Origin of the sequence: Arenibacter algicola (assembly GCF_000733925.1) — a bacterium.
GTDB lineage: Bacteria > Bacteroidota > Bacteroidia > Flavobacteriales > Flavobacteriaceae > Arenibacter > Arenibacter algicola.
Genome location: NZ_JPOO01000003.1, coordinates 1,153,428 through 1,211,098 on the forward strand (window position 1 = coordinate 1,153,428; position 57,671 = coordinate 1,211,098).

Annotated in this window: 49 protein-coding genes and 1 other RNA gene (2 of these 50 cut by a window edge); 28 read left to right on the forward strand and 22 right to left on the reverse strand. The window is 39.1% G+C overall.

Going from position 1 to position 57,671, the window contains the following annotated elements:
• Positions 1-101: the 3' end of an ammonium transporter gene (locus U735_RS0115360; protein WP_031444678.1), read on the forward strand. It extends 1,150 nt beyond the left edge of the window; only the last 101 of its 1,251 coding nucleotides appear in the window; its start codon lies beyond the left edge, outside the window; it ends in the stop codon at positions 99-101.
• Positions 102-213: 112 nt separating this feature from the next.
• Positions 214-1,278: an outer membrane beta-barrel protein gene (locus U735_RS0115365; protein ID WP_031444679.1), complete on the forward strand. Its 1,065-nt coding sequence runs from the start codon at positions 214-216 to the stop codon at positions 1,276-1,278.
• Between the two features lie 51 nt (positions 1,279-1,329).
• Here the strand turns inward: U735_RS0115365 and U735_RS0115370 are convergent, their stop codons facing one another.
• The 3 genes from U735_RS0115370 to U735_RS0115380 form a co-directional block, all read right to left on the reverse strand.
• A complete protein-coding gene (locus U735_RS0115370; protein ID WP_031444680.1) occupies positions 1,330-1,971 on the reverse strand; it encodes a DUF1684 domain-containing protein in 642 nt (213 codons plus the stop codon).
• A 257-nt stretch (positions 1,972-2,228) separates the two neighbouring features.
• The gene (locus U735_RS0115375) at positions 2,229-3,641 is read right to left on the reverse strand and encodes a hypothetical protein (protein ID WP_031444681.1); all 1,413 of its coding nucleotides are present in this window, start codon (positions 3,639-3,641) and stop codon (positions 2,229-2,231) included.
• Positions 3,642-3,847: 206 nt separating this feature from the next.
• Positions 3,848-4,300 (reverse strand): Lrp/AsnC family transcriptional regulator, encoded by a 453-nt coding sequence (locus U735_RS0115380; RefSeq protein ID WP_031444682.1) that lies wholly within the window; start codon positions 4,298-4,300, stop codon positions 3,848-3,850.
• Positions 4,301-4,418: 118 nt separating this feature from the next.
• Here U735_RS0115380 and U735_RS0115385 point away from each other — a divergent pair, with 118 nt between their 5' ends.
• On the forward strand, positions 4,419-4,811 hold the full coding sequence (locus tag U735_RS0115385; RefSeq protein WP_031444683.1) for a hypothetical protein: 393 nt from the start codon (positions 4,419-4,421) through the stop codon (positions 4,809-4,811).
• A 100-nt stretch (positions 4,812-4,911) separates the two neighbouring features.
• Here U735_RS0115385 and U735_RS0115390 read toward each other — a convergent pair whose 3' ends face one another.
• Entirely contained in the window at positions 4,912-8,370 is a 3,459-nt protein-coding gene (locus U735_RS0115390) for a methylmalonyl-CoA mutase family protein (protein ID WP_031444684.1), read from the reverse strand.
• A 253-nt stretch (positions 8,371-8,623) separates the two neighbouring features.
• Between U735_RS0115390 and purU the strand changes: the two genes are divergently transcribed.
• Both purU and U735_RS0115400 read left to right on the forward strand, forming a co-directional pair.
• Positions 8,624-9,475 carry a formyltetrahydrofolate deformylase gene (gene purU, locus U735_RS0115395; RefSeq protein WP_031444685.1) on the forward strand — a complete coding sequence of 284 codons (852 nt, stop codon included), beginning with the start codon at positions 8,624-8,626 and terminating at the stop codon, positions 9,473-9,475.
• Positions 9,476-9,530: 55 nt separating this feature from the next.
• The gene (locus U735_RS0115400; protein WP_031444686.1) at positions 9,531-10,232 is read left to right on the forward strand and encodes a DUF4197 domain-containing protein; all 702 of its coding nucleotides are present in this window, start codon (positions 9,531-9,533) and stop codon (positions 10,230-10,232) included.
• Positions 10,233-10,502: 270 nt separating this feature from the next.
• On the opposite strand, the gene U735_RS0115405 is transcribed toward U735_RS0115400, so the two are convergent.
• The gene (locus U735_RS0115405) at positions 10,503-11,282 is read right to left on the reverse strand and encodes an alpha/beta fold hydrolase (RefSeq protein WP_031444687.1); all 780 of its coding nucleotides are present in this window, start codon (positions 11,280-11,282) and stop codon (positions 10,503-10,505) included.
• A gap of 187 nt (positions 11,283-11,469) precedes the next feature.
• On the opposite strand from U735_RS0115405, the gene U735_RS0115410 reads away from it, so the two are divergent.
• Positions 11,470-11,667, forward strand: coding sequence for a hypothetical protein (locus U735_RS0115410; RefSeq protein WP_031444688.1), 198 nt, complete (start codon positions 11,470-11,472; stop codon positions 11,665-11,667).
• Between the two features lie 4 nt (positions 11,668-11,671).
• Here the strand turns inward: U735_RS0115410 and pyrF are convergent, their stop codons facing one another.
• On the reverse strand, positions 11,672-12,490 hold the full coding sequence (gene pyrF / locus U735_RS0115415) for an orotidine-5'-phosphate decarboxylase (RefSeq protein WP_031444689.1): 819 nt from the start codon (positions 12,488-12,490) through the stop codon (positions 11,672-11,674).
• Between the two features lie 5 nt (positions 12,491-12,495).
• Positions 12,496-13,572: a peptide chain release factor 1 gene (gene prfA, locus U735_RS0115420; RefSeq protein WP_031444690.1), complete on the reverse strand. Its 1,077-nt coding sequence runs from the start codon at positions 13,570-13,572 to the stop codon at positions 12,496-12,498.
• 387 nt (positions 13,573-13,959) lie between these two features.
• Between prfA and U735_RS0115430 the strand changes: the two genes are divergently transcribed.
• Positions 13,960-14,607, forward strand: coding sequence for an ATP-binding cassette domain-containing protein (locus U735_RS0115430; protein WP_031444692.1), 648 nt, complete (start codon positions 13,960-13,962; stop codon positions 14,605-14,607).
• A gap of 3 nt (positions 14,608-14,610) precedes the next feature.
• Here U735_RS0115430 and U735_RS0115435 read toward each other — a convergent pair whose 3' ends face one another.
• The 4 genes from U735_RS0115435 to U735_RS0115450 all read right to left on the reverse strand — a co-directional run bounded on the left by U735_RS0115435 (position 14,611) and on the right by U735_RS0115450 (position 19,799).
• A complete protein-coding gene (locus U735_RS0115435) occupies positions 14,611-15,564 on the reverse strand; it encodes an FAD:protein FMN transferase (RefSeq protein WP_083260708.1) in 954 nt (317 codons plus the stop codon).
• Positions 15,565-15,850: 286 nt separating this feature from the next.
• Positions 15,851-16,294: a QcrA and Rieske domain-containing protein gene (locus U735_RS0115440; RefSeq protein ID WP_031444694.1), complete on the reverse strand. Its 444-nt coding sequence runs from the start codon at positions 16,292-16,294 to the stop codon at positions 15,851-15,853.
• A 49-nt stretch (positions 16,295-16,343) separates the two neighbouring features.
• Positions 16,344-17,522 carry an AIR synthase related protein gene (locus tag U735_RS0115445; RefSeq protein ID WP_031444695.1) on the reverse strand — a complete coding sequence of 393 codons (1,179 nt, stop codon included), beginning with the start codon at positions 17,520-17,522 and terminating at the stop codon, positions 16,344-16,346.
• Between the two features lie 90 nt (positions 17,523-17,612).
• Positions 17,613-19,799, reverse strand: coding sequence for a glutamine synthetase III family protein (locus U735_RS0115450; RefSeq protein ID WP_031444696.1), 2,187 nt, complete (start codon positions 19,797-19,799; stop codon positions 17,613-17,615).
• A gap of 197 nt (positions 19,800-19,996) precedes the next feature.
• Here U735_RS0115450 and U735_RS0115455 point away from each other — a divergent pair, with 197 nt between their 5' ends.
• The gene (locus U735_RS0115455; protein WP_031444697.1) at positions 19,997-21,010 is read left to right on the forward strand and encodes a glutamine synthetase beta-grasp domain-containing protein; all 1,014 of its coding nucleotides are present in this window, start codon (positions 19,997-19,999) and stop codon (positions 21,008-21,010) included.
• A 76-nt stretch (positions 21,011-21,086) separates the two neighbouring features.
• Here U735_RS0115455 and U735_RS0115460 read toward each other — a convergent pair whose 3' ends face one another.
• Complete coding sequence (locus U735_RS0115460) at positions 21,087-22,700, reverse strand: carboxypeptidase-like regulatory domain-containing protein (protein ID WP_031444698.1); 1,614 nt, start codon at positions 22,698-22,700, stop codon at positions 21,087-21,089.
• Between the two features lie 22 nt (positions 22,701-22,722).
• Entirely contained in the window at positions 22,723-23,661 is a 939-nt protein-coding gene (locus tag U735_RS0115465) for a calcium/sodium antiporter (RefSeq protein WP_031444699.1), read from the reverse strand.
• 419 nt (positions 23,662-24,080) lie between these two features.
• Here U735_RS0115465 and U735_RS0115475 point away from each other — a divergent pair, with 419 nt between their 5' ends.
• The 3 genes from U735_RS0115475 to U735_RS0115485 are packed head-to-tail and all read left to right on the forward strand — an operon-like array spanning position 24,081 to position 26,757.
• A complete protein-coding gene (locus U735_RS0115475) occupies positions 24,081-25,097 on the forward strand; it encodes a DHH family phosphoesterase (protein ID WP_031444700.1) in 1,017 nt (338 codons plus the stop codon).
• Positions 25,094-25,639, forward strand: coding sequence for a gliding motility-associated peptidyl-prolyl isomerase GldI (gene gldI, locus U735_RS0115480; protein ID WP_031444701.1), 546 nt, complete (start codon positions 25,094-25,096; stop codon positions 25,637-25,639). The genes U735_RS0115475 and gldI overlap by 4 nt, the downstream gene beginning before the upstream one ends.
• 11 nt (positions 25,640-25,650) lie before the next feature.
• Positions 25,651-26,757 carry a peptidylprolyl isomerase gene (locus U735_RS0115485; RefSeq protein WP_031444702.1) on the forward strand — a complete coding sequence of 369 codons (1,107 nt, stop codon included), beginning with the start codon at positions 25,651-25,653 and terminating at the stop codon, positions 26,755-26,757.
• A gap of 151 nt (positions 26,758-26,908) precedes the next feature.
• Here the strand turns inward: U735_RS0115485 and U735_RS0115490 are convergent, their stop codons facing one another.
• On the reverse strand, positions 26,909-27,370 hold the full coding sequence (locus U735_RS0115490; protein WP_031444703.1) for a CBS domain-containing protein: 462 nt from the start codon (positions 27,368-27,370) through the stop codon (positions 26,909-26,911).
• A 166-nt stretch (positions 27,371-27,536) separates the two neighbouring features.
• Positions 27,537-28,997: an aminoacyl-histidine dipeptidase gene (locus U735_RS0115495; protein WP_031444704.1), complete on the reverse strand. Its 1,461-nt coding sequence runs from the start codon at positions 28,995-28,997 to the stop codon at positions 27,537-27,539.
• Between the two features lie 72 nt (positions 28,998-29,069).
• Between U735_RS0115495 and U735_RS0115500 the strand changes: the two genes are divergently transcribed.
• Positions 29,070-30,137, forward strand: coding sequence for a DUF3810 domain-containing protein (locus tag U735_RS0115500; protein WP_031444705.1), 1,068 nt, complete (start codon positions 29,070-29,072; stop codon positions 30,135-30,137).
• Positions 30,138-30,280: 143 nt separating this feature from the next.
• On the opposite strand, the gene U735_RS0115505 is transcribed toward U735_RS0115500, so the two are convergent.
• A complete protein-coding gene (locus U735_RS0115505) occupies positions 30,281-31,084 on the reverse strand; it encodes a DUF6503 family protein (RefSeq protein WP_031444706.1) in 804 nt (267 codons plus the stop codon).
• Positions 31,085-31,156: 72 nt separating this feature from the next.
• On the opposite strand from U735_RS0115505, the gene U735_RS0115510 reads away from it, so the two are divergent.
• The 13 genes from U735_RS0115510 to U735_RS0115570 all read left to right on the forward strand — a co-directional run bounded on the left by U735_RS0115510 (position 31,157) and on the right by U735_RS0115570 (position 48,051).
• Positions 31,157-31,966 (forward strand): TrmH family RNA methyltransferase, encoded by an 810-nt coding sequence (locus U735_RS0115510; protein WP_031444707.1) that lies wholly within the window; start codon positions 31,157-31,159, stop codon positions 31,964-31,966.
• 63 nt (positions 31,967-32,029) lie between these two features.
• A complete protein-coding gene (locus tag U735_RS0115515) occupies positions 32,030-33,262 on the forward strand; it encodes a M48 family metallopeptidase (RefSeq protein WP_031444708.1) in 1,233 nt (410 codons plus the stop codon).
• Positions 33,263-33,306: 44 nt separating this feature from the next.
• Positions 33,307-35,511, forward strand: coding sequence for a RelA/SpoT family protein (locus U735_RS0115520; RefSeq protein ID WP_031444709.1), 2,205 nt, complete (start codon positions 33,307-33,309; stop codon positions 35,509-35,511).
• Positions 35,512-35,552: 41 nt separating this feature from the next.
• Complete coding sequence (locus tag U735_RS0115525) at positions 35,553-36,008, forward strand: Fur family transcriptional regulator (protein ID WP_031444710.1); 456 nt, start codon at positions 35,553-35,555, stop codon at positions 36,006-36,008.
• A 16-nt stretch (positions 36,009-36,024) separates the two neighbouring features.
• Positions 36,025-37,296, forward strand: coding sequence for an adenylosuccinate synthase (locus U735_RS0115530; RefSeq protein WP_031444711.1), 1,272 nt, complete (start codon positions 36,025-36,027; stop codon positions 37,294-37,296).
• Positions 37,297-37,407: 111 nt separating this feature from the next.
• Positions 37,408-39,423, forward strand: coding sequence for an OstA-like protein (locus U735_RS0115535; protein ID WP_083260709.1), 2,016 nt, complete (start codon positions 37,408-37,410; stop codon positions 39,421-39,423).
• Positions 39,424-39,428: 5 nt separating this feature from the next.
• On the forward strand, positions 39,429-40,610 hold the full coding sequence (locus tag U735_RS0115540; RefSeq protein ID WP_031444713.1) for an aspartate aminotransferase family protein: 1,182 nt from the start codon (positions 39,429-39,431) through the stop codon (positions 40,608-40,610).
• Positions 40,611-40,705: 95 nt separating this feature from the next.
• Positions 40,706-42,106: a tetratricopeptide repeat protein gene (locus U735_RS0115545; RefSeq protein WP_031444714.1), complete on the forward strand. Its 1,401-nt coding sequence runs from the start codon at positions 40,706-40,708 to the stop codon at positions 42,104-42,106.
• 29 nt (positions 42,107-42,135) lie between these two features.
• Entirely contained in the window at positions 42,136-43,053 is a 918-nt protein-coding gene (locus tag U735_RS0115550; RefSeq protein WP_031444715.1) for a DUF368 domain-containing protein, read from the forward strand.
• A gap of 14 nt (positions 43,054-43,067) precedes the next feature.
• Positions 43,068-44,081 carry a DUF368 domain-containing protein gene (locus U735_RS0115555; RefSeq protein ID WP_031444716.1) on the forward strand — a complete coding sequence of 338 codons (1,014 nt, stop codon included), beginning with the start codon at positions 43,068-43,070 and terminating at the stop codon, positions 44,079-44,081.
• Entirely contained in the window at positions 44,059-44,811 is a 753-nt protein-coding gene (locus tag U735_RS0115560; RefSeq protein WP_031444717.1) for a shikimate dehydrogenase family protein, read from the forward strand. The genes U735_RS0115555 and U735_RS0115560 overlap by 23 nt, the downstream gene beginning before the upstream one ends.
• Before the next feature lie 152 nt (positions 44,812-44,963).
• On the forward strand, positions 44,964-47,141 hold the full coding sequence (locus tag U735_RS0115565) for a DUF349 domain-containing protein (RefSeq protein WP_083260710.1): 2,178 nt from the start codon (positions 44,964-44,966) through the stop codon (positions 47,139-47,141).
• A 55-nt stretch (positions 47,142-47,196) separates the two neighbouring features.
• Positions 47,197-48,051, forward strand: coding sequence for a hypothetical protein (locus U735_RS0115570; protein ID WP_031444719.1), 855 nt, complete (start codon positions 47,197-47,199; stop codon positions 48,049-48,051).
• Between the two features lie 15 nt (positions 48,052-48,066).
• Here U735_RS0115570 and U735_RS0115575 read toward each other — a convergent pair whose 3' ends face one another.
• From U735_RS0115575 to U735_RS0115590, 5 genes are all read right to left on the reverse strand, one after another.
• On the reverse strand, positions 48,067-48,864 hold the full coding sequence (locus tag U735_RS0115575) for a transglutaminase-like domain-containing protein (RefSeq protein ID WP_031444720.1): 798 nt from the start codon (positions 48,862-48,864) through the stop codon (positions 48,067-48,069).
• A gap of 242 nt (positions 48,865-49,106) precedes the next feature.
• Positions 49,107-50,672, reverse strand: coding sequence for a ribonuclease Y (gene rny, locus U735_RS0115580; protein WP_031444721.1), 1,566 nt, complete (start codon positions 50,670-50,672; stop codon positions 49,107-49,109).
• Positions 50,673-50,726: 54 nt separating this feature from the next.
• A non-coding RNA gene (gene ssrS / locus U735_RS25345) (6S RNA) lies at positions 50,727-50,836 on the reverse strand.
• A gap of 54 nt (positions 50,837-50,890) precedes the next feature.
• Positions 50,891-51,187: a cell division protein ZapA gene (locus tag U735_RS0115585; protein ID WP_031444722.1), complete on the reverse strand. Its 297-nt coding sequence runs from the start codon at positions 51,185-51,187 to the stop codon at positions 50,891-50,893.
• Between the two features lie 14 nt (positions 51,188-51,201).
• The gene (locus U735_RS0115590; RefSeq protein ID WP_031444723.1) at positions 51,202-51,492 is read right to left on the reverse strand and encodes a hypothetical protein; all 291 of its coding nucleotides are present in this window, start codon (positions 51,490-51,492) and stop codon (positions 51,202-51,204) included.
• 195 nt (positions 51,493-51,687) lie between these two features.
• On the opposite strand from U735_RS0115590, the gene U735_RS0115595 reads away from it, so the two are divergent.
• The 3 genes from U735_RS0115595 to U735_RS0115605 all read left to right on the forward strand — a co-directional run bounded on the left by U735_RS0115595 (position 51,688) and on the right by U735_RS0115605 (position 56,621).
• Positions 51,688-53,376 (forward strand): M23 family metallopeptidase, encoded by a 1,689-nt coding sequence (locus U735_RS0115595; RefSeq protein ID WP_031444724.1) that lies wholly within the window; start codon positions 51,688-51,690, stop codon positions 53,374-53,376.
• A complete protein-coding gene (locus U735_RS0115600) occupies positions 53,330-55,849 on the forward strand; it encodes a TonB-dependent receptor (RefSeq protein WP_083260711.1) in 2,520 nt (839 codons plus the stop codon). Before U735_RS0115595 ends, U735_RS0115600 begins: the two co-directional genes overlap by 47 nt.
• Positions 55,850-55,967: 118 nt before the next feature.
• Positions 55,968-56,621: a hypothetical protein gene (locus U735_RS0115605; RefSeq protein ID WP_031444726.1), complete on the forward strand. Its 654-nt coding sequence runs from the start codon at positions 55,968-55,970 to the stop codon at positions 56,619-56,621.
• Here the strand turns inward: U735_RS0115605 and U735_RS0115610 are convergent.
• Positions 56,618-57,671: the 3' portion of a cysteine desulfurase family protein gene (locus U735_RS0115610; RefSeq protein ID WP_031444727.1), read on the reverse strand. Its footprint extends 95 nt past the window's final position; the window shows 1,054 of its 1,149 coding nt (coding positions 96-1,149); its start codon lies off the right edge, out of view; it ends in the stop codon at positions 56,618-56,620. The two genes, U735_RS0115605 and U735_RS0115610, sit on opposite strands and share 4 nt — an antisense overlap.

The window sequence follows — 57,671 nt, forward strand, 5'->3', positions numbered from 1 at the left end:
CTTCTGGAATAAGAGTTTCCAAAGACGAAGAATTGGAAGGATTGGATATACATGAGCACGGAATGGATGCTTATGCCGACTTCAGAATGAACCAACACTAATATATACAAAAGGTAACGGAGCGTTTTGCAGAACGCTCCGTTTATAACCCTTTTTCAATACAACAACTCAATAATAAGCTAACATCCTTAAAAGGATATAAACAATTGAATTATGAAAACGATTATTTATACAAAATACGTAAAAAATTTACTATTACTTGCATTTGCCCTTGCCTCAACAGCAACTTTCGCTCAGGAAGAGGAGGAAGCCAAGAAATTTAGCCTAAGCGGAAGTGTGGATGCCTACTACAGAACCAACTTGAATGGTGACAATGGTTTTGACGATGGCTCTGGTTTACCTAATGCGGCCCCAGGATCTTCATTTGCCAACTTACCTGGTTTTGCCCTAGGGATGGCCAATGTAATAGCGGCTTACGAAGGAGAGGATGTTGGGTTTGTAGCAGACCTTGTTTTTGGACCTAGAGGTACAGATGCTATTTTTGCTTCTCCTCTATATTCAGCTACCGGAAACATTGTAAATCAACTGTATGTATACTGGAATTTAAGCGAATCGGTTAAATTGACATTTGGTAACTTCAACACCTTCTTAGGTTACGAAGTAATATCTCCAGTTGCCAATTTTAACTATAGTACTTCTTACTTGTTTTCTTATGGTCCTTTCTCACATACTGGTTTGAAGGCAGACTTTACCCTATCTGATGACTTTAGCTTAATGTTGGCCATCATGAACCCAACCGATCAAACAGAATTGAATCCTACCGAGAAATATGCTTTCGGTGCCCAATTGGGATATAGCGGTCAATTCCTGAACTTCCTTGCTGATGACGGAGCATTTGAGATTGACTTCACAGGTGGATTTGATTTGTCTGATGAGTTCTTCTTGGGAATAAATGCAGCACTTTACGATAATGATGATATTGGTTTTGCCGGTGTAGCCCTTTATCCACAATACGCTACTTCTGACAACTTTACCTTGGGATTAAGAGGTGAATATTTCACAGAAACAGGAGACTATGGTGCAATTGGAACTGGAGTTGAAGATTCCAGTGTTTTTGCCGTAACACTTACAGGTAGTGCCACAATAGGCAATTTAATAATCAAGCCTGAATTGCGGTTGGATAGCGCATCAGATGACTCCTTTAGTTTTCTAGATTCGGATCTGGCCCCACAAAAGAGTTTATCCTCATTTGTACTAGCAGCCGTTTACTCTTTCTAAATAAATTGAGTTTATTATTTATAGCCCCGCTTAAAGCGGGGCTTTTTATTTTTATCCCTTTTTAAATGCCTTTACCCCTGCCGCAATCTCAATATCGAGCCTATTCTGCTTGGGTACCAAAGGACATGAGTATTTTGGATTATAAGCACAGTATGGATTATAGGCCTTATTAAAATCCAAAAGAATTGTATCTCCCTTAGGAATGGTCAAATCCAAATATCTACCCCCACCATAAGTTTCCTCCCCATTGGTAAGGTCTGCAAAAGGCAAAAACAAATAATCCCTATATTTCTCCTGCTGCATCAATTCCTGATTTTGATAAACTTCCAATTTATGGGTACTTCCTTTTAGACTAAAAGTTATTATTCCAAAAACAACCTCTTCCGATTGTCTTTCTGTAGTGGTCGGCATCATAAAAGGTAAAGCCTCAGGCGTCCGTGTGAATTTCGCATTGATCCTATAGCTGGTATCCGGCTCAAAAAAATCCAAAGTTGTAAAATCCTTTCTAAACCTATCCGGCAAGGGCGAGGTTTCAGGATCCTTGAATTCCTCGTTCATTTTTTTCTGAAATTGCATAATATCCTCCAAGGCTCCGGACACATGTTCCTCCGTATTGTTCTGCTCCTGATCATGGTACCTTTTTTCCTTACAACTCAATGATAACAAGCATAAAACCAAAAATAACTGCTTCATTTCCCTTCTTTTGGCATAAAAATACAACATCCATTTTTCCAAATAAAAGAATTTTGCATACCAAACCTACCCGAAACCAATTTATGAAGTAAATCCGAAACTATTAAGAGAAGTTTTTTGATGAAAAAAATTTATTTATGAAAATAAGTACCCTTGAACTTTTCCGCTTCCCTGAAACCGGAATTAAATACGTGATGAGAAATAACACTAGAGATCAACAATCTTCAGCAAGCAGGAATTCACTCCAATACAGCAACTTATTCTTCAATGGTTTCGTAACGGGCATCTTTTAAGTATTTGGCCACAATATCATTGAATTCAGGTGTTATACGCAGCAAAGCTGTGTTTTCCAAACTATATAATTCAGCCTTGTCCGTATATCCTTTCTTCAATAATTCCTCCAAATAAAAGAGGGAGGTTCCGTAATCCTCCATTTTAGCACTATTGGATATTATTTTAAGGTAATAACTATGGTCTGTGGGATCCGTTATCGTTTTTAACATCCAAAGTAGACTTAGAACTTCTTGATCTACCTGATTTCCGGAATTTACTATATCAATATTATCCTCAATTAAGGCATTAACATAACCCAAAAGGCGTTTGCCCATTTCTCTTTCCGCTTCTATTTTACTGTTATCGTATTTCTTTAATTCGCCCATCTGGTAAATCCACCAACCCAAATTATTATAATTATAGGTAGCTAAATCCTCCTCCAAATAGTATACATAATCCTCCTTAATAAATGACTCCTTTAACAAGGTGTTGTTCTCATTGCGTGTCATGGTTTTAAAAAGTTTATTCTTTTTAAGCTCACGCTTTATTCTCTTAAGGGAATCACCATCTTTTAAAACCCTATAAACAGACATTACTTCGTCCAACAAATTATCGGCCTGAATTAATCTGTTGGATTCGATCAAGAGATTTATTTCCTCCATATTTTGGGCATAAGTATCATTTATATAAGCTTCATCTTTCTCGGATTGACCCTTGGCCATGGCCGACAAATTAAAAATTTCCAAGGCCTTCCCTAGGTATTGGGTATTGGGCCATTCATGCCCCCCGTTAAACACCAGTAATTGATTAGGAAATTTTAAGCGACCCATAATGGATTTCCCCGCCAACATTTCCGGATAAGCATAATCTTCCTTTCCTACGATTCCTATAAAATGAAATAAATTGTTTGTATCCAATATGTCCATATTGGGATATACGGAACCACAGGAAATTACTCCGGATATACCTTTTACAAAAATGGGCAGTACAGATGCAAATCTGGCACCACTATCAAAGCCAGCACTATAGATTCTGTTCTTTTGAACTGGTAATATCTTGATGATATCATTGAACATCCTTCCGGTTATCAGTATATTCTGGGATGTGGTCAAAGCGTCGTTTACATTGTTAGATGCCGCCAGTATATACCCTTGCTTTTCCGCGGCCCCTATAAACATACGAATAGCTTGCCTACCTCTACCTTCCATATCAAAAACGAAAAGGATGGGCCAATTTTTATCCATTTCAAAGCTGGTAGGAATATAAAGTGAAAAATTTTCGGATATGGAGTCCTTTACAGCAATTGAATCGATTACGACACCTTTTTTCAAGGTCATCTGTTGCGAATTACCCAAAAAACCGGCCCCAAGAAACAGAAATAATATAATTTTTTTCATAGAATTATTGTCATCAAATATCTAGCCAAATTAAAATAATATTCCGGCCATTACGAAACACCATAGGAACTTACAACAGTTGTCCTTGAAAAAAACTGCCAGCACATTACCCCTAAGCCTTAAAATACATTAAATTAAATATTTAAAATATAGCACCAAAGCCTCTAACCCCATTTAATTTTAATTTCCTTATTGGATAGCTACTGTTAAACCTCTCTTTTTTTAATGGGCGCGTTAGACACTACATCGGATAGAATAATGTGGGTACGCGTCTCTCCATATTGTATAAGCTTATCTATAAATTTTTCCAAATGAAATTGATCCTTTAGGACCACCAACATTATAATGTTTTCATTACCGGTAATCCTATAACAATTAACAACTTCTTCATAGGTGTTTACAATTTCCAAAAAAGGTCTTAACTTCCCCATAAAGGCACGCAGCGTAATTATAGCTTTTAATTGATAACCTGTATGCGAATGGGATACCACCGCTTTGTAACCGGAAATAACCCCAAGGTCTTCCATTTTCTTCACCCTTTCGGCAACCGCAGGTGGCGTTAAGCCTACTTTCCTGCCAATATTGGCAAAAGATTCCCGGGCATTTTCCTGAAGTAATTTTAAAATCTTCCAATTAAGGACATCTATCTTTGTATTCAAAATAAAATGGATCAAAATTATTAACTTTCAATAGCTAAATTACAATTTTACTTTGTTATATAAACTCTAATTTGCTAATTTCGACGTAATTTTATATAACAGAAGTTGTTATAGAAAAATGCCTTACAAAAACTTAAGTACGATTCCGATTTATCGCAAATCCTTGGATCTTTTACAGATGAGCAGGGAAATTGCTTCGTACCTATCCTACAACAAGGATCTGCTAAAGTTATACCAATCCAACAGTCATAGGGATATAATGGTAGATTCCCTTTTAACCGATTCCATTTTAATTCCTCAACAAATTGAAGCAGCCGAACGTTCCGAATGTTATGCTGCCCGAATGAGAAGCGCTACCTTTATCAATGTTATCATAAGAAATATAAGTTCTTATTGTACCGGTTTGGAAAAGGATGGGGTAAAGGAAAAGGAATACTTAAATCTTTTGAGGAGCGAAATTAAAAGTTTCAGAAGATTGTACAAAGTTTGGAGACGATCTATTCGAAGCTAAACCTTGCCTACTACCACTTCCTATTTTTATAAGTGTCTTATTACTTACACGCAGCTATATTAAGAATGGCCTCATTGGAATTAAAGCTATATCCTCTCAACTACATATTTCTCCTGTACTGACCCCCTACCGCAAACAAGGCATCTGTAATTTGTCCAAGGGAACAGAACTTGGTAACCTCCATCAACTTTTCAAAAATATTCCCGTTTTTAACCGCTATTTCCTGCAATTCCTTTAATTGGGTCTCGGCAGTTACCCCCATCATAGCATGTAAGTTTTCCAAGGTGCCAATCTGGGCCTGTTTTTCGGACTCTGTTGCCCGGATCACTTCTGCAGGCATAATTGTTGGCGACCCTTTGGAGCTTAGAAAAGTATTTACCCCTATAATAGGAAGTTCCCCGTTGTGCTTTAGCGTCTCATAGTAAAGGCTTTCCTCCTGAATTTTGGATCTCTGATACATTGTTTCCATGGCCCCCAGTACACCCCCTCGTTCAGTAATACGATCAAATTCCAATAAGACGGCCTCCTCTACCAGATCTGTCAATTCCTCAATTATAAAGGAACCCTGCAAAGGATTTTCGTTTTTGGCCAAGCCCAATTCCTTGTTGATGATCAATTGAATTGCCATGGCCCTGCGAACAGACTCCTCTGTTGGAGTGGTTATTGCCTCATCATAGGCATTGGTATGCAAAGAATTACAGTTGTCATAGATGGCATAGAGTGCCTGTAAGGTAGTGCGGATATCATTAAAATCTATTTCTTGGGCATGCAAGCTCCTCCCCGAAGTTTGGATATGGTACTTTAACATCTGCGCCCTGGAGTCTGCTCCATACTTAAGATGCATTGCCTTTGCCCATATACGACGTGCAACCCTACCAATTACAGCATATTCCGGGTCTATCCCATTTGAAAAGAAAAAGGATAGGTTGGGACCAAATTTATTGATGTCCATCCCCCTACTTAAATAATACTCCACATAGGTAAAACCGTTGGAGAGTGTAAATGCCAATTGGGTAATTGGATTGGCCCCCGCCTCTGCAATATGATACCCGGAAATGGAAACCGAATAAAAATTACGTACTGAGTGCTGAATAAAATATTCCTGCACATCCCCCATTAATCGCAGGGCAAATTCCGTTGAAAAAATACAGGTATTTTGAGCCTGATCTTCCTTTAAGATATCTGCTTGCACCGTACCTCTTATCGTATTAAGGGTCTTCTTTTTAATTTCGGTATACACATTTTGAGGCAAGACCTGATCACCAGTAATACCCAATAGCATTAATCCCAACCCTTCATTACCCTCTGGCAATTCCCCTTGGTATTTTGGCCTAGGCAAACCTTTTTCCCTATACAAGGCAGCTATTTTCCCTTCTACCTCATTTTCCAACCCATTTTTCAAAATATATTTCTCACAATTCTGATCAATGGCGGTATTTATAAAATAACCCAACAACATGGGCGCAGGACCATTGATGGTCATACTAACAGAGGTTGCGGGACTGCATAGGTCAAATCCTGAATACAACTTTTTAGCGTCGTCCAAACAGCAGATGGAAACTCCTGCATTGCCTATTTTTCCGTATATATCAGGTCTAAAATCCGGATCCTGTCCATACAGGGTTACCGAATCAAATGCAGTGGATAAGCGCTTGGCAGGCAATCCCAAACTAACATAATGAAAACGCCTGTTTGTCCGTTCAGGACCACCTTCACCGGCAAACATTCTTGTAGGATCTTCCTCTGTTCTCTTAAAAGGATACAGTCCGGCCGTATAAGGAAATTCCCCAGGTACATTTTCCTGGAGTATCCAACCCAAAATATCGCCCCATGCCTTATATTTTGGAAGTGCCACTTTTGGAATATCGGTTTGGGCCAATGATTTTGTATGGGTTTCCAATTTTATCTCCTTCCCCCTTACCTTATAACTAAAGATTGGAGTTCTGTACTGTTGAATCTTTTTTTCCCAATTCAGGATCAATTCCCAATTATGGGAATCCAAACCCATTTTTATTTCATCGAACTCTTTAAACAGGAGCCCTAATAATTGTTTTTTGTCCTCGGATAGGGACAACTCCAAAATTGCTTCTGTATTTAATCCTTCTTTTAGCAAAAATGAATTAAAATCTCCCTCGACATCCACCTTGGAAATGGCTTGAATGGTCTTAAAAATACCATATAACTTTTGGGCCAACTCGGCTTGTTTAAGGACCTTTTTATCATAGGCACGATTGCCATCGGCTATTTCAGACAAATAACGTGTGCGAGGAGGGGGAATTATATAAACCTTCTCTTCATCGCCATTTCCAACTTGGAATTGGGAATTTAGGGCTGTTCCTGTTTTTGAAACCAATTTATCCATTACGGACTTATACAAACGATTCATGCCATGATCATTGAACTGTGAAGCTATGGTCCCGAAAATAGGCAGTTCATCGTGATTGGCCTCCCAAAGTCCATGATTGCGTACATATTGCTTTTTTACATCCCTTAGAGCGTCCAGAGCCCCTCTTTTATCGAACTTATTAATGGCAACAATATCCGCAAAATCCAACATATCTATTTTTTCCAACTGGGTGGCAGCCCCAAATTCGGGCGTCATAACATATAAGGAAACATCACAATGTTCAATTATCTCCGTATCGGACTGACCGATGCCTGAAGTCTCCAAAATAATCAAATGGAATCCTGCCACTTTTAGGACCTGAATGGCCTCGTCCACATGTTTGGATAATGCCAAATTCGACTGTCTGGTAGCAAGCGATCTCATATAGACCCGAGAATCGTTAATGGCGTTCATCCGAATACGATCTCCCAACAAAGCACCTCCGGTTTTCCTTTTGGACGGATCAACAGAGATGATTCCGATGGTCTTATCAGGAAAATCCAACAAAAATCTTCTTACCAATTCATCTACCAAACTCGATTTTCCCGCGCCTCCTGTCCCTGTTACACCCAGTACGGGCACAGCACTTTTGGATATTGACAAACCAGAAAAAACCTTTACAAAGTCCTCATGTCTATTTTCGGCCAAGGTAATAAGTCGTGCTATGGCATTTACATTCCTTTCCTTTAATAATTGAACCATTGACCGGCCCTCGGGAATTTTAAAATTGGGAATGGAAAAATCACTTTGCCGTACCAAATCATTTATCATTCCCTGTAGCCCCATAGTCCTGCCATCATCTGGGGAATATATTCTGGTTATCCCATAATCCATTAATTCTTTAATCTCTGCAGGAAGAATTACCCCTCCGCCACCGCCAAAAATCTTAATGTGGTCCGCCCCCCTATCCAGTAAAAGATCGTGCATATACTTGAAATACTCCATGTGCCCTCCCTGGTATGAAGTTATGGCAATGGCATTTACATCCTCCTGTATGGCACAATCTACTACTTCGGACACACTGCGATCATGACCTAAATGAATCACTTCCACACCGGTAGACTGAATAATACGCCTCATCATGTTAATCGCGGCATCATGACCATCAAACAGGGATGCGGCCGTAACTATACGAACTTTATTTTTAGGAATATATGGCGGCTTCTGCTTCATAACTATAATTCTAACACCCTTTAATCGACCTAATAAATACCCTTTTTCATAATCACTCCTCAATGCGGTTATTGAAGGAAATATATTAGGAGAGTACTCTCTTTTTAATAGACAAAAAAAGGACCATTATTTGGGTGCAATTTAACAAAAACGCAAAAATTATAGTGATAAAATTAGAATTTTATAAAAATACCCCTCAACTAAAGTACTTCATTCCTAAAATCCTAATTTTGCGACCTAAAACAGTTAAACTTTGAAGACAACTATCTTAATCAATTGCCCCGACCAATCCGGAATAATTAGTTCGGTAACCGGATTTATACATAAAAAAGGAGGCAATATTATTTATATTGATCAGCACGTAGATAAAGAAGCGGGGGTGTTTTTTATGCGACTGGAAAGCGATTTTGAAAAAAACATCCCAGCCGTAAAAAATTTAAAGCAGGAATTTGAAAATGAATTGGCCCAACCCTACCAAATGGAGTGGAGTTTGCATTTGGGCTCCGTAAAGCCAAAAATGGCCCTGTTCGTTTCCAAATACAATCATTGTCTATACGATTTATTAAGTAGGTACAATATAGGTGAATTAGAGGTTGAAATACCCTTTATCCTTAGCAATCACAGTGACTTGGAATACGTAGCCAATCAATTCGAAATTCCCTTTTTTCATGTACCTGTAACGAAAAGCACAAAAGATGAAGCCGAAAATAGGCAATTGGAACTTTTAAAAGAATATCAAATAGATTTTATTGTATTGGCCAGATATATGCAAATCGTAACCAGCAAGGTTATTGACAACTACCCCAATAAGATTATCAATATTCACCATTCCTTTTTACCTGCCTTTGCCGGCGCAAAGCCATACCATGCCGCATTTGAGAGGGGTGTTAAAATTATAGGTGCCACCAGTCATTACGTTACCGAGGAATTGGATGCCGGTCCCATTATAGAGCAGGACGTTACTACCGTAACCCATGCCCATAGCATCAAGGACTTTATAACCAAGGGACGGGATTTGGAGAAAATTGTACTTTCCAGAGCGGTAAAGCTTCATATTAGCAGAAAGACCATGGTCTACAATAACAAAACCGTAATTTTCTCATAAACCAAATACTAAATCCCGACGGTATAGGTTATAGTAATAACTCTAAATTTTTAAAATGAAAAAATTCATATTAGCCATAATCCTATTTCAATTTATTGGATGTTCGGAATTACAACAGGTGGTCAATCAATTGCCCCAGGGAGGTACTCTTGGCAATGACGAAATTGCAAACGGATTAAAGGAAGCCCTTAATATGGGAATCGACAAACAGGTAAGTAAACTAACCCAAACCGATGGTTTCTTTGGCAACGAACTGGTGAAAATTATGCTTCCCGAGGAATTACAGAAAGTGGACAAGACCCTCAGGGACATTGGCCTGTCCAGCTTAGCCGATGAAGGGCTAAAAATACTGAACCGGGCCGCAGAGGATGCAGTTGGTGAAGCTACACCTATATTTGTAAATGCGGTTAAGGGAATGACCTTTAGCGATGCCAAAAACATTCTTTTGGGATCGGACAATGCTGCAACCATATACCTTACCAATGCCACACAAACAGAACTGTACAATAAATTTAACCCCGTAATCAAAAATTCCTTTGAAAAAGTTGGAGCAGATAAGATCTGGAACAACCTAATTACTAGATATAACAACATTCCCCTTACCAATAATGTAAATCCGGACCTTACAGATTACGTTACCCAAGAGGCCTTGAATGGTGTATTTACCATGATTGCTCTTGAAGAAAAGGAGATTAGGAACAAGGTTTCGTCAAGAACCACGGATGTGCTGAGAAAAGTTTTTGCCCTACAGGATTAAAAATGAACAATTTATAGGTATTTTACACAATAAATCCCAACACTTTACGTTACATTTAAACAAGCACACATTACAACCTTTAATTTGCTAGAAAAGCAATACAGATATACCTAAAGAATTTGAGTTAGTATTTTTTGAGTTAGTTAGTTTAAAACCGGTGGGAGCACCGGTTTTTTTGTTTGGCATCAGATTGTTTGTGCCCAACATTCAATTGGATTCAATGATAATTTAGGATCTAATTTGAGTTATTTCCCTTTAAAAAGTCTAAAATTATTTTACCAAAAGATATTCTATTACGGTATCATTAAAAAACTGTGGCTGCTCTACGTTTACTACATGCCCACAGTTCTGGACTACTATAAGTTCGGCACTTTTATGATCCAACACAATTTGCTGAATCGTGGGCAAGAACAAATAGTCCTCTGCTCCCATTACGTAAAGAGTAGGGATTCTTATATCTACAGTTCTAAAAAAACGAAGTAGCGGATTGATCTCCGATGTTAACTTAAACCAACGAATGAATTCCTTTTGGTATAATTTTTTGGCCTCCCGAACAAAAAGTAATCGTGATTCCTTATGGTTCTTATTGGGCATTATTACAAAGGCAAAAAATTTGTACAGCCATAAATAAGGGACTATAGATTTTAAAATAACGCCAAGCCTCATCAATATTTGGGACCTAAGGTTCAATTTCATAATGGCCCCTCCCATAATCATACTTTCTACCCGATGGGGATGTTTCTCTGCCAAATTTCGAATTAGAATTGTGCCCAGGGAAATTCCAATAAAATGGGATTTTTCAATCTTTTCAAAATTGATCACCTCCAATATATCCTCAGTTATATTATCAAAAGTATACTTATTCTTAAAGGCATCCTTTAGATGTATCTTAGAGTTCCCATGACCCCTTAGATCCAAGAGAAGTACATTAAAATGCTTTTTAAATTCCCTAAGCTGCTTATACCAAATAGTGGAGCTGCCTCCTGCACCATGTACAAAAGTCACCCATTTGTTAGAGGTATTATGGCTATGTATATTATAACTTATCAATATTCATTTTTTATAAATGTAGTGTTAATTCCAATACACTTGAAGCGGATTAAAAAAATCAAAATGTACTTTCCATTATTAAAACAAGGTTAAATAATAGACAAATTACCTGATTATTAGACAAATGCACTTTCAGACATCCCCAATTAAACCATGATTCCAGCTATATTTGTAAGAAAAAAATTATATGGAAAATCAATATTGCAAAGTTGGCTCGGTTACCCCGTTGACCAACGGTTCAAAAGAAATAAGCTTCTTGGAATATCAATACAAAAGTTTCATGGACAAGGCAACAAGTAAAAAACACTCAGATTCAAAACTTGCCGAATTTTTTGAATTGAAAGCTGCAAAAATCCAAAAAATCATTCAAACCCTGGCAAATTAAGAACTTAGCGTTTTTTAAGTTCCAAACTCATTGCCTGCTGTAATTCTTTTGCTTTTTCGGCAGAAGCTTGGGCAAAATTTTCTTTATCCGAGGCATAAATAATTCCCCTGGAGGAGTTTACCAAAAGACCTACATTATCACTCATTCCATATTTGCACACCTCAGATAAACTACCACCTTGTGCCCCTACCCCCGGAACAAGAAGAAAACTATCTGGAATAATATTTCTTATTTCCGTCAAAAAAGTCGCTTTGGTAGCTCCTACAACGTACATTAAATTTTCCGAATTTTCATAGGTCTTGGAAATCTCCAGCACCTGTTTGTACAACTCCTTTCCATCTACCATTTTTGTTTGAAAATCGAACGCCCCCATATTGGAAGTCAATGCCAATAATATGGTATGCTTATCCTTGAAAGCCAAAAATGGCTCCACGGAATCCCTTCCCATATAAGGTGCAATGGTCACAGAATCGAATCCTAAATCCTCAAAAAAGGCCTTGGCATAGCGGGTGGAGGTATTACCAATATCCCCGCGTTTGGCATCTGCAATAGTAAATATTTCAGGATAATTGATATTTAAGTAGTTGATGGTTTTTTCCAAAGCCTGCCATCCTTTTATCCCATAAGCTTCATAAAAGGCGGTATTGGGCTTATAGGCAACACATAAATGGTGTGTAGCATCAATTATAGCCTTGTTAAAAGCAAAAATAGGATCTTCCTCCTGCAATAAATGCTTTGGAACCTTATCCAAGTCCGTATCCAACCCTATACAAAGAAAGGATTCCTTTTTTCGAATTTGTCCAACTAAGAAATCAGTGGTCATAGGAATTAAAATATCTCAGAGGCTTCCTTTAATTTCTCTGTATTCTCGACTAGACTTAATTCGTCTATGATACGTTGAATATCGCCATTAATAATGTTTTGAAGGTCGTAAAGCGTTAATCCGATCCTATGATCGGTTACCCTTCCCTGTGGGTAATTATAGGTTCTAATTTTAGCTGAACGGTCACCACTACTTACCTGGGAATTTCTCTTGGCAGCATCCTCTTCCTGTTTTTTTGCCAATTCCATATCGTACAATCGTGAGCGTAATACCCTAAATGCCTTTTCCTTATTTTTATGCTGTGATTTCTGATCTTGACATTGGGCCACCAAACCTGTTGGAAGGTGGGTTAAACGTACGGCGGAATAGGTGGTGTTTACGGATTGACCTCCTGGTCCCGAGGAACAGAAAAAATCTATCCGCACGTCCTTGGGATCTATCTGCACATCAAAATCCTCTGCCTCGGGAAGCACCATTACAGTTGCGGCACTGGTATGCACCCTTCCTTGGGTTTCGGTCTGTGGAACGCGCTGCACCCGATGCACCCCGGCTTCAAACTTAAGGGTACCATACACATCCTCGCCCGTAACCTCGAACTGAATTTCCTTATAGCCCCCACTTGTACCTTCGCTTAGGTCAATAACATTAGTCTTCCATCCTTTGGACTCGCAATATTTGGTATACATTCTAAAAAGATCGCCTGCAAAAATACTGGCCTCGTCCCCTCCGGTACCTGCCCTTACCTCTACCACTACGTTTTTAGAGTCTTCTGGATCCTTAGGAATCAACATCAATTTAATCTCCTCCTCCAATTTGGGCAATTTTCCCTTGGCCTCCTCCAATTGCATTTTGGCCATATCCACCATTTCAGGATCACTGCCATCGGACAGTATCTCCTCTGCCTCGGATATATTATTGGTCAGCTCCAAATAAAGATCCCTCTTATCCACAAGTTGCTTTAAATCCTTATATTCCTTGTTTAGTGCCACATAACGCTTCTGATCAGCAATAACACCAGGCTGGATAATAAGGTCCGAAACCTCATCAAAACGTTGCTTTACTATGTTTAATTTATCTATCATATACAATCTACACTTGGACTGCGAATTTACGATAATTTTGTACATTTAAGCATATCCTATTCAATAGATGAATTCAATTTTCAATTTCAGAACCTATCAATTGAGTTTTCACTTCGCCAGGCCCTATCTTTGGATATCCTTTCTCATTACCGTTTTTATGCTATTTAGCGGGAGTGTTATTTTTAAGATTTCCCACCTTAATGCCATGATCCTGAGTTCCAAGATATTGTTCTATCTAGGGGTCTTCCTTTTTTATTTTGACATAGCATTGCGAAAACGTTTAACGTTTTATCAAAATTTCGGCTTGTCCAAAACAGTTCTTATCTTAATTTCATTCCTCCTAGACACCCTCATAACCGTATTATTCATTAAGTTCATCCGTTTATTTTGACTTTGGAAATAGACAGTGTTGATTTGGAGTTTGATGGAAGAAAGGTCCTGTACGGAATTTACATTAAGTCGGAACGCGGAAAGGTTACCGGAATCCTTGGAAGAAATGGCTGTGGAAAAACTTCCTTGTTGAGAATTATATTTGGGGATCTACAACCCAAATACAAGAATATCCGCAACAATGGAAAGTGCCTTCCGAGACCCTTGTACTTAACAAGAAAAATAGGTTACCTACCCCAATATGCCCTTTTGCCAAAGCATTTAAGTATTAGCCATGCCTTTGGACTCTTCAATGTTTCATGGGAGCAATTCATTAATCTTTTCCAAAGTTTTAAAGAGTACGACAGGGCGAGAATAAAAGATTTGTCCAGCGGGGAAATTAGGGTTATCGAAGCTTACTTGGTGCTCATGTCCAACAAGGAAATTATACTTCTGGACGAACCGTTTTCATTCATTGCACCAATATATGTGGAGAAATTCATGGCCCTTATCCGCCAGGTAAAGAAAAGGAGTAATATAATCCTGACCGATCATTTTTACAATGATATTTTAGCTGTAAGCGATACGGTCTATCTTCTTAAAAATGGGTGTTCCAAAAAAATAGAGGACAAGAACGAACTCAAGAGGGAAGGATATATTAATTAGGACTCAATTGAATAAAATTCCGCTGCTTTTGTGCATTTTGTTATTACCGTCCACAATAATGGCCTCGGTTCCCTTTAATTGGTTTATGAGTGCCATTCCCGAATCAACTCCCAGTACAAAAATAGCCGTTGCCAGGGCATCAGACAATTCAGCGGTTTTGGAAAATACCGATACACTATTTATTCCCGAAATAGGGTTTCCGGTCCGGGGATCAAGAATGTGCGAATATTTCCTGCCTTCAAAAGTGATGTATTTATCGTAACTCTCGGAAGTAGCAACAGATGACTCCAGAACTGGCAGCCACGAAAATATTTTGTCCTTGCTAAGTGGATTTGCAATGCCGATCAACCACTTTTCCCCTGTAGCCTTGGTACCCCATGTAGTTAGGTCACCGGAAGCATTGATAACTCCTGCGCGAACCTGCTTCCCCACCAATAGTTCTTTCGCCATATCGGCAGCATAGCCCTTTGCTATTGCTCCTAGACTTATTTTCATCCCTTTCAATTGAAGGAAGACCGTATGATCTATTTCATCCAGAATAATTTTTTTATACCCCACCTTGCTTACGGATTTTATAATTTCATCCTTGGTAGGCTTATATTTCATGGCGCCATCAAACTTCCAGATCTTATCCAATCCGGCATATGTAATATCAAATGCACCATTGGTAATTTCCGAAATCTGATTTGCTCTTTCAATTAGCTTGAACAGCTCTACACTCACCTTCACCGGTTTTATTCCGGCATTTTTATTGATTTTTGAAGTTTCCGATTCCTCGTCCCATGAAGATATCAGTTTTTCTATCCTTTTTATTTCAGAAACAGCCTCTTCAATATTTATATAGCCTATTTCCTCATTATCGGCCACTACGGTAATATCAAATTTATCGCCCATTAAGTTCACCGATCGCTGAACGGTAACATACTTAAGCTCCTGGCCATGACCCATTAGGGCCATAAAACCTATTAAAAGAGAAAATAAAACCCTCACCCTAGCACAAAATTAAAAATGGAACTTTTTTTCTTTTTGTCTAGGATTAGTTTATGGTCATTGTAGAGTCTAGATCCACTCAATATAATCCAAAAAACATTAACCGTAACGGCCTTACTTAATACGCGAATTGTGAACGACTTCCTAGTGCAAACAGATAGCACAGAAAATGGCCATAAGACAAAAATTAAGAGTCCGAACAATGATTTTAAGGAAAATCCCATGTAAGCAAGTAGGTTAAAAAAAGTTTTGGTTATTCAAAAACACGAAGGATCTGTCCGTCTAACTCCGTTTTAAATATTTTAAGAGGTTTTGAGACATCATTACCAATTTGATTTAAAGGGGTACCGGTCTGACTAAAGGTGGAACCATGTGTGGAACACCTGAAATAGCCTCCATTATCCGTTTTAAAACTTATCCCATCGGTCTGTTGATGACTACAGATTTGGCTTGCTGCAACAAAATTACCCTCAAGGTTTTTTACAACGACCACATAATCCTTGATTATGAAATCGCCATTGTTCTGCAATTTGGCACCTTCTGCCGAACTTAAATCAATGGTAAAATCCACCCCCGTTGGTACGGGTTTGGGATCTATAACTTCATCGCTATCCGATGAACAACCATGTAAGCAGGGAAAAGTAAGGGCAAATGCCGCTCCGGTACCTAAGGTCCTTAAAAACTGCTTTCTTTCCATAACGTAATTTCTTTATAAAACAACGTAGGAAAAAGGGTATTCGTATACCTTAATACACAAAGGTTCCAAACTCGCTTTTAATTGTGAGCTTTTTAACAGAATTATCTTCTACTCTACCTACAATTTGGGCCGAAACCCCAAAACCTTCCGAAATAGTAATAAGGTCTTTGGCAATAGCAGGATTTACGTATAATTCCAATCTATGTCCACAATTAAAAACTTGGTACATCTCCTTCCAGTCGGTCCCTGATTGTTCTTGAATTAATTTGAACAACGGAGGAACGGGAAATAGGTTATCCTTAACAATATGGAGGTTGTCTACAAAATGAAGAATTTTGGTCTGTGCGCCACCACTACAGTGCACCATTCCATGGATATCGGTGGCAGTGTATTTGTCCAGAATTTTTTTAACAATAGGGGCATATGTCCGGGTTGGGGACAATACCAATTTTCCCGCATTCAAGGGGGAGTCAGGGACTTCATCGGTCAACTTCACATTACCGGAATACACCAAGTCTTCAGGAACAGCGGCATCGTAGCTTTCAGGATATTTTTCTGCCAAGTATTTGGCAAAAACGTCATGTCTGGCAGAGGTAAGTCCGTTACTCCCCATACCGCCATTATATTCCTTTTCGTAGCTAGCCTGTCCGGAAGAAGATAAGCCAACTATTACATCTCCAGCTTCTATATTGGCATTGTTGATCACGCCACTCCTTTTTAATCTTGCCGTTACGGTGGAATCCACGATAATGGTACGTACCAAATCCCCTACATCTGCAGTTTCCCCTCCGGTTGACCTTATCGTAATTCCGTGTTTTTCCAAATCCTCGATCAGCTCTTCCGTACCATTGATTATGGCGGATATGACCTCTCCCGGAATTAAATTCTTGTTTCTCCCAATGGTAGAGGACAACATAATATTGTCCGTAGCCCCAACGCATATCAGATCGTCCACATTCATGATCAGGGCATCCTGTGCTATTCCTTTCCACACAGAAATATCACCTGTCTCTTTCCAATACATATAGGCCAAGGAGGATTTAGTTCCGGCACCATCTGCATGCATCACCAAACAGTACTCCTCATCATTGGTAAGATAATCGGGAACAATTTTACAAAAGGCCTTGGGAAACAATCCCTTATCAATATTTTTTATGGCATTGTGCACGTCTTCTTTGGAAGCAGAAACCCCTCTTTGATCGTATCGTTTGCTGTTGGATGAGCTCATGAATAAAAGTTTGCGACAAAAATAGGAGAATCCATAAAAAAAAGCCCACTAATTGCGGGCTTTTAATACAATAATTTATAAATGTCCAAATTATTTAATAAACAAAAGTTCCCGATATTTGGTTAGAGGCCAATATTCGTCACCAATCAATTGTTCCAATTTATCACAATGGTAACGTATTTCATCAAAATAAGGACGAACATTATCACAATAGGCAAAGGCTTTCTTGTTAATATCGGACATATTGTTGGCTTTCTTTCTTTCATCCACCATAGCATCGGTCTTGATTTTAATAGCTCGGATATGCTCGGAAATACGCTCGACAATATCCAATTGACTTTCAGACATTTTCTTGTGGGCGGCACCGTAAATTTCTTTTAACCCTACCACATTTTTTATCAATTTATTCTGATACTCCACTGCTGCGGGAATAATATAACTGTAAGCAAGCTCATTAAAGACCCTACCTTCAATTTGAATATGTAGAATATACTCCTCCAATTCCACCTCTTGCCGAACCCTTACCTCAATTTCGCTCATGACATTCATGGACTTGAACAATGCCAAACTTTCCTTGGAGGTAAGCACCTGCAATGCCTTTGGGGTGTTCTTGTTATTGCTCAAGCCCCTGGATTTGGCCTCATTTTCCCAAACCTCGCTGTAACCATCGCCCTCGAACCTGATTCTTTTGGAGGTTTTTATATATTCCCTAAGGACATTAAAAATTGCCTCATCCTTTTTAAGACCCTTTTTATCCACCAGTTGATCTACTTCCTTTTTAAAGGCCATTAGTTGCTTTGCCACAATGGTATTAAGTACCGTCATAGGCTTGGCACAATTGGTTTTGGAGCCTACGCCCCGCATCTCGAACTTGTTTCCGGTAAATGCAAAAGGCGAGGTACGGTTACGATCGGTATTGTCCAGAAGAATTTCCGGAATCTTACCTACCACGTTCAACTTTAATTCGGTCTTTTCCTCAGGGGACAATTTCCCTTTGGTAACCCCTTCCAATTCATTTAAAACCTCATTCAGTTGTTCCCCTATAAATATCGACAAGATAGCTGGAGGCGCCTCATTGGCACCCAATCTATGGTCATTTCCTGCAGAAGCAATAGAAGAACGCAATAGTTCCTCATAATTATCCACAGCCTTTATAGTGTTCACGAAAAAAGTTAAAAACTGAAGGTTTTTCATGGGAGTGGACCCAGGACTAAGCAAATTGACACCGGTATCCGTAGACAAAGACCAATTGTTATGCTTGCCAGAACCATTTATACCCCTGAAAGGTTTTTCATGAAAGAGCACCTTAAAAAAATGCTTGTCGGCAATCTTGTCCATAACATCCATGAGCAACAGATTGTGATCTACGGCAAGATTGGTTTCTTCAAAGATTGGTGCCAACTCAAATTGATTGGGGGCAACTTCATTGTGTCTAGTTTTTACCGGAATCCCCAATTTGGTACATTCCCTTTCCAGATCTTTCATGAAATTTAAAACGCGATTTGGAATAACCCCAAAGTAGTGATCGTCCAATTGTTGGCCTTTTGCAGCACTTTGACCCACTAAAGTACGGCCTGCCAAACTGATATCGGGTCGCGAAAAAGCCAAGGACTTGTCTATTAAGAAATACTCCTGTTCCCAACCTAAGGTGGCGTATACTTTGCTAACATTCTTATCAAAAAATTTGGCTACCGCAGTAGCCGCCTCATCCATGGCATTCAACGCCCTTAAAAGTGGAGCCTTGTTATCCAAGGCTTCCCCGGTATATGCTACAAAAACTGTTGGTACACACAGGGTGGTGCCGTAAAGAAATGCTGGAGACGTTGGATCCCAGGCAGTGTAGCCCCTAGCTTCAAAAGTATTGCGTATCCCCCCGTTTGGAAAACTGGAGGCATCCGACTCCTGCTGCACCAACTGGCCACCACCGAACTTTTCCATCACCCTTCCTTCGGGCGAAAAATCAAAGAAAGCATCATGTTTCTCCGCAGTGGTTCCAGTAAGCGGTTGAAACCAATGGGTATAATGTGTTGCCCCCATGGATATTGCCCAGGTCTTCATTCCTTCCGCTACCTGGTCGGCAACTTTTCTATCTATTTTTACTCCGGACACAACGGCTGCCTTCACCCTATCATAAGCATCCTTGGTCAAATACTGTAACATTCGTTCCTCATTGAACACATTCATCCCAAAATATTCCGAACGCCTACCGGTTTCTTCCACATTTATTTCACTCCTGGTATGACTGCTTGCTATGGCCTTAAATCTTTGATTTGACATAAATTCATTTTTTGACAAAAATAACAATTCATTAAAATAATCCACATAAAATACATATTTAATAATATACCCCCAAAAAAATAGGGGTCTCCAAAAAAATATCAACATTATTATCATTTAACCCACTAAAAAATGGCATATATGGTGAAAATTATTATTTTTGTCTGCGTTAATAATAAAAATCAACAATACATATTATGAGCAAGTCTAAATTAGAATACATTTGGTTGGACGGGTACGAGCCCACACAAAACATGAGGAGTAAAACTAAGGTTGAGGAAAATTTCAGTGGTAAATTGGAAGATTGCCCAATCTGGTCTTTTGATGGAAGTTCAACCCGCCAGGCCGAAGGAGGATCTTCTGACTGTGTGTTAAAGCCCGTAGCAATCTATCCTGATCCACATCGTATCAATGGTTACTTAGTAATGACCGAGGTCATGAATGCCGATGGTACCCCACACGTATCTAACGGTAGGGCTACTATTGAAGATGAAGACAATGATTTCTGGTTTGGATTTGAGCAAGAGTATTTCATTATGGATACAAGAACTGAACTTCCTTTGGGTTTCCCTAGAGGTGGGTATCCAAAACCTCAAGGTATGTACTACTGTTCTGTTGGTGGTCTAAATACTCATGGGCGTGACTTGGTGGAAGAGCATGCAGATGCCTGTATCGCTGCCGGACTTAACTTCGAAGGAATTAACCAAGAGGTTGCCTGTGGACAGTGGGAATTCCAATTATTCGCCAAGGGTGCCAAAAAAGCAGGTGATGAAATTTGGGTTGCAAGATATTTGTTGGACAGATTGACCGAAAAACATGGTTACTATATAGAATACCATCCAAAACCTCTTGGTGATACCGATTGGAACGGTTCAGGTATGCACGCCAACTTCTCCAACACTACTTTAAGAACTTGTGGTTCAAGAGAAGTTTATGAGAAAATATGTGAGGCCTTCCGTCCAGTTGTTAAAGAACATATTGCAGTTTACGGAGAGTTCAACGAACAACGTTTGACTGGTAAGCACGAAACAGCTTCTATTCATGACTTTAGCTATGGTATTTCCGATAGGGGTGCCTCTATTAGAATTCCGATCATTACAGTACAAAAAGGCTGGAAAGGTTGGTTGGAAGATAGAAGACCAGCTTCCAACGGTGATCCATACAAAATTGCTGGAAGAATCGTTAAAACGGTTAAATCCGTTAAAATATAAAGAGTTAAAAAATAATTGTTGATTATTTTTACCGACCGTTCCTTTTGAGAAAGAGGGGCGGTTTTTTTTATACGCTTTACTTTATGATTGCTCCCTCGTTACGCAGTGGCGTATTCATCCAAAAATCACTGTAATTATCAGGTTTAACAATAGGTTGATCCTGAAATATTGGCCAATTTTTGTCCATATAAAGATGCTTGCCCGGATATTGACGAACCGGTTTTCGCTGTTGTACAAAAAATTCCCTGAATTGCATTAAGGAATAGGTTTCAGAGAAATCCAACTTGTTCCCATCCATATCTATAATATTATCCATTACTACACGAAAATCATCTTTCCCTATATCCTCCGGTTCCGCAAGAAAAATCTCCATGGCCTGATCTCCAAGGTTCATCTTAGGATACAGGTGAACAGTTACACTATCTGCAAGAACCACCTTCTCGATCTCCATACCCCTACCTTTATAACTAATATTGTAATTTTTATCCTTAAGTACCTTAAAATGCAAGGGTACCCTATTAAATGCAATTTCAAATAGCTTTTTTTCAAAGTCCACGAACACGTTCTTGACCGTAAAAACCGGTGGCACTTTTACCTCAAATTTATTACTAAAGGAAATATAACTTGGAAACATTTTATTGTCCTCCTTCTTGTATTCCACCACTGTGCGATAAAGTAACCTATCCTCTATTTTCCTACTGGTCTTGCTTATTTTCCTGGTTCCCAACAAAGCGTCATAGGTAGCGTATTCCAATTTAACGATTTCAAAATTATCCTTGGAAATATAAATCTTTCCCCGTACCATAAACTTTCTATTGTGCTTATAAATATCTATTACAAACAGCGGCATTCCGTCCAATGAGGTATCGTCCTCAATTGAAAAATCATGGTTCTTAACAAAATCAGTATCCAAATGATCAACATAGGAATAGGAGAAGGTATTATAATTCCTAATGGCATCCATGATGCGCAGTATTACAAACTCATTGCCCCCATAACTATTCAAATAAGCTTTAGGGATGGTCTTGGTCTTGTACTCGCCATAATCATATAGCCTTTCACTTAAGGAATCTGTTGGAAAATTAGCATTTCTGGAGTATTCATATATCCTTGTATTTGAATCCTCATAATCCAATGTCCCGAAGCCCTTGTCAAAAACCTCTACAATTGCCTCATTCAAATTGGTATAACCTCCAGATTTCCATTGGTAATCCCTATAGTAGCCAACGTATGACTGTGGATTAAAGGGATAATTTAGCGGGATTTTTTCTATGGCCTTGGAAATAATCTCTTCGGCAGTAACGGGCCTATCATTGTCATTTCTACCTCTTCGCCTTTTCTTGGACGCGCTCAAGGTAACCTCATCCAATTGGATAAGCATAGGTTTTAAATATATCTGATTGATTTGATCCGATAATAAACCGCCAATTACAATTTCTCTAGAATCATAACCCATTGAGGTGATCTCCAAAGTATCATTAAGTTCCCGAAACTTGATAGGTATCCTAAAACTACCATCATTATTGGAAATAACCCCCACTGCCCTATTCTTCACCCGAATGCTTGCAAAAGGTATTGGCTCTGTGTTTACCGTATCGATTAGCGTTCCACTTATAAATTCACTTTCTTGGCCATGACCAACGGTACAAAACAATATTAAGAAAGTTACAAGGTTGACTCTTATTCCCATAAGCCAAATTAATTACTTTCTTTTAGGGTATTGTTAAATATACAAATAGAACGTACACAGACAAAAGGATTGCTCCATCCCTCCATCCCAACCTGAGACCTTTGGGCAAAAACACTAGGGGAAGAATTAAAAAGGATGTACCCAACATCCAAAAAATATCGTTGGTCAGCAAGCCCTGGTCCAACACTTTAATAGGTGTAATCATAGATGTAATGCCCAAAACAGCCAAAAGATTAAAAATATTCGACCCGATTAGATTTCCCAATGAAATGGCCTTTTCCTTCTTCAATACCGCAATTACGGAAGCAGCCAATTCCGGAATACTGGTCCCAATAGACACTACGGTTACCGCAATTACCCGCTCACTAACACCATAGAAAGTAGCTAGTCCCACTGCACCCTTTATCAATAGTTCCGAACCTCCCCATAGTGCCAGTCCGCCCAAGCCTAAAAATAGCACGGTTTTATATAATGGCAACGGTACATCATCCTCAGGCAATTCATCTACAACCGCCGTTTTCTGAAAACGCAATAGATATACCAGGAAAACAAAGAGTACAAGAAACATAATAAAGCCTTCATACCTCTGTAATTCTCCATCAAAATAAATAAAAACGAAGAATAAAAAGGATGCCAACATCATAACCGGCCAATCCGTAGTATAAAAACTCTTTCTAACTTCAATACTGCCCAAAATGACGGTTATTGCCAGGACCAAACCTAGATTAGCAATATTGGAGCCCACAACATTACCCAGCGCCAAATCGGGAAAACCCTCCAAAGCAGCATTTACACTAACTATTAGCTCGGGTGCGGAGGTTGCAAAGGAAACCACTGTCATGCCTATAACAATCTTCGGAACATTGAGTTTTAAGGACAATGCCACTGCCGCCTTTAAAAGCCAATTTCCTCCTGCAATCAACAATACCAGTCCTAAAACAATAAAAAGTATATCCTGCATCAAAAAAGTTTTCCTACAAATATAACCAAGTATCCGACTTTTTTTTCACCAACATAACTGCCTTTCCAATAAATCAAAAAATCCGACTTATCTTCCTAAAAACATCTCCGTCCGAAAGGGAATCCTTAAAAAAATGCCATTTAAAATTACCCCAATGTAATTTGAAAAGAATAAAAAGCCACAAGCCCAGGGCGGTTAGTCATGTATTGTTCCAGATTAAGATTTACGGAAGCTTTATTTTAAAGGTAGATCCACACATTTCTTGGTCATCCCATAAAAACATCAAGCTTCCCATTCCACGGCTTCTCCCCACCCAATAAAGCTGTTATCAATTTATTCCGGGGACCTTGGTTTGTGCGTAATATAAAAATAGATTTATCAAACAATGGCATATATTATTAAATTGTATCTTTGCGCGCATGAATTTAGAGATTATAAAGGCAATTAAGGGCTTGTTGGACATACCCCAGAAAATTGTAATTATACCGCACAAAAATCCGGACGGAGACGCTATTGGTTCAACCTTGGGACTTTGGCACTACCTGAAAGGTCAAGGCCAAGATGCTACCATCATTGTTCCCAATGATTTTCCCAAATTCTTAAAATGGATGCCCGGAAGCGAGCAAATAGTCAATTTTGAAAGGGATGCCTCAGCAGCTAAATCCTTGATTAACAATGCTACTGTAATATTTACTTTAGATTTCAATCACTTGGGAAGAATTGGACAACTACAGCCTTTATTGGAAGGTTCATCGGCCACATTTGTAATGATTGATCACCATCAGGAACCGGATAATTACTCCAAGATTACCTACTCTGATGTTAGCATGAGTTCTACATGTGAAATGGTTTTCAATGTAATTGAAGGACTAAACGATGTAGAAAGAATTACTCCGGACCTTGCAATTTCTTTATACACCGGTATCATGACCGATACAGGATCTTTTAAATATTCTTCCACCACCAGCCGCACACATTTGGTTGTTGCCAAATTAATAGAGAAAGGAGCCAAAAATACGGAAGCACACAACAAGGTATATGATACCAATACACCAAGTAGATTGCATCTTTTGGGCTGTGCTCTAAAAAACATGGTCATCCTAGAGGAATTTAATACGGCTTTTATCACTTTATCGCAAGACGAATTGGACACCTACGATTACAAAAAGGGAGATACCGAAGGTTTCGTGAATTACGGATTAACCCTGGAAGGGATTGTTTTTGCTGTTATCTTCATTGAAAACCGGGAGGAAGGAATTATCAAGATTTCTTTTAGATCTGAAGGTGATTTTTCTGTAAATGAATTTGCTAGGGCCAATTTTAACGGAGGCGGGCATACCAATGCCGCAGGTGGTCGAAGTGATGTTTCCATGGAAGAAACCATAAACAAATTTAAAGCCTTACTACCCCTATACAAAGCTGATTTAAACGCATGAAACACCTAATATTGCTTTTGCTTATTATCGCCTGCTCCAGCTGTAATGGACCAGAACCACGTAAGCCTGTTAAAGTTAAAACCGGAAGTATTTTACAAAAATCCGTGGAACGCAATAAGGACCTTTTGGCAAAGGAAGAAAAACAAATAATGGAAATTATTAAAAATGACTCCTTGAACACCTATTTCTCCAGCGGCATCGGTTCTTGGTATCATTATATAGAAAAGAACGACCAAACCGATTACTACCCGAAAACTGATGATCTGGTCACACTTCAATACAATGTCATGACTTTTGGCAATGACACCATATATTCCAAAGAGAGTATCGGTACCATAACCTATAAGGTAGACAAACAAGACCTTTTTCCCGGATTAAGGAATAGTATAAAACTTTTAAAAGAGAAAGAAAGTGCAACGTTTTTGTTCCCTTCCTCCCTATCCTACGGTTATCACGGGGACAATAATAAAATTGGGGTAAACGTCCCCATTAAATCCACCATTACCATTTTAAATATAGATAAACAAAAAGACAACAATTAAAATTAATTACAATGAAGAAAATTTATTTATTATTGGCAGTAGTATCCATAGCATTTTCAAGCTGCAAGTCCAGTAAGCATGCGGATTTGGGAGATGGTATTTTTGCGGATATTACCACCACCGAAGGTGAAATCCTCCTTAAATTGGAGTACCAAAAGACCCCTTTGACCGTTGCCAATTTTATATCCCTAGCCGAAGGAAACAATCCTTTTGTTACCGACAGCCTAAAGGGCAAAAAATATTATGATGGCATCATCTTTCACAGGATTATTAAGGACTTTATGATTCAAGGTGGAGATCCAACTGGAACAGGTATGGGAAATCCGGGATATAAATTTAAGGATGAATTTAACGACTCCCTTACCCACAATAAGGCCGGTATCCTATCCATGGCAAATTCCGGACCTACCACCAATGGAAGTCAGTTTTTTATTACCCACAAGGAAACTCCCTTTTTAAATGGCAGACACACCGTATTTGGTGAAGTTGTCAAAGGAATGGATATTGTTGATTCCATTGCCAATGTTAAAACTGCAGAAGGCGACAGACCGGTTACCGATGTGGTTATGAACACGGTTGAAATTATCAGAAACGGCAAGGAGGCCAAAAAATTTGATGCTGTAAAAGTAATGAGTGATTACTTTGCCGAGGAAGAGGAAAGGATCAAGGCGATGGAGAAAATGAAAACCGATTTCGTTGCCCAAATTACCGCAGAGGAAAATACAGCAGTAGAACTACCATCCGGCCTTAAAGTACTTACCCTAGTAGAGGGCAGTGGAGAACAACCTAAAGTGGGACAAAAAGTTAATGTGCTATATGCCGGATATTTATCCGATGGATCACTATTTGACAGTAATTACGAAGAGATCGCCAAAAAATATGGCGTTTATCAGGAGGCCAGAAAACAAGGTCGCGGTTACGAAGCCATTCCAATGGACTACAGCCCAGAAGCCAGGATAATCCCAGGCTTTAAGGAAGGCCTTATGCAAATGAAGGTTGGAGACAAGGTTCGTTTATTTATACCGTCCCATTTAGGCTATGGTGAAGCCGGTTATGGCCCTATTCCCCCAGATGCCAAATTAATTTTTGATCTGGAAATTACTGGGATAGCCCAATAATTGTATAACAAAAAACAAAAAACCTTGTTGGCCTCTATATTGGAGATCAACAAGGTTTTTTATTTCTTATTCTGTTAAACTGATAAAGTGCGTATCCAAAAAGTAGCAGGATAAGAAAAATTACGCAGCCTAATAAATTCAAATAGGAAATCTATTTCCAGTTTGTTGCTTTAAGCTTTAAGGTAGCCTTTAATATATCTTTCTGGGAAATTTGTCCGACCAACTTTCCATTTTCCACTATTGGAAAACGTCTGCGCTTTTCGTTCAAAAACTTATTGGCCGCATCAAAAATATTCATATTGCCGTCAATGGTTTCAACATTTTTTATCATGTGTCCTTCAACGTTCAAATTGGAGCTTGGCAGATTGTGGTATCTGTTTTCGCTTATATGCTTAATACAATCTCCTTCGGAAATCATCCCAATCAATTCATTTTGATCATTCACTACTGGTCCACCTGAAATTTTATACTTCAATAGGGCCACGATTACTTCTTCAACAGATTGCTCAGGTCTAAAAGTAATCAGTTTTTTGGTCATATAATCACTAACCCTGAGTGGTGCTTCTTCACTGGGTTGTTGAACTCTAGGACCCTGAAAACTTTTTATTCCCATGTCAAATTGCTTTTGATTCTCTTAAATATAAGAAATTTAATCATTTTAACCTAAAAAAAAATTGCTCCATTTTAAATAGATGGAGCAATTCTTTTCCAAAAGCTATATAATTGTTTTTCAGCCCTGTGCATTATAAATCCTAAACTACCTTAAGGCCATAATCTCACTATTTTTTTGGTATATCGGCAAGAATTTCCAAAATAAACTTCCAAAATTTTTGCAATGAAGATATGCTTGCACGTTCATCGGGAGAATGTGCGCCTTTTATAGTGGGTCCAAAACTTATCATATCCACATCAGGATAATTCTTTCCCAAAATGCCACATTCCAATCCTGCGTGACAGGCAACTACCCTGGGCTGTTCATTAAAAAGTTCCTTGTATTTTGCTCGTAATAGATCCAATATATCTGAATCAGGATTGGGATTCCAACCAGGGTAATCTCCACTTAAAGTTACTTCATACCCAGCCTTTTCAAAAGTGCTCTGTAAGTCTTTGGCCAATTCCATTTTACCGGCCTCTACGGATGACCTTGTTAGACAGGCTATTTTTATTTGACCCTCTCCTACCTCCACTCTTGCAATATTATTGGATGTCTCCACCAGGTCCTTCATGGTTTTGCTCATGGCATAGACCCCATTAAGGGCGTTCTTAATTGCTGCCGTTAGTGCCAGTTGGTCCTTGGTCTCCATTACCATTTTTGGAGGTGGCGAAGGTTCACAAACAATCTTAAGATTAGGCTCGGTCGCTACAAATTCCTTTTTTAAAGTATTGATCCAATCTTTAAACAAGGCATCCAATTCTTTGGCGTCTGATGCTTTTATAGCTACCAAAGCAGTACTTTCCCTTGGAATTGCATTTCGCAATCCTCCGCCGTCAATTTTGGAAATCCTTAAACCAAGTTGCTTTTGCCCCACTATCAATAAATCATTCATGATCTTATTGGCATTACCCAGTCCTAAATGGATGTCCATTCCACTATGACCTCCGGAGAGTCCTTTCACCACTATTTTGTAGGCAGCAAAGTCATCGCCCAAGGGAATTTCGCCATATACACCTTTCGCAGTAATATCTATACCTCCTGCACAGCCAATATCAATTTCATCGTCATCCTCTGTATCCAGATTCAACAAGATATCCCCTTTCAACATTCCCCCCTTTAGTCCCTTGGCACCGGTCATTCCGGTTTCTTCATCGATTGTAAATAGGGCTTCCAAAGGTGGATGGGGAATATCCTTGCTCTCCAACAGGGCCATAATGGTGGCAACACCCAAACCGTTGTCTGCTCCCAAGGTGGTACCCTTTGCCCTTACCCAATCTCCATCCACATACATTTCTATACCCTGTGTACTAAAGTCGAAATCGGTATCGGCATTTTTTTGATGTACCATATCCAAATGTGACTGCAGAATTACGCTCTTCCTATCTTCCATCCCGCCTGATGCCGGCTTTTTAATGATCACATTCCCCACAGCATCCTTGGTAGTTTCAAGACCAAGGGACTTCCCAAAGTCCATCATAAATGATATGACCCGTTCCTCATGCTTGGATGGTCTTGGAACAGCATTTAAATCGGCAAATTTATTCCATATATTTTTAGGCTCTAAAACTCTTATCTCCTTATTCATATTTATAAATTATGAATTCAAAAATACAGATAGAAAAACAACCATGCTAGATTATTGGCTATTTTTGAACTGATGAATAATAAAATTAAAAATATTACCGCCCTTTTATTGGTTCCTCAAATAATCTTGGTAAAATGGTTAGGGCAATACCCGGAATTTATAGAAACCTATTACAGTTTAGGGATATACCCCTATATTTCCGGATTTTGGCGCATCTTAATGGGCTGGATTCCTTTTTCCGTAGGCGATATACTGTACGGGCTTCTAATTATCTTGGGAGTCCGATATATAACAGTGAATAGAATGGCCATTAAAAATAACGTGTTGGGGTTTATACGGGATATTGCAATGGTCTTATCTGTGGCATATTTTACATTTCATCTATTATGGGGATTAAATTATTATAGACAACCCCTTTCGCAATCCTTGGAATTGGGTGAAAAACACAGCCAGGAAGACTTGGTGAATTTTGTGGACCAACTAGTGCTTAAAACCAATGAAATTCAATTCAGCATAACCGCCGACACCAGTAAATTGGTTCAAGTTCCTTATAACAAGAAAGAAATTATGGACCTTACCCTAGAGGGCTACCAATCCCTAAAAAACAAAAATCCCCTTTTTGCCTACCACCACCCAAGTTTAAAAAAATCCATTTTTAGTATCCCTTTGAGCTATATGGGTTATGGCGGCTATTTAAATCCATTCACCAATGAAGCACAAGCCAATAGTGCATTGCCCAATTTTAGATTTCCTGTTATATGTGGCCATGAAATAGGTCATCAGTTGGGGTTTTCCGCAGAAAATGAAACCAATTTTATTGGTTATTTGGCAACCGTAAGCAATGAGGATATCTATTTTAAATACTCCGCATACGCCTACGCCCTTAGCTATTGCCTAAATGACCTTGCGAATCGGGACCAAGAGGAGTTTAAACGCCAGTACGACAAACTGAATCCAGGAGTAAAGAAGAATTATAAAGAAATTGCCGAATTTTGGGAAGCACATGAAAACCCCATGGAGCCCATTTTTAAATCTATATTCAATACTTTTCTAAAGGCCAACAATCAGAAGGAAGGAATAAAAAGCTACAATGCAGTGGTAACCTTATTGGTTAATTATTATCAACAAAATCCCTTATAACAGAAAAACATTATTTGCCGATACTCATTGGTTTATTGAACAAAACACAATAAGCAACAAACTAAACCCATTAAGGAACTTCAAACACTATTATTACCGATCCTTTTAGCCCGTATTTCCAGGGGTCGGCAACACCCGGTTTTTTACTCTTGTACTTTTCCTTCCACAAATATTCCGTTATTGGGCTTAGCAAAGAAACTTAACGCCTTGGCCTGCCCGCTTATCTCTATCCCTTCAAAATCCACCGGTTTACTGGGCTCCTTAATCTTGCGCCCCTCGGAATTGTACCAAGTCAATGCTTTGGGCACCGTAAGGCCATTTACATCCGTCCAATCGTGATAACCTATCCAACTTATTTTATCGGATCGTTCACCACTTCTGTAACTCACCGTATATCCAAGCCAAGCCATTTTTAAAGTCTTGGGGTCATAGTGCAAAAAGTACTCATCCTTATAGGAGGTGCCTATTCCCGAATTGAAACTTACGGCAATTCCGGAATAACTGACACCTTCATGTACCAAATCTTCCGTTTCAGCATAAACAATACCTTTATCCCCCAACACAAAAGGCATGTTGAAAAAATAAGACCTGAGGTTGTGATAAAACACTGGATCACCTTTAAACGCATTTTCTTCGTTGACCAGCCATACCTTATCACCGTCGTATCCTAGGGAATAAGCTGGTCCGTCCACCCTATCCATTCTAGTTTTAAGATCCAAAGTATGGAGCTCTTCCCCTTGCTTAAATACCAAAGTCTTCTTGTTTTTCCAGTTCGCCAACCCCCCATGGGCTTCAAAAACCTTTATTAATGCTTCTGGATATCGATCCTGGTCAATCTTTGTTACTGTCTTAGGTTCGGCCAATTCCACTTCAACTTCCTTTGTTTTGTTTTCCATTTTACAAGATAGCGTACTAGCCAATAACAGTACTACAATTACATATTTCATCCTTATTATTTTAGTTGCCCCATTGGTCGCAAAACTATAATTAAGTTAACATAATATATTATTTTTGCACCAATGGGCTATATAAAAGAGATCAGCAGTATTCACAACCCCTTGGTAAGGAATACAATAGCATTAAAGGAGAAATCCCGTGAACGAAAAAAAAATGGGCTTTTTGTTATTGAAGGCATCAAGGAGCTACAGCTCGCCATTAAGGGACAGTATACCTTAAAGACCATTCTTTTCTATCCGGAGCTGGTTACCGACGATACTATTTGGGAATTAATACAGGGTATTTCCCCAGTTCCCGAAGTAATTGCCATATCCAAGGATATATTTCAGAAATTGGCACATAGGGATACTACAGAGGGAATATTGGCCATAGCAGTAGCACGGGAGCATTCTCTGGAGTCTTTAAAATTTAAGAACGACAGTCCACTTGTTTTGGTCGCGGAAGCCCCTGAAAAACCAGGCAATATTGGTGCTCTTCTTCGAACCGCGGATGCTGCCGGCCTGGATGCCGTAATTATTGCCAATCCCAAAGGCGACCTTTACAACCCAAATATAATCCGTTCCAGTGTAGGATGTGTGTTCACTACCAAGATAGCCTTGGGATTCACACCTGAAATTATCCAATTCTTAGTTAATCGCAATATCGCTATCAACTGTGCAGCATTAAGTGCCTCCAAGCCATATACAGAAGTGGATTTTACCAAAGGCACGGCAATTGTGGTTGGAACGGAAGCTACCGGCCTATCCGAGCAATGGCTCAACAAGTCTACCCAAAATATTATAATTCCGATGCATGGAGAAATAGACTCCATGAATGTCTCCGTATCAGCAGCAATACTTATCTTTGAGGCTAGGAGGCAAAGGGGAATTTAAAGAAAGAACCGGCGTCCACAAAACTGCAGCATAATATAATATTGAAATCCATTAGTTATTTAAATGAACAGTAACATCCTATTTTATATCATAATTGCCATTTTATTGATTCAATTTATAATTGAAACCGTGCTGGAATATTTAAATGCCAAGCGCTATACCGATGTTGTTCCCAATGAACTAAGCGACGTTTTCGATAAGGAGGAATACAGAAAATCACAAGAGTATAAAAAAACCAACTATCGTTTTGGGATGGCAAGTTCTGTCTTCTCACTATGCCTTACCTTAATGTTTTTGATTTTTGGGGGATTTGAATGGATAGATACCATTGCCAGAAGTTTCAGCGATAACCCAATTTTGATTGCCCTTATTTTTTTCGGAATAATAATGATCGGCAATGATATTGTTACAACCCCTTTTTCCTATTACCACACCTTTGTAATAGAGGAGAAATTCGGCTTTAACAAGAGCACCAAAAAATTATTCTGGACAGATAAAATTAAAGGTTGGATCATGATGATGGTAATTGGAGGTGGAATTCTGGCATTGATCATCTGGTTTTTTCAATGGGCGGGCACCAACTTTTGGGTTTATGCCTGGGTCCTTATAGCTGTTTTTTCGCTTTTCATGAACCTGTTCTACAGCAAATTGATAGTACCTCTTTTTAACAAGCAAACTCCCTTGGCAGAAGGTAGTTTAAAAAGTAAAATCGAAACTTACGCCAAAAACGTGGGATTTGAATTAAAAAATATATTTGTGATAGATGGATCAAAAAGATCTACCAAGGCCAATGCTTATTTTTCTGGATTTGGCAAAGAAAAGAGAATAACCCTTTACGATACCTTGATCAACGACCTTGAAGAAGACGAAATTGTAGCGGTGCTGGCGCATGAAGTGGGACATTACAAAAGAAAACACATCATCTTCAATTTATCAGCCTCTATTTTACTTACTGGTTTCACCCTATTTATCCTATCCATTTTTATAAATAATCCGGAAGTATCTTTGGCTATCGGTGTTTCGCAACCCAGTTTTCATGCAGCACTTATCGGCTTTGGAATACTATATAGTCCTATATCCGAAATAACCGGATTGGTCATGAACGCCATGTCCAGAAAATTCGAATATCAGGCAGATGATTTTGCAAAAGAGACTTTTGCCCCCAAACCTCTAATAACGTCCTTGAAAAAATTATCCAAGAATAGCCTAAGCAATCTAACTCCTCATCCTGCTTATGTTTTTATGCACTATTCACACCCAACCCTAATGTCCAGAATTCAGAACTTAAAGGCATAATTTTTGTTGTCTACTATTATAGTTTGTGCTATTTTTAATTTATGATGACCGAAGCTGCAATAGAGAAAGAAAACAAGGAAATAGCGAAGCAATACAAGGAATTGCTCCGCATAAGCTATCAAAGTCTTACCGATGAGGATAAGAAATTGATACGCTCTGCCTTTGATATTGCCGTAGATGCCCACAAAAACCAGAGAAGGAAATCGGGAGAAGCATACGTTTTCCACCCCATAGCCGTAGCCAAAATTGTGGCTTCAGAAATGGGTCTGGACGCAGTTTCCATTGCATCCGCACTACTCCATGATGTTGTTGAGGACACCGAATATACCCTGGCGGACATAGAACGCTTGTTTGGCGAGACCGTGGCTAGGATCGTAGACGGACTCACTAAGATTGCCCACCTGAAAAAGGATATGAACATTTCCCAACAGGCGGAGAATTTTAGAAAAATGCTCCTAACCCTTAATGACGATGTACGGGTAATCATTATAAAGATAGCGGACCGATATCACAATATGCTCACCATGGATTCCATGCCAGAGCATAAACAAGTGAAGATAGCCTCGGAAACCTTGTACATATACGCACCTTTAGCGCATAGGATTGGGCTATACAATATTAAAACGGAGCTGGAAGACCTTAGCCTTAAATACACAGAGCCAGAGGTATACGAGGACATCTTAGGTAAGATTGAAGAGTCCAAAGAAGAACAGCAGGCCTATATCGATGCTTTTTCCGGTGTGATCAGCGACTCATTGGATAAAGAAAACCTTAATTACTACATTAAGGGCCGAATGAAATCCATATTTTCCATTCGCCGAAAAATGAAGGTTCAAAATGTATCCTTCGATGAGATTTATGACAAATTTGCGATTCGGATCATATACAAATCGGACCGGCATAACGAAAAGTTTTTGGCTTGGAAGATTTATTCTATTGTCACCGATCACTTCACCCCTAACCCTGTCCGTTTGCGGGATTGGATTTCCTCTCCCAAATCTACGGGTTATGAGGCCTTGCATATCACTGTAATGGGCCCTAAGGGCAAATGGGTAGAAGTTCAGATCCGCAGTGAAAGAATGCATGAAATTGCCGAAAAAGGTTATGCCGCACATTTTAAATACAAGCACGGCAACCAAAAAGAACAGGGAATTGAGGAATGGCTTAACAAACTACAGGAAGCCTTGGAAAATGCAAATACCAATGCGGTCGATTTTGTAGAGGAATTTAAGCTTAACCTCTATTCCAAAGAGATTTTTGTATTTACGCCCAAGGGAGAATTAAAATCCCTTCCTAAAGGGGCAACCCCATTGGATTTTGCCTTTAACATACATACCGAAGTGGGCATGCATACCCGTGGAGCCAAGGTGAACGGTAAACTGGTACCCCTGAATACCACATTGCAGAGCGGTGACCAAGTGGATATTCTCACTTCGGAAACGGCCAAGCCCAGTCAGAGCTGGTTGGATTACGCTACCACGGCAAGGGCCAGGTCTAAAATAAAATCATCATTAAGGGAAGAAAAAAAGTCTACAGCTATGGAGGGCAAGGAAGTCCTTAGGCGTAAATTAAAATCCCAAAAAATTAACCTTAACGAGGATACCATAAATAAATTGGTTGTCTTTTTTAAACTTAAGACCAGTCTGGACTTGTTCTATAGAGTGGGTATAGGCGCTATCGACAATCAGATGCTCAAAGATTTTGCGGCCTCCTATAGCAATGCATTTATAACTTTCTTTAAAAATAAGATAAAAAGAACTCCTGTTCCTGAAGATATTCACAGGGAAGAAATTACCACAAAATATGACACCCTTGTTTTTGGTAAGGAAGAGGACAAGTTGGAGTATAAATTATCCCAGTGTTGCAATCCCATTCCTGGTGACGAGGTATTCGGGTTTGTTAGCGTAAACGATGGAATTAAGGTGCATAAGAAAAACTGCCCCAACGCCATTTCGCTGCAGTCCAACTATGCCTACAGAATCATATCCGCCAAATGGATCGATTCTTCCCAAGAAGAATTTACTGTGGAAATAATGCTTACCGGGATAGATAATATAGGGTTGATCAGTGAAATTACCGAGGTAATCTCTGGCAATTTACATGTGAATATGAGAAATATCAATTTCAGCACGGATGGTGGAACATTCTCGGGAAGAATCACCCTTGTTGTAAAAAACAATGCTATCCTTAAAAAAGTTATAGATAATCTAAAGCGCATTAACGGCATCGATAAAGTATCCAGAATTTAAATTTTAACTGTACATTTGTACCCTAACGCTGGGTAAATGCTATGGGCGAAAATAAGAATCAAGAAATAGTTAAAAATGTCTTCACCACTTTTCTGGAGGAAAATGGTCACAGAAAAACACCTGAGCGCTACGCAATTTTACAGGAAATCTACGATAGCGAAGAACATTTTGATATAGAATCGCTCTATATCACTATGAAAAACAAAAATTATCGAGTAAGCAGGGCTACACTGTATAATACTATTGAGCTTCTCTTGGAATGCAAATTGGTAAGAAAACATCAATTTGGAAAAAATCAGGCCCAATACGAAAAATCCTATTTTGACAGGCAGCACGACCATGTTATCCTTACCGATACAGGTGAGGTTATGGAATTTTGCGATCCACGTATTCAAAGTATAAAAAAGACCATTGAGGAAGTTTTCAACATCAAGATCAATACTCACTCGCTCTATTTTTACGGAACGCGAAATAAAGAAGAGAACACGAATAATTAATCCAATTACATAAATAATGGCAGTAGATTTACTACTAGGACTCCAATGGGGAGATGAAGGAAAAGGGAAAATAGTTGATGTTTTAACAAAAAACTATGACATAATTGCACGTTTCCAAGGTGGACCCAATGCAGGTCACACATTAGAATTTGATGGTATAAAACATGTTTTACATACCATTCCTTCAGGAATTTTCCACAAAACTGCGGTTAACATAGTTGGCAACGGAGTGGTTATAGACCCGGTTATCTTTAAAAAAGAGCTGGATAATCTTAAAAAGTTCAATCTAGATATTAAATCAAAATTATTTATCTCTAGAAAGGCCCACTTAATTTTGCCCACCCACCGTTTACTGGATGCCGCTTCCGAAACCTCAAAGGGTAAGGCCAAAATAGGATCTACTTTAAAAGGTATTGGCCCAACCTATATGGACAAAACCGGAAGGAACGGAATGAGGGTAGGCGATTTGGAATTCTCGGACTGGAAAGAAAAGTACAGGATATTGGCCAACAAGCATGAGGCCATGATCAGCTTTTACAATGTAGAGATACAATATGACCTTAAGGAATTGGAGGCCGACTTCTTTATGGCCGTAGAAGAGTTAAAAAAATTGACCTTCATAGATAGTGAGGAATATATTTTCAACGCACAGAGGGAAGGTAAAAAAATATTGGCGGAAGGTGCGCAGGGATCCTTATTGGATATCGATTTTGGGACTTATCCTTTTGTAACCTCATCCAATACCACTGCAGCTGGAGCCTGTACCGGATTGGGTGTGGCACCCAATAAAATAGGTAACGTTTTGGGTATTTTTAAAGCGTATACCACCCGTGTGGGCAGTGGACCTTTCCCTACAGAACTTTTCGATGAGGACGGCGCAACCATGGGCAGGGTCGGTAACGAATTTGGGGCAACCACAGGGAGACCAAGACGATGCGGATGGTTGGACCTGGTAGCACTTAAATACGCGGTGGAAATTAATGGGGTTACAGAATTGATGATGATGAAGGCAGACGTGCTTAGTGGGTTTAAAACCCTAAAAGTGTGTACTGCATACAATTATAAAGGAAACCAAATAAAACATTTGCCCTATAGCATAGAACCGGAATATGTGACCCCGGTCTATACTGAAATGAAGGGATGGGCAAAGGATTTGACCAAAATGAGCAAGTCAGACGAACTTCCAGACACCTTGATAGACTACATTAAGTTTCTGGAAAAGGAATTGGAAGTACCTATTAAGATTGTCTCGGTAGGACCGGATAGGACCCAGACCATATATCGATAAACAAAAGCCATCTTAAAAGATGGCTTTTTGGTTAATTGGGATTTACTAAAACTATCCCAAACTATATTATCCTCCCTCAAAATATACTATTTTTGACCAAAATTATAAACATTGCTTAAGTCCGTATTTCTATTATTAATCGTATTCATTTGTTGGAGTAGTTGGGCACAGGAGCCCCAGGCAGAGGTTAAACAAATAAACATTGTTTATGGAGCCAACTTTACCAAAGATGAAAAACAATATCCCGGGGCAGCCATCTTTAGCAAGGATGACCGGCAGGTGCAATTTGAGCACGAAGGAGCGGATTTGTGGTGCGATATTGCCATATATTACCAAAAGGAAAATAGACTCAAGGCCATAGGAAACATCAAACTGAAACAGGGAGATTCCGTACAATTGACCAGTGGCAAAATAGATTATGACGGTAATTTAAACCTTGCCAAGGCATGGGAAAATGTGGTATTGAACCATACCAGCATGACACTTACCACAGACACCTTACGGTTCGACAGGGAAAAACAAGAGGCTTTCTATGAACATAACGGAACCGTAGTTGATTCCTCCAACACCCTTACCAGTAAAATAGGACGCTACTTTACACAACTTAAAAAATCCCAGTTCTTACAAAGTGTGAACCTTGTGAACCCTGAATTCAATTTGGTTTCCAAACAATTGGATTATTATACCGAGTCTAAAAATGCTTATTTGTACGGTCCATCCACTATCACCGGGGAAACCTATAAAATGTATTGCGAACGTGGATTCTATGACACCAAAATTGAAAACGGATACGGAATTAAAAATACCCGAATAGACTATAATAATCGAATAATAACGGGGGACAGTTTGTATTTTGACAAGAAGACAGAATTTGCATCGGCAACAAATAATATTACCATCAGGGATACCATAAACAATGGATTGATAAGGGCGCACTATGCTGAAGTGTACAAGGCCAAGGATTCCGTTTTTGCCACTAAAAGGGCCGTTTCCATTAATCTGGTGGAACAGGATTCCCTCTATATGCACGGCGACACCCTAATGATTACGGGCAAACCAGAACAACGTATCCTTAGGGCATTTAGAAATGCAAAATTCTACAAGACCGATCTAAGTGGTAAGTGCGATTCCATTCATTTTAACCAAAAAACGGGTATTACCGAATTAATTACCAATCCTATTATTTGGAATGGAGAAAATCAGATGACTGGAGACAGTATCCACTTACTATCCGACTTGGAAACCGAAAAATTGGACTCTTTAAAAGTTATCAATAATGCCTTTATAATTTCCTTGGATACGGTAGGTAAAGTAGGTTATAATCAGGCCAAAGGCATGGATCTATTCGGGAAATTTATAGACAACAAATTAAGTCTTATCGACCTTGTAAAAAACACCGAGGTCATCTATTATATGTACAATGATGACCAAGAACTAATTGGAATAGACAAGACCATATGCAGCGCCATTAGAATGACCCTTACAAATAATGAGATAGAGGATATTACCTTTATTACCAATCCTGATGGCGATATTTTTCCCGAAAAGGAACTTCCTGAAAACAGTAGGTTGCTAAAAGGTTTTATTTGGCGTGGGAAGGAAAGAATTATGACCAAGGACGACATTTTTGATGAGGACGACAACAACATTAAACTGGTCACCATTCGAGGGGTGGAAAACCCTATAGATTTGGACGTGGAGCCAGAAGAGGCCATGGAGGACCAAAGGAAGCGCGATTCTATAAATTCTTCCAAGTTATTACCTCCCAATCCCTTGAAAAAAATAGAACCAACCAAAAAAGATCAACAGAAAAAGGAGCCCAAACCCAAGGTGTCAGAAACAAAATCGGAGGTGCGCTACGAGGAGGGAGCTAAAGAGAACGGTTTGGAACCTGGTTACTATTTAATAGCGAACGTTTTTGAAGTGAAGGAAAATTATGAGAAATTCATGAAAAGCCTTACGAAAAAAGGATTGGAGCCCCAACACTTTTTACGAAATTTCAATCAATACCACTATGTTTATTTAGAGCGCTTTGACACCTGGGAGGAAGCGCTCGAATCCCGAAATAGTAATTTCAATGGGAATTACATGGATGAAACTTGGATTTTAAGAATCCTTGACAAATAGGACAAATGAAAAAGGATTATTTTAAGTACCAGGCACAAACTTCTTCGCATCCTTTGGCTTTGGAAATTTCTCATGCCAAGGGTAGTTATATTTACGACACCCAAGGAAAGGCACATTTAGATTTTGTTGCAGGAGTATCTGCATGCAGCTTGGGGCATTGCCACCCCAGAGTGGTAACTGCCATCCAAGAGCAAGCGCAAAAATATATGCATGTTATGGTGTACGGCGAGTATATCCAAGAACCGGCCGTAGCCTATACCAAGTTGCTTGCAAGCCTACTTCCTACGCCACTGGAAACCACCTATTTGGTAAATTCCGGGACAGAGGCTATTGAAGGCGCCCTGAAATTAGCTAGAAGGTTTACCGGAAGAAGCCAAATTATTGCAGCTAAACACGCCTACCATGGAAATACAATGGGAAGTCTGAGCATAATGGGCTTTGAAGAGCGGAAAAGTGCGTTTAGGCCCCTTATTCCGGACGTTGGCTTTATTCAATTTAATTCAGAAGAGGATTTATTGTCCATAACCGAAAAAACAGCAGCCGTTGTATTGGAAACCATCCAAGGGGGTGCCGGTTTTATTTTACCGGAGAACGGATATTTAAAAAAGGTAAGGGAACGATGTACGGCCGTGGGCGCAATGTTAATATTGGATGAGATCCAGCCTGGATTTGGACGAACGGGAAAATTGTTCGCTTTTGAACACTTCGATTGTATTCCGGATATTCTAGTTATTGGAAAAGGCATGGCCGGCGGAATGCCGGTAGGTGCATTTGTGGCTTCCCACAACATGATGCAGTCATTGATAGAGAACCCCAAACTTGGTCATATTACCACTTTTGGGGGAAATCCTGTAATTGCAGCCGCCTGTCTTGCAACCTTACAGGAAATAACGGAAGGTAGGCTAATTCAGGAATCCTTGAAAAAGGAAGTTCTTTTTAGAAACCTTTTGCAGCACAAATTAATAAAGGAAATTCGAGGTAAAGGATTAATGTTGGCCTTAATGATGGAAAAACCTGAAATGGCCAATGAGGTAATCCTTAAATGTGCCGAGAAAGGCCTAATATTATTCTGGCTCCTTTTTGAACCAAATGCAATTCGTATTTCACCGCCATTGACCATTAGCAATCAAGAAATTAGCCTTGGATGTTCACTAATTTTAGAGGTGCTGGACGGGCTTAAACAATAAATTGTTAACTAATTTGTTAATATAATAGACCAAATCTGTCGGAATTAAGGGTTTCAAAAGACTACTTTAGTTCCAATGAATAATTAGAAGTTCCTATGGCGTTAGAACCAAACGAGAGACCAGGGCAACCAATTGCTAAGTTTGAATCCATGCTCAAGACCGACGATGTCTACTTCTTTGACGCGGAAGATTTTCAAGATATTATTCACCACTACCTCAATAACGGTAAAATTGCATTGGCCAAAAAAGCCATTAAAATAGGGCTTCAACAGCATCCTGACAGTATAGAACTTAAGTTATTGTCTATAGAAGTCCTTGTTTTTGAAAATAATCTGGAGTTGGCGGAGAAGATGCTGGATGAACTACAGGTAATAGACAGCAACAACGAGGAAATATACATACAAAGGGCCAATATTTATTCCAAGAAAGACAACCACGAAGCAGCGGTCTCCCTTTTGACCCATGCATTAAATTTAACTGATGACAGTTTTGACATCCATTCCTTACTAGGGATGGAATATTTGTTCATGGATAATTTTGAGGACGCCAAACAAAATTTCATGATGTGTGTGTCCTATGATGAAGAGGATTATTCATCACTTTACAATGTTATCTATTGTTTCGAATTTCTTGAGGATTATGATGGTGCCATAGTGTACCTAAATGATTATCTTGAAAGAAACCCATACAGCGAAGTGGCATGGCACCAATTGGGCAAAATGTATTTTACGAAAAAGATGCACAAAGAGGCCCTGGCCGCTTTTGACTTTGCCATTATCTCCGATGACACCTTTATCGGTGCCTATTTTGAAAAAGGAAAGGTATTGGAAAAAATGGGCAAATACAATGAGGCCATTGAGAATTATGAGACCACTATTGCCATTGAAGACCCCACCTCCCACGCATATTTAAGGATCGGCAGATGTCACGAAAAATTAAAGAATGACGAATTGGCCAAATCCTATTATTACAGGACGGTTCATGAAGACCCTTTGTTGGATAAAGGATGGTTGGCAATTACGGAATATTACATTAGACAAGAGGATTATGAAAAGGCCTTATACTACATTAATAAGGCCATTAATATTGATGGGGAAAATTCCAAATACTGGAAAAAATGCGGAAAGATCCACGCTACCTTAAAAAATAACGACGAGGCCTACTATGCTTATCAACAGGCCGTAGACCTGGGAAATTACGAATTTGACACTTGGTTTCATTGGGCGGATGTAGCCGTACAGAACTTGGACGTTTATGCGGCCATAGAAATATTGCTCCAAGGTCATGAATTTTATCCACAGCGCTGTGAAATGCAGTATAAAATGGCAGGGTTCTATCTGCTAATAAGTGACTTCCCCAGAGCTCAGTACAGATTGATCAACGCCCTTAAAATAGACCTTGGTCAACTACATTTATTTGAGGACGAATTTCCCCAATTCTTCAACACAGAATGGGCCCAAAACTTAATTGAGGATGTGAAAAAAGCTTCCAGATAAATAAACTATTTTTGTTTTTTTTATCATATATGGAAAATCGCAATCTTTTAGCTTACATTTTTATTTTATTAAAAGGAATGGCCATGGGCGCTGCAGATGTTGTGCCCGGTGTATCGGGAGGCACCATTGCTTTTATCTCCGGAATTTACGAAGAACTCATCACCAGTATTAACAACGTAAACGTTTCCCTTTTAAATACATTGAGAAAGGAGGGCATAAAAGCCTTTTGGACCAAACTTAACGGAAACTTTCTACTGGCTTTGCTTCTTGGCATAGGTATTAGTGTCCTATCCTTGGCCAAACTCATTAGTTGGTTAATGGAGAACGAACCCATACCCTTATGGTCCTTTTTCTTTGGCCTGGTTGTGGCCAGTATTATATTGGTAGGCAAGGAAATAAAAAAATGGAATTTGGCCGCTATAATAATTTTAATCCTGGGAGCTGCCATAGCCTTTTACGTTACAAAGTTGCCCCCTTCCGAAAATTCGGCATCACTCCCATATTTATTCTTTTCCGGGGCTTTGGCCATATGCGCCATGATTTTACCTGGCATATCCGGAGCGTTTATCCTAGTACTTTTGGGATCCTATAAAACGGTATTGGATGCAGTTCATGAGCGAGATCTTAAAATTGTATTCACAGTTGGCCTAGGAGCCATTTTTGGACTACTGAGCTTTGCCAAACTTCTAAAATGGATGTTTGTACATTATAAAAATCTAACCTTGGCCCTATTGACCGGGTTTATTTTAGGCTCATTAAACAAAATATGGCCTTGGAAAGAAGTTCTGGAGACCAAAATGTTCGGGGAAAAAATAATTACCATAAAAGATCAAAACATCTCTCCATTCTCTTTCGACGGGGACCCTCAATTAATAAGTGCCATTATTCTGGCTTTACTTGGTTTTTCCCTTATTTTTATACTGGAAAAATTGGCCGCTAAAAAATAAACGCCCAACCCCAAATGAGAAACCCCAGAACATTCACGGATAAATTTTTCCTTGTTATCAAGGGCTTGTTCATGGGTGCCGCCAATAAAGTTCCAGGCGTATCAGGGGGTATAGTTGCTTTTGTAGGGGGGTTTTATGAAGAGTTTATCTATTCCCTACAAAAAGTAAACGGAAAAGCTTTTAAGCTCTTGGTCAGTGGAAGGTTAAAAAGCTTCTATCGTTACACCAATGGCCAGTTTTTAACGCTACTAATTTTTGGCATGTTGGTGAGTTATTTCAGTGTGTCCAAAATTTTGGATTATTTTCTGGAAAGAAATGAGCTCTATGTGTGGTCTGCCTTCTTTGGAATGATATTGGGCTCCATTTACTATATAGGAAAGGACTTTGGGCATTGGGGCAAAAAGACCATTCCGGCAGGAATAGTTGGATTGATCATAGGCATATCTATAAGCTTCCTTAATCCCGCTACACAAAACGACAATTTAATCTTTATCTTTTTTTGCGGCATTATCAGTGTCTCTGGCATGACCTTGCCAGGACTATCCGGTTCTTTTATATTGATCCTTCTTGGTAATTATGTGCTTCTTTTGGTTGATTCCGTAAACGCACTTTATGACACCTTTTCGGAAGTCTTTACAGGCGATTTTAGTTTTATTAAGAATCCAACACGGCTCAATATCTTAAAAATATTGGCTGTATTCACCACGGGATCAGCTGCCGGATTGGTAACCCTCTCCCATCTATTGACTTACGTCCTAAAACATTATAGACATTTAACAACAGCCGTAATTATAGGTTTTATTACCGGCTCATTGGGAGTGGTATGGCCCTGGAAACGCACTTTGTTCAAAACGGATATCAGTGGCAATTTACTCTTGGACACCAATAATAACCCAATAATAAAGAATTATGAAAGATTTCTGCCAAATTTGGGATCTTCGGAAACTTGGTGGGCCATTTTTTTTATATTTTTTGGGGTATTAATTTTATTAGGATTAGACTGGTATGGAAAAAACAGAAAGAGATAAGATTCGATTTGGATTAATTGGTAAAAATATTTCCTATTCATTTTCAAGGGGCTATTTTACCAAGAAATTCTCTGAAATGGGACTGGAAAGGCATTCATACGAGAATTTTGATTTGGAGCATATTGACAAGTTTAAGGGCCTATTGGAACAAAACAGCAATATCCAAGGCTTTAACGTAACTATTCCCTATAAAGAACAGATTATGCCCTTTTTATCGAAAATAGATCCGGAAGCCCAAGCTATTGGGGCTGTGAATACCATTAAGATAGTTGGGCAACAAACAATAGGTTTCAATACGGACGCCTATGGTTTTCAAAAATCTATAGAACCCCATCTAAGGGAGCATCATAAAACAGCGCTTATCCTTGGTACCGGTGGCGCTTCCAAGGCAGTGGCATTTGTACTTAATAAATTGGGAATAAACTATAAATTTGTCTCTAGAAACCCCAAAGACAAGCAGCTCAATTATACAGATCTTAACAAGGAAGTGTTAACGGAACATACGGTAATTGTAAATTGCACTCCTTTAGGCACTTTCCCAAACATAAACGACAAGCCAGACCTGCCTTACAACTTCATTAGCAATCAACATTTACTTTTCGACCTTATCTACAACCCGGAAAAAACAGCATTTTTGCTGGCGGGCGAACAGCAAGGCGGTAAAATAAGCAATGGCTCCAACATGCTTCAATTTCAGGCAGAAAAATCGTGGGAGATATGGAATTCCTAGCATAAGAAGCTATGAGATCCCTTATGACGATAAAAATTACAGAAATTCCTCTGTAAAAAATCCTTAAAAAGAAGTTTCATTACCTTTGATATATAGACGGATGTAATTATATTTCCGTACATTACATTTAGAAAGCTATAAACATTCATAAAATGTTAGAAGATAAAGAAGACAACCTACAGAATAATGTAGGTACAGAGGAAACCTCAGGAAGTACCGAAGAAAAAAATAATTCGGAATCCGAGACAGAGGCCAATTCTGCTCCCAGTCCTGAGACCATTGAAACCGAATCTGGAAAAAACACCAAGGAAGTCGTGGAAGATAAAAGTGCTCCTATCGATTTGGAAACCAAGGACGAAGGAAAACTAAAAGAATCTTCAACCCAACAAGCTCCGGAAAAAGAAGAATCCCCAGAAGAAGTTGGGACTACCGAAGATGTAGTGAAAAGTGAAAAGTCCGCAGAAGCTACTGAGGAAAAAGAGGAAGATGTTCTGGAAGAAATAGATGAATCCAATGCAGAGGATGCCGAAGATTCGGACAACCATCAGCGACACCATATTCCCATGCCAGATTACCACGCTATGTCCATGGAGAATTTGGTAGGTGAACTTCAGCGATTGGTAAGGAATGAAAAGGTGCAGGCCATTAAAAAACATGTTGATGGCATTAAATATGAGTTCGACCAGAAGTTTCAGGAGTTTATAGACGAAAAGAAGGAGGACTTTGTAAATAGTGGTGGAAACGAAATAGATTTCCGATACAATTCCGTTGCCAAAAGACAGTTCAACGAGGTATATTCAGATTACCGGGAAAAAAGAAATAGCTATTATAAGAACCTGGAACAGGGACTTAAATCCAATCTTGCACAAAGATTGGAAATCATCAACGAGCTTAAGGCTTTGGTCAACGTTGAAGAGGATATAAACACAACCTACAAAAACTTTAAAGATCTTCAAGAGCGCTGGAAAAATGCCGGCCCAATTCCACGTGCCAATTACAATGATGTTTGGCGAACATACCACCATCACATTGAAATATTTTACGACTTCCTACATCTAAATAGGGAGCTAAGGGATCTGGATTTTAAGCACAACTACGAGGAAAAACTAAAGATCGTAGTGCGGGCGGAAGAGTTGGTCCAAATGGAGGATTTAAACAAGGCATTTCAAGAACTTCAGACCCTACATAAAATCTGGAAGGAAGATATTGGCCCCGTTGGCAAGGAGCACAGGGAAGAGATTTGGGACCGTTTTAGCAATGCTACCAAATTGCTGCACCAAAGACGACAGGATTACTATAAAGACTTGGAAAAGGTTTATGAACAGAACCTTGAAAAGAAACACGAAATAATTCAAGCTATAAGTACAATAGCTACCCACATTGCTTCCAGTCACAAAGAATTGCAACAACAAATAAGGGAAGTTGAAAAATTGCGAGATTCATTCTTTAAAGCAGGAAAAGTACCCCAAAAAGTAAATGAGAGGACTTGGGCAAGTTTTAAGGACGCGGTACGTGAGTTTAACAGAAACAAAAACAACTACTACAAAAATTTAAAGAAAGACCAACAGGCAAATCTCGATAAAAAAAGGGCACTGTTGGAGCTGGCAGTTTCCTTAAAGGATAGTGAGGAATGGGATACTACCACCCAGGAAATGAAAAGGATTCAGAACGAATGGAAAAAAATTGGGCATGTTCCCAGAAAATACTCCGACAAAATATGGAAGGAGTTTAAGACTGCCTGCAACCATTATTTTGATCGTTTACATGCCTTAAAAAATGAAGCCCACAAGGAAGAGATAGAGAATTTTGATAAGAAAAATGCATGCCTGGAAAATTTAAAGAGTTTTCAATTAAGTGGTGATAAAAGTAAGGATTTAGCCGCTATCAAAGAGTTTATTGCAGAATGGAAAGAAGCTGGTAGGGTTCCTTTTAATAAAAAGAGCATTAATGCCAAGTTCAACAAAATTCTAGATGCCCTGTTCAAAAAATTGGATGTCAATAGACAGGAAGCGGAATTGTTGAAATACGGCAACAAGATTCAGCAACTAGCCAATAATGAAAACGACTACGCTATCTCCAACGAACGTACTTTCATCAGAAGAAAAATAGACGAAAGCAAGAGTGAAATTAGGCAATTGGAAAACAATCTTCAATTCTTTTCCAATGCTTCCGAGGATAATCCCTTGGTAAAAGAAGTAATCAAAAACATAAACAACCACAAGGAATCGTTGGCCACATGGAAGGCCAAATTAAAAAAGTTGAACATTCTTGAAAATAATTTGATAAAAGAGGCGGAAAATGAACAAGATTCCTCCGCGGACGAAGAATAGACCTCTATCTTAACAATAAAAAAATAAGCACATTAATAGAAATAAGGTTAGTGTAATGATGGCTTTATGGTTTGTTATTTCGCTAACAAGCTGTGGTACGCCTAGAATAGTTGTAAAAGAAACAGCCGGTCACCTTTCCAACCAGTTACCGGAACCAAATTTGGTATTTGTTATTACAAAAGAGGATCCAAACCTCAACGATTCCCTACTTATCGGCACCATAGCTACCAAGCATAATGGCTTTAGCGGGAATTGCAATCTTCGACAAGTTAAACGGGCAGCACAAAAAGAAGCAAAAGAAATTGGCGGCAATTTAATATTTATAACAAGACACAAGCTCCCTAACGCCATATTAAATCCATGTCATAGAATTAGAGGAAATATCTATTCCGTTCCCAATCCAGAAGCCTATGAAAAGGAAATTCTCTGGAATACCAATAGAAAACTAAAAGTAACCGATTTTAAGGGATCAACTAAAGACAAACCCTTTGTTGCTGCCACAAATGCCTATTTTGGTTATACTACCAGCGTAAAATCAGAAGAAAACACAATTATTATAGAAGTAGATACCTATTTCGATTGTGAGCTATCCTATTTTAAAAATAATAAGAGCCAATCCCTAGTATTAAATCACGAACAGTTGCATTTTGACATTACCGAACTCTACGCTAGGAAGTTTATCCAAAGACTACACCTTGAGGTTAAGAGTTTTAAGGACTTGATAAAGAATGTAGAGCGCATAGGGAATGAAGTAAACAAAGAACTTCAATTAAAACAGGAGGCATACGATACGGCTGTATATAGTGATCTATCACAACAATCCTATTGGGATGAATGGACAGAAACGGCTTTAGAAGAATTGGCTATGTACAACAACAAAACCATAAGCAGACCCTACAAAAAAGAATAGAAAATTCCGTGGGTTTTAGCAATTTGGTCCAGACATCTGCTCCACTGTAACTTTTATATTTAAAAGCTCCACTGGGTTTCCAAATTGGGTGAAGATGGCAACGTCGGCCGCGTCCCGGCCATAGGCGATTGCGATACGACCTCCCTTCAAATCAGCTTGTGTAGGATCTAGTGTGTACCACCTATTTCCAACATAGACCTCGAACCACGCGTGTAAATCCATCGGAACAAGGCCCACAAGATATCCCACGACCATACGGGCCGGTATTGATAGTGCTCGGCAACAAGCTATTCCCAAATGGGCCATATCCCTACATACTCCGCTGCTTAATTGGTTCAACTCTGTGGCACTTATAATCTGCTGCCCTGCTCCAGGTGTGTACTGTATGGTGTTCCGGACATAATCAACAATTGCGGTGCACTGATCATAACCAGAGGAATAACCTCTTACAAGTGATGCAGCCATTTCAGTAAATCGATCCGACTCACAATACCGGCTTGGGTGAAGAAAAGGAAGGGTGTCATCAGGCAATTGTTGTACTTCCACAAATGGAGCGTTGGGAGCGGTATCGGAGGAGTCCGCTGTTTCCACATATGCAGATGTTCGCACTGAAAAATTCCCTGCCGGTGCAACCAGTCGCTGACACAAATTGCCGAAGTTATCCGTGAACTCGTTCACTGGTGCGCTAGGTGTCAAAATATACTCTTCACGTGCAATCCACTGATTCCGTCCACTTCGCGGACGTAACTTTAACAAAAACGGAGTAGGAACCGGTATTTGGAATTCAAGCAAGCAGGATGCGTATAACCACATAACAATATTTTCTGATTAAATTAGACATTCACATTCACGCTTGTGAATAGATACGGAGAACATAAGATTAAATAGAGGGAAATGTAATTTGGTTTCCATTACCAACTATAATACTTGTCCCATCAAATATTATTAAGACAGGCAAGAATCTACTTGTTTATTTACAATAGATAATAAAAGAACTTCCCCAAAACGATCTTCATAATCATTTTGGGGAAGTTCTTTTCAATTTCCTTACAAAATTACTTGGCTACGTTTACCGCTCTAGTTTCCCTAATAACTGTAACTTTCACCTGACCAGGATAAGTCATATCCGTTTGGATTTTTTGGGAAATTTCAAAAGAAAGCTCGGCCGCCTTGTCATCGCTCACTTTTTCACTTTCAACAATAACCCTTAATTCCCTTCCTGCCTGAATGGCGTATGCCTTTTGCACTCCACCAAATCCGAAGGCGATATCTTCCAAATCCTTTAATCGCTGAATGTATGAATCCAACACTTGTCTTCTTGCCCCTGGTCTTGCACCGCTAATGGCATCACACACTTGCACTATTGGCGCAATAAGTGTTTTCATTTCAATCTCATCATGGTGGGCACCAATAGCATTGCACACATCAGGTTTCTCTCCAAATTTTTCAGCCCATTGCATACCAAGAATGGCATGTGGGGTTTCTACCTCGGCCTCTGTATTTGGGACTTTTCCTATATCGTGCAATAGACCGGCACGCTTGGCCAATTTTGGGTTTAATCCCAACTCGGCCGCCATAACACCACATAGTTTGGCAACTTCCCTGGAATGTTGCAATAGGTTCTGGCCATAGGAAGAACGATACTTCATTCTACCCACTGCCTTGATCAATTCTGGATGCAGACCGTGTATCCCTAAATCGATTACTGTACGTTTACCAATTTCAACAATTTCCTCCTCTATTTGCTTTTCTGTCTTTTTAACAATTTCCTCAATTCTTGCTGGATGTATCCTACCATCTGTTACCAATTTGTGCAAAGACAAACGTGCAACCTCCCTACGTACAGAATCGAAACAGGAAAGGATAATGGCCTCGGGAGTATCGTCTACAATTATTTCAACCCCTGTAGCCGCTTCCAATGCCCTAATATTTCGTCCTTCACGCCCAATTATCCTTCCCTTAACATCATCGGATTCCAAATTAAACACGGAAACACAGTTTTCCACTGCCTCTTCAGTACCAATGCGCTGAATGGTATTGATAATAATTTTCTTGGCTTCTTGTTGGGCCGTAAGCTTTGCTTCTTCCACCGTAGTCTGAATATAGGCCATGGCATCCGATTTTGCGGTATCCTTAAGGGACTCCAACAACTGTGATTTGGCCTCCTCGGCAGATAGGCCGGAAATTACTTCCAACTGTTGTACCTGGCTTTTGTGAAGTTTTTCAAGCTCGGATTGTTTCTTTTCCAAGAATTCACTCTTGTAATCTACTTCTTTCAGCTTACTCTCTAGCTGCTCCCCCAATTTCTTGCCTTTTGCAAGTTCACTACTGACTTGTGATTCTTTATCCCTTGTTCGTTTTTCTGCCTCTGAAATTTTCTTATCCTTATTGATAATTACCTTCTCGTGCTCTGCCTTTAGTTCCAGAAACTTTTCCTTAGCTTGAAATATTTTATCCTTCTTAATATTTTCACCTTCAATATTGGCTTCCTTAATTATGTTTGCCGCCTCTTTTTTTGCGCTGGCTATGGTTTTGGAGGCCTTTCCCTTTTCCATAAATTTCGCAATGGCAAATCCAATTCCCAATCCAACCAATCCTATTATTATTGCTATACTATCCATATTTATTTTGAAAATTATTTATAAAAAAAGCCCACATTGATGGAAGATTTGTACAAACCCCGATAAACAGGTTTAGGGCTACCAGACTGCTCAAGGATCCTTATACTAGTAAGGCCTGCTTTTACAATCTAAACTCACCCTTTTCAAACAAATTAGTGTTGAGTTTGTCAAAAATTAATTACCAATGTGGGCAGTAACTATAATTATTTTAAAGAACGTTATTTCATCCCTAGCTTGGAACTGACCAACATGTTCAGTGCTTTTAGTCGCTCTGCTGCTTCTTTTACACCTTCTGAATGGTCTATTCCTTTTTGCTCAATCTTGGAGGCAAACTGAAGTGCGCACATGGCCAGCACATCTTGCTTATCCCTAACGGCATAGTTTTGCTCAAATTTCTTTGCCAGCTGTTCTATATTCTTAGCCGCCTTTCTTAAGCCCTCTTCCTGTAGAGGATCAATCGTTAAGGGATATACCCTATCTGCTATAGAAAGCTTAATTTTGAGCTTCTCTGCCATATTGTTTATTTACACTATTCCGAAAGTTGGGCAATGCAATGGTCCAACTCCCTAATTAATGTGTTTATTTTAAGCTTAGCTTCGGTCTTATTAGTATCACTGCCCAGCATAGAACTCGCTAATTTTAGTGAATTGTATTTTTCCTGCCATTCATTCACCGAAACTCTTGTAGCTTCATGATCATTTTTTACAGCAACCAATTCTTCTTCCAATTTTATATTGGTATGGTGCAAAAGCTCCAGCTTATGCAGCAACTTACTAATCTTATTTTCTAAAGAATCAACAATATCTACCAATTCACTCATTTGCAAATATCAATGCATTTTACACAAAGTTAACACACCTCTTTATACTTAGCAATTCTTTTTTCATTTATTCTTAAAGTAAAATTTCCAACCTCAAGTTAAGAAAAAAAATTGACCCTTTTTATAAATTATATAACACAGACTTTTTTTTGAATTAGAACGGTATTAATTACTTTCGTACCAATAATCACTTATATGAAAGGCTTTTTCTTAGGATTTTTTCTTTTTTCTTCAATCTTTTATGGGCAAGCTCCGTATCCAACGGATTTTTTCCGCCCCCCCTTGGATATTCCAATAGTTCTTTCAGGAACATTTGGGGAACTCCGATCCAATCATTTTCACGCAGGTATCGATATAAAAACGCAACAGCGACAGGGGTTACCGGTCTACGCTATAGGTGAGGGTACGGTTACCCGAATAAAAGTATCGGAATGGGGCTATGGAAAGGGACTATATATTGCCCATCCAAATGGCCACACTTCCGTCTACGGGCATCTTCAAAAATTTTCACCCGAAATAGAAGCTTACGTAAAGAATGTGCAGTACCAAAAGAAATCATTTGAAGTGGAAATTTTTCCTCAATTTTCGGAGCTTAAGGTTCAGAAAGGTGATCTAATTGCATATACTGGAAATACCGGTGGATCTGCCGGACCCCACCTTCATTTCGAAATTAGAAACAGTGCCTCCGAAATGCCGACAAACCCCCTCCTTTATGGAATAGAGGTAAGGGATGCCACAGACCCCACTTTATTGAGTGTCTATGCCTATCCCCTTTCGGATAACGCTCAGGTAAATCAAAGTCAGGAAAAAATAAAATTAAAATACCATAGACAAAGTGATGGCACCTATCTTGCAGACAAGGTAACTGCCCTTGGCACAATTGGTTTTGGAATAAATGCATTTGACCGCCAAGACCTCGCTGCCAATCAAAACGGAGTTTATTCCGTGAAACAAATAGTGAATGGAAAATTATATACCGATTTTAATTTTGAAACATTCTCATTTACAGAAAGCCGATACATAAACACCTTGATAGATTACAACCATTACAGTACCTACAGGGAAAGGATTCAGAAGTGTTTTAAGGATGAAAGCAATCTTTTGGGTATTTACAGAACTATTTACAATAATGGAAAAATAGAGGTAAGTGAAGGTTTGTCCTATAATGTGGAAATTGAAATTTATGATCTTGCCGGTAATCTTACCAAATTGGTTATACCTGTGGAAGGAAAGCATGAAGAAATTAAAATCCCAAAAATCGAAGAGAAAACGGATAACTATATTATTGCCAAGAAACCTAACAATTTTGATTTGGGGGCTGCAAAAGTATATTTTCCGGCCAATACGTTTTATGACAATTTTTATATCGATCTAAAAAATGGACAGGATACTATTACCATTCACAACAGTAAGGTCCCGGCCCATAGAAACTTTACAATAACCTTTGATGTTTCAAAATATTCGGACGAGGAAAGGAAACAGCTATTCATAGCAAGATTGGGCAAGAATAGATCTGCAAATTACGCCTCTACCTATAAAAGGGGTACTACCTTTACCACAAGAACTAGGGATCTTGGCACCTATACCTTGGCAAAAGACACTGTTGCCCCACAGATTAGGCCTAAAAATTTTAAAGACAAACAGTGGCTTACCAATTACAGTTATCTAAGCTTAAAAATTACGGACGACCTAAGTGGTATAGACACTTACAATGCAACCCTAAATGGTGAATGGATACTTCTTGAATATGAGCCCAAGACAAGTACCATTACCTATAATTTTGATGATCTTATATTGGATAAAAAACAATGTGATTTGAAAGTAGTGGTTACCGATAATGTTGGTAATAGCAGTACTTTCACAAGTACTTTTTACAGAAAATGAAACATTGAGACTTTTTAAACTATTTTTTCTTGTCGTTTTAGCAACTTCGGCAACCATTCTAAAAGCACAAACGGCTAGCATAACCGGTGTAGTTTTTGATGAAAATCAAACACCTTTGTCCAATGTTAATATTGCATCCAATAACCAGGGAACTTTTTCCGATGCGAACGGGTTTTATATATTGGAAATTATAGCAGACCAGGAAATAACAATAACCTTTTCCCATCTAGGCAATGAAAAGCTGATTCTCAAAGATCTAATTCTAAATACCAATGAGAATTATGAATTTAACCCCGTTCTAAAAAATGAGGCCATACTTATTACCGAAGTTGTCGTAACCCCTTCGGGCAACAGGTACGCTGAGGGAATTACAACCATTTCATCAGATATGGCCAGAAATATTCCAGGACCCAATGCGGGAGTGGAGAACATCTTAAAGCTTTTGCCCGGGGTTTCCTCCAACAATGAGCTCAGTACACAGTACATGGTTAGAGGCGGCAATTTTGATGAAAATTTAGTGTATGTCAATGATATAGAGATCTATAGGCCCTTTTTAATACGCTCTGGACAACAGGAAGGCCTAAGTTTTATAAATAGTGATATGGTGGGAAACCTGCAATTTTCCGCAGGAGGCTTTCAAGCCAAGTATGGCGATAAACTTTCTTCGGTTTTGGATATCAGCTATAAAATACCTGTTTCTTTTGGACTTAAAATAAACGCGACCCGCCTAGGTACTTCGACCACTTTGGAAAGCGTATCCAAAAACAAGAGATTATCTTCCCTGACCAGCATCAGATCTAGGGACAATAGCCTCCTTGTAAATAGTCAGAACATCAGTGGCAACTACGATCCCTCATTTTTTGATATTCAACAATATACTACCTATATATTTTCCAACAAATTTCGAATTAGCTATCTAGGAAATATTTCCATCAACAATTATAGAAACCAACCTTCTACCCGGCAGACCAATTTTGGGACCCTGAATGACATAAAAACTTTGACCGTCTATTATTCAGGAAGTGAAAAAAACCAGTATAGGACCAACTTAAACGCCCTGAAAGCGGAATACCAATTAAATGACAGGACCACTTTAAAATTTATTTCCTCCTTGTATTTTAATAGGGAGCAGGAATATTCCGATGTAATATCCCAATACCGGCTTAGTGATTTAAATACAAGTCTTGAAGACGATATCCTAGGGGAACCGACCCCTGTAAATGGCTTGGCCACACAATACAATCGGGCCAGAAATGATCTGGATGCTAAAATCTTCAATTTGGAGCACAAAGGCCTCCACACCAAAGATGGAAAAGCCATTTCATGGGGACTTAAATACGAACACACCAATATTAGAGACCAAATTAGGGAGTCAGAATTCTTGGATTCTCTGGGATATATGGTACGGCCTCCCAATGCTGGTTATAATCGCAACGAACCTGAAATACCCTTTGAAGCTCCCCTATTGCCCTATGAGGGCATTATTGCCAGGAATTCGGTAAACACCCATAAACTTTCCGGCTTTGCGCAATACAGCTATAGATCACAATGGAACAACCATAGCATATATTATAACATAGGCGCCAGGGCAAGCCATTGGGTAGTGAGCGGCAAAAACATTAAAACTAGCGCACACACGATATTTAGTCCCAGAGCCCAATTTTCCATAAAGCCAAATTGGACAAAAGATATGCTGTTCAGACTCTCCGGGGGAGTCTACCAACAGCCGCCATTATACAGGGAACTAAGGGATAACAATGGCAATGTAAATCCGGAAGTGAAGGGCCAAAAATCCTATCATATTGTATTTGGAAACCAATACAGCTTTAAATTGTGGCAAAGGCCATTTACATTGAACGGCGAGGCCTATTGGAAAAAAATGTCCCATGTAAATCCCTACACCTTGGAGGATGTACGTATAAGATATGCAGCCCAAAACAATGCACAAGCCTACGCATATGGAGCAGAATTAAGGCTAAACGGCGCCTTTGTTCCCGGAACGGAGTCATGGTTTAGTTTAGGCTACCTCAAAACAGAAGAGAACATCAATGAACGTGGCTATATTTCTAGACCCACAGATCAGCGCTTAAAGGTCGGTATTCTCTTTCAGGACTATATGCCAGAGGTGCCGGACCTTAAAATGTACCTGAATCTGGTTTATAATACAGGACTGCCTGGAGGTTCACCTAGCTATACCGATCCCTACCTTTATCAAAATAGATTAAGGGATTATAAGCGTGCAGATTTGGGAATTTCCTATATTTTTGTGGGAACCAATAAATCCAATGACAAAAATTCATTTTTACGGGTTTTCAAGGATCTAAGTGGCGGCATTGAAATATTTAATTTATTCAACAACCAAAATTCCATAACCAACACATGGGTCAGGGATTTGGTAAACGAACAACAATTTGCCGTACCCAATTTTATGACCGGCCGTATCTTAAATATAAAAATAGAGATGCGTTTTTAGTACTGAAAAAAGTTTTAATCACAAAATTGAATAGCACATAGGGCAACAACATTAATTAGGTCCAATTGGAAGTATCCATCTAGATAATGTGCAGTATATAAAGAACAAATAGTAATAGATGAAAAATATTCTTGTAATAATTTCCGCCTTTATTTGCCTAGGTGTATCCGCTCAAAAGAACATTTATGAAAGCGAAAGGTTTGATGATTTGAGCCAAGATCATGCTAATTTGGCCATTATCCCGTTCTTGACCAATCTGGAATTGAAGGATGAAATATCCAGTGAAGAATTAAAAGATTTGGAAGAGAAGGAAGGCTACGCCGTACAGGACGCCCTTGAAACTTATTTCTCCCAAAGAAAAAAGAAAAAGAAATTTTCCGTTGACTTCCAGAATACAAAAAATACCAATGCCATACTTAAACAAAAAGGTATTTCATACGACAACATAGATGTCTACAGCGTAAAGGAACTAGCACAAATTTTAGAAGTAGATGGCATAATAAGTGGTACTTTGGACTTAAATGTACTGCTATCCAAAGGTGTCCCTACAGAATTTAGCCTTCTAGATTATATCAACGGTGATGCCAACTATGGCCGCATCGGAGTAAAAATAAGTGACGGTTTAACGGGTAAATTGCTTTGGAAATACGAAAAACAGATCAATAAGAAATCGGGGAAGAATACTACAGACCTTATCGATCTGATGATGAAACTTGCTTCCAGAAAATTCCCTTACGACAGGGAACGCCCCAGGGATCGAAAAAAGAACTAATTGGAACCAAATTCCTGTAAAACCGCAACAACATAATCCAATTCCTCTTTGGTATTATATTTTGAGAACGAAAAGCGCAAAGAAGGCTTTTCCATGTCTTCGGGCGAAAGTATTTCCTCAAGAACATGCGAACCAATATCGCTACCGGACTGGCATGCACTGCCTTTGGAACAGGCAATGCCCTTTAGATCCAAATGAAACAATAACATCAGCGCTTTTTGGGAATCAAATGGAAGGCGCACATTCACAAGGGTATAAGTACCGCCCTCCATGTCTCCGGAAAGACCATTAAAGGCGACATCGGGAATTGCTTTGGATATTTTTTCTATAAAATATCTTTTTAGCTCCATCACATAATTCATTTCCTCATCCAAGTGATCATAAGCCGCTTTAAAAGCCTCCTCCAAACCTACAATATTGTGAAACGGTTCAGTTCCGGCCCTAAAACCACGTTCCTGCGATCCTCCAAAAATCAAGGGCTTTAGACCAACGTTTCTTTTAATATAAGCAAACCCAACTCCTTTGGGACCATGAAATTTATGGGCCGCAGCAGTCAGGAAATGGGCTTTGGATTTCTGCACATCCCATGGGAAATGTCCTATGGACTGTACCGTATCCGAATGAAATAAGGCGTCATTTTCCAGGCATAGCTTGCCAACCGCCTCTATATCTATAATATTTCCTATTTCATTGTTCACATGCATAAGGCTCACTAATTTTTTACTTCCATCCCTCTTCAACAGCGACTCCAAATGGGCAAGATCCGGATTTCCTGAACCATCCAAATCCACAAACAACAATTCAATACCATATTCTTGGGCAAGGGCCTCCGCTGTATGCAATACGGCATGATGCTCTATTTTGGAAGTAATCAAGGTTTTAACTCCAAGATCCCTTACACTGCATCTAAGAATCATATTGTCCGCTTCGGTACCTCCCGAAGTAAAGATTATCTCCGCTGGGTGAGCGTTTAAATACTTGGCAATAGTTTTTCTTGTTTTTTCAATAGCCGTTTTAGCTGTCCTTCCAAAACCATGGGAAGAAGATGGA

Bases quoted from the DNA above. Each gene is read 5' to 3' on its own strand.
- U735_RS0115540 (WP_031444713.1), top strand. From the start codon at position 39,429: ATGAAAAAGGATTATTTTAAGTACCAGGCACAAACTTCTTCGCATCCT.
- U735_RS0115370 (WP_031444680.1), bottom strand. From the start codon at position 1,971: ATGAAGCAGTTATTTTTGGTTTTATGCTTGTTATCATTGAGTTGTAAG.
- rny (WP_031444721.1), bottom strand. From the start codon at position 50,672: ATGGATAGTATAGCAATAATAATAGGATTGGTTGGATTGGGAATTGGA.
- U735_RS0115490 (WP_031444703.1), bottom strand. From the start codon at position 27,370: ATGGGAATAAAAAGTTTTCAGGGTCCTAGAGTTCAACAACCCAGTGAA.
- U735_RS0115440 (WP_031444694.1), bottom strand. From the start codon at position 16,294: ATGGAAAGAAAGCAGTTTTTAAGGACCTTAGGTACCGGAGCGGCATTT.
- U735_RS0115570 (WP_031444719.1), top strand. From the start codon at position 47,197: ATGATGGCTTTATGGTTTGTTATTTCGCTAACAAGCTGTGGTACGCCT.
- U735_RS0115505 (WP_031444706.1), bottom strand. From the start codon at position 31,084: ATGAAATATGTAATTGTAGTACTGTTATTGGCTAGTACGCTATCTTGT.
- U735_RS0115455 (WP_031444697.1), top strand. From the start codon at position 19,997: ATGAGCAAGTCTAAATTAGAATACATTTGGTTGGACGGGTACGAGCCC.
- U735_RS0115595 (WP_031444724.1), top strand. From the start codon at position 51,688: ATGAAAGGCTTTTTCTTAGGATTTTTTCTTTTTTCTTCAATCTTTTAT.
- U735_RS0115475 (WP_031444700.1), top strand. From the start codon at position 24,081: ATGAATTTAGAGATTATAAAGGCAATTAAGGGCTTGTTGGACATACCC.
- gldI (WP_031444701.1), top strand. From the start codon at position 25,094: ATGAAACACCTAATATTGCTTTTGCTTATTATCGCCTGCTCCAGCTGT.
- U735_RS0115550 (WP_031444715.1), top strand. From the start codon at position 42,136: ATGGAAAATCGCAATCTTTTAGCTTACATTTTTATTTTATTAAAAGGA.
- U735_RS0115565 (WP_083260710.1), top strand. From the start codon at position 44,964: ATGTTAGAAGATAAAGAAGACAACCTACAGAATAATGTAGGTACAGAG.
- U735_RS0115450 (WP_031444696.1), bottom strand. From the start codon at position 19,799: ATGTCAAATCAAAGATTTAAGGCCATAGCAAGCAGTCATACCAGGAGT.
- U735_RS0115365 (WP_031444679.1), top strand. From the start codon at position 214: ATGAAAACGATTATTTATACAAAATACGTAAAAAATTTACTATTACTT.
- U735_RS0115605 (WP_031444726.1), top strand. From the start codon at position 55,968: ATGAAAAATATTCTTGTAATAATTTCCGCCTTTATTTGCCTAGGTGTA.
- U735_RS0115410 (WP_031444688.1), top strand. From the start codon at position 11,470: ATGGAAAATCAATATTGCAAAGTTGGCTCGGTTACCCCGTTGACCAAC.
- U735_RS0115525 (WP_031444710.1), top strand. From the start codon at position 35,553: ATGGGCGAAAATAAGAATCAAGAAATAGTTAAAAATGTCTTCACCACT.
- U735_RS0115375 (WP_031444681.1), bottom strand. From the start codon at position 3,641: ATGAAAAAAATTATATTATTTCTGTTTCTTGGGGCCGGTTTTTTGGGT.
- U735_RS0115515 (WP_031444708.1), top strand. From the start codon at position 32,030: ATGAACAGTAACATCCTATTTTATATCATAATTGCCATTTTATTGATT.
- U735_RS0115575 (WP_031444720.1), bottom strand. From the start codon at position 48,864: ATGTGGTTATACGCATCCTGCTTGCTTGAATTCCAAATACCGGTTCCT.
- pyrF (WP_031444689.1), bottom strand. From the start codon at position 12,490: ATGACCACTGATTTCTTAGTTGGACAAATTCGAAAAAAGGAATCCTTT.
- U735_RS0115500 (WP_031444705.1), top strand. From the start codon at position 29,070: ATGAATAATAAAATTAAAAATATTACCGCCCTTTTATTGGTTCCTCAA.
- U735_RS0115495 (WP_031444704.1), bottom strand. From the start codon at position 28,997: ATGAATAAGGAGATAAGAGTTTTAGAGCCTAAAAATATATGGAATAAA.
- U735_RS0115590 (WP_031444723.1), bottom strand. From the start codon at position 51,492: ATGAGTGAATTGGTAGATATTGTTGATTCTTTAGAAAATAAGATTAGT.
- U735_RS0115385 (WP_031444683.1), top strand. From the start codon at position 4,419: ATGCCTTACAAAAACTTAAGTACGATTCCGATTTATCGCAAATCCTTG.
- U735_RS0115545 (WP_031444714.1), top strand. From the start codon at position 40,706: ATGGCGTTAGAACCAAACGAGAGACCAGGGCAACCAATTGCTAAGTTT.
- U735_RS0115560 (WP_031444717.1), top strand. From the start codon at position 44,059: ATGGAAAAAACAGAAAGAGATAAGATTCGATTTGGATTAATTGGTAAA.
- U735_RS0115400 (WP_031444686.1), top strand. From the start codon at position 9,531: ATGAAAAAATTCATATTAGCCATAATCCTATTTCAATTTATTGGATGT.
- U735_RS0115555 (WP_031444716.1), top strand. From the start codon at position 43,068: ATGAGAAACCCCAGAACATTCACGGATAAATTTTTCCTTGTTATCAAG.
- U735_RS0115510 (WP_031444707.1), top strand. From the start codon at position 31,157: ATGGGCTATATAAAAGAGATCAGCAGTATTCACAACCCCTTGGTAAGG.
- U735_RS0115485 (WP_031444702.1), top strand. From the start codon at position 25,651: ATGAAGAAAATTTATTTATTATTGGCAGTAGTATCCATAGCATTTTCA.
- U735_RS0115530 (WP_031444711.1), top strand. From the start codon at position 36,025: ATGGCAGTAGATTTACTACTAGGACTCCAATGGGGAGATGAAGGAAAA.
- U735_RS0115435 (WP_083260708.1), bottom strand. From the start codon at position 15,564: ATGGCCCTAATGGGTCATGGCCAGGAGCTTAAGTATGTTACCGTTCAG.
- U735_RS0115600 (WP_083260711.1), top strand. From the start codon at position 53,330: ATGTTGGTAATAGCAGTACTTTCACAAGTACTTTTTACAGAAAATGAA.
- U735_RS0115585 (WP_031444722.1), bottom strand. From the start codon at position 51,187: ATGGCAGAGAAGCTCAAAATTAAGCTTTCTATAGCAGATAGGGTATAT.
- prfA (WP_031444690.1), bottom strand. From the start codon at position 13,572: ATGATAGATAAATTAAACATAGTAAAGCAACGTTTTGATGAGGTTTCG.
- U735_RS0115445 (WP_031444695.1), bottom strand. From the start codon at position 17,522: ATGAGCTCATCCAACAGCAAACGATACGATCAAAGAGGGGTTTCTGCT.
- U735_RS0115520 (WP_031444709.1), top strand. From the start codon at position 33,307: ATGACCGAAGCTGCAATAGAGAAAGAAAACAAGGAAATAGCGAAGCAA.
- U735_RS0115465 (WP_031444699.1), bottom strand. From the start codon at position 23,661: ATGCAGGATATACTTTTTATTGTTTTAGGACTGGTATTGTTGATTGCA.
- U735_RS0115390 (WP_031444684.1), bottom strand. From the start codon at position 8,370: ATGAAGCAGAAGCCGCCATATATTCCTAAAAATAAAGTTCGTATAGTT.
- U735_RS0115460 (WP_031444698.1), bottom strand. From the start codon at position 22,700: ATGGGAATAAGAGTCAACCTTGTAACTTTCTTAATATTGTTTTGTACC.